Origin of the sequence: Legionella birminghamensis (assembly GCF_900452515.1) — a bacterium.
Lineage (GTDB): Bacteria > Pseudomonadota > Gammaproteobacteria > Legionellales > Legionellaceae > Legionella_C > Legionella_C birminghamensis.
Genome location: NZ_UGNW01000001.1, coordinates 346,028 through 403,698, shown reverse-complemented (window position 1 = coordinate 403,698; position 57,671 = coordinate 346,028). Strand labels below are relative to the sequence as shown.

Below are 57,671 nucleotides of genomic sequence, written 5' to 3'. Positions count from 1 at the left end.
ACCAGCATGACAGACGTGAGGGGGTCAATCAGAAAACCAATGTGAAACGCATAAGGAAATAAGGCGCCACCACTAGCCCAGGTATACAAATTGACATTTTGTATTTCGGCAGCACCGCTGAGAATCTGTGTTGCAACAATTACAGACAATATAAATGAAAGCCCCACGCCGGCTATAGTTACTGTATGTGCACCTACTCGACCTATCTGATTGCGGAACAGACCGGCCACAAGACTTCCGATCAGCGGCGCCAGTACAATTATTAGACATAGCTGAATAATATTCACAATTTTAACCTTTTAAATGATTCATCTTATCAACATCAATGTTACCTCTGTTGCGGTAAAGTAACATCACGATCGCCAAACCAATTGCGGCCTCAGCAGCTGCAACAGTAAGAATAAAAAATACGAATACCTGCCCTGCAATGCCGCCATAATAATGTGAAAATGCAATGAAATTGGTATTTACAGCCAACAACATAAGCTCTATACAAACTAACAAGAGGATCAAATTTTTGCGATTCAGCATAATTCCTACAAGACTAAGCCCAAAAAGGATTGCACTTAGAATGAGGTAATGATTAATTGGTACCATGGACAATTCCCAGTTATTTTTCTGTTTTCATTGAAATGATGCTCACCCGATCCTGCTTACGTGTCATGATCTGCTTTGTGATATCCTGACGCTTGGATCGGACGGCTCCTCGATGAGCCAAAGTAATTGCAGAAATAATGGCTACAAGCAGCAGTACCGCTGCAATCTCAAATGCAAAAACATAATCAGTAAATAATGCCATACCGATAACTTCCGTATTTGACGGTTTAGCAACAACAGCAGGCGTATCTTCACCATCACTGTAAGTCGCACTGCTCGTACTCACCACCGGTGTCTGTTCTACACTGTTTTTATACCAGGCATCTGGTACTGCAACCAGCAGCAAACCTACAAGCAAAGCCACGATAATTAATCCAAAAGGCATATAGCGTATAAAATGTGATCGCATGGACTCGATATCAATGTTAAGCATCATGACAACAAACAGGAATAATGTCATGACAGCACCAACGTAAACCAAAACCAAAATCAGGGCCAGGAACTCTGCTGATAGCAAAATCCATAATACGGCACTCGCAAAGAATGTAAGAACAAGAAAAAGCACACAACGGACTGGGTTATTCTGCGTAATTACCATCAATGCGGATAAAACTGCAATTGCAGCAAACACATAAAAAGTAACTGGTACTATTAAGTTATGCATAAAGCGCCTCGTTATCGGAAATCTTTGTCTTGTTCACGATCTGCAGCAAGGCGTTTTTCCATCAGGTCGCCTACTGCCAACAATTTTTCTTTCGTTAATATATTCTGACCGCGTTCAGCGACATGCCAATGTTGAATCGGGGTTAGCACGATCGAATCAACAGGGCATGATTCTTCGCATAGGCCACAATAGATGCACTTGAAGGCGTCGATATCATAACGAGTTGTTCTGCGTGAACCGTCTTCTCTTGGCTCGGATTCGATGGTAATAGCCGAGGCAGGGCAGACAGCTTCACATAATTTGCAGGCAATGCAGCGCTCTTCGCCATTTGGATAGCGTCGCAGCGCTAACATCCCGCGAAAGCGTGGCGAAATCGGCGTCACTTCTTCGGGAAATTGCACGGTAAATTTTTTCTTGAAAAAATATTTACCAGTCAGCTTCAAACCGGAGAGCAACTCCAAAAGCAGAAAACTGCGGATGTAGTGTTTTAAATATTGATATGCTTTTTTCATTAGCTTCTGCTCTGTACGATTAAAACCAGGGTTTAACTTGGGCTACCACCATTAACGCAGTAACCACTACCCACACAATTGTTACTGGGATCAGAACCTTCCAGCCCAATCGCATCAATTGATCATAACGATATCGAGGGAATGTTGCCCTGACCCACAAATATACAAACAGGAAAAAGGAAATCTTCAGAAGCAGCCAAACAAAACCGGGAACAATTAAAAATATATTCTCAAGTACAGGCATTCCTTCAAAGGGAGAAAGCCAGCCACCCAGGAAGAATAATGTAATGGCGGTCGAAATCAGAATCATACTGGCATATTCTGACAAGAAGAACAAGGCAAAGCCAATACCAGAATATTCTACGTGAAAGCCAGCTACGATCTCTGATTCTCCTTCGGCCAGGTCAAATGGAGCACGATTCGTTTCGGCGATACCGGCAATCCAAAACACCAGGAAAAGCGGTAATAGAGGTATAAACCACCAATGATAAATACCGCCCTGCTGAGAATTGACGATATCAGTAATGTTCATGCTGTTGGAAGCAAGCAACACACCTACCAGGGCAAATCCCATTGCAATTTCATAGGAAACTGTTTGGGCGGTGCTTCGCAATGCGCCAAACATGGCATACTTGGAATTAGACGCCCAGCCGGCAATTAATACACCATAAACCCCAAGCGAGCTCATCGCGAAAAGATACAATACACCTGCGTTTATATTGGCGAGAACCATACCTTCCGAGAAGGGAACAACCGCCCAACCCGCCAAGGCAGGCACTAAAGCAAATAAGGGTGCAATCACAAACAAATACTTGTTTGATTTGGTTGGTACAATTATTTCCTTGGTAATCAGCTTGAATAGATCAGCAAAAGGCTGAAGCAGCCCTTTAAATCCAACACGGTTCGGACCAACGCGGATCTGAATATATCCAATGACCTTACGCTCCGCATAAGTTAAATATGCGACAGCAATTAAAAGGGGAATAACAATAATCAGGATTTTAATTACAATCCACAGCAATATGCCTATATCATGAAGCATTTTTATACCTGTCTAGCGCTTAATAGTGATTGCAGAAAATGAATGTCCGAGATCAACTGTCTCCGGCATTGCATTCGCTACCCAAACTACATCGGGTGCTACTCTCTCATCGCGTTTAAGCGGCAATGTTATCTCAATATCTCCTTGAGAAACAGTAGCAAATTCATCTAATTTTAGTCGACTGGCTGTAATTGGATTAATCTTTATACAAGCAGACTCGGCAGCCGCACATGTTTGTAATGCTTCTGCATTTCGAACAATCTGATCATTTCGATAGAGCGGCCATTCCCCGACACGAGTCAAATGCTGATCAGCAACCGGCAACGATTCTGGGTAATAAGGATGGTACTCATCCTGGTGCATCATTGCAGTCAGATGTTTAATCTCTTGTAATACTTCCTCTGAAGAGGTATACATAAAATCTTTGCAATGCAACAGATTTGCTAACACACGCAATACCTTCCATGCTGGGCGTGCCTCGCCAAAGGGAGCATATGCGCCCTGCACTGTTTGCCAGTGGTGATCAACGTTGATATAGGTTCCTGAAGTTTCTGCATAAGGTGCAACAGGAAGAATAACGTTGCAATAATCACGCATTGACTCATTATCAAATGCAGAAAGCATCACTACGAACTCTGCACCGAGCATGGACTGTCTGGCCCGGTATGGATTGGCAAAATCAAATCCAGGTTCTACTGCATGCAGCAAATAACCTTTTAACTTATGTTCGAGTGCAGAATGAACATCGAGTCCTGTAGGCTCAACACGTTTTCCAGCAACAGTTCGGTCTGGCAGCATACCGGCCAGCCTTGCGCCTGCTGCATTAGCTCCGGTCGAGAACCAGATAACCTTTATCGAAGTATGTGTTTCAATTATATGAACTAATGTCCTGATAAGGCTTGCTTCAGGATGATTTTCACTAATTGCACCTAACAGTATAACCGAGTTACCCTCACTTAATCCTGTGGCTATTTCCTTCAAACTGTGCTCAGGCTCAAGTCCTAAAATCAGACGTTGGATTTCGGCAGACAGATTGGGCAAGTCACCCATTAACAGCTTAATTAATTTGGCCAGCTGCATTGGAATTTCCTGTGGTGATACGATGCTCCTGGCAGCCAGTTCAAAACGAAAATCATAATCAACCGCATTGATGCTGTATATTCTGGCATTATTGCGAAATGCTTTGCGCACACGCAGGCCTGCAAGAGGGATTTCACGATCAATATTGCAGCCGACCAGCAAGATATTCTGCGCATTTTCAATTTCATGATAGCGGAGGCTATTTACTTTTTGCGTCGGTAAATAATGCTGATCACGGAAATCAGATTGCTGCAGGCGATAGTCGAGATTATGTACACCTAACTCCCGCATCATCTTTTGCAGAAGATATAATTCTTCCAGGGTATTTGAAGCGGAAGAGAAGGCAGCAAACTGTTCCGGTCCATGCTGCTTAATGAGTTTGCTAATTCCTTCAGCTGCAAATTTTAACGCAGTCTCCCAATCGGTCTCTTCCCATTGACGGTTACGCTTAATCAAGGGTTGAGCCAGTCGGTTGGGACTAGTTAAGCCCAAGTAGCTGTATCGATCACGATCAGAAAGCCAGGTTTCATTAATACTTTCATTTTCTCTGGGCACTGCGCGCATTAACTGATTGCGGCGAACATGCACATAAACGTTGGAGCCCAGACAATCATGCGGGGCGATAGTTTCATACTGATCCATTTCCCAGGGACGCGCCGTGAACCGATAGGGCTTTGATGTTAATGCCCCTACAGGACATAGATCGATAACATTTCCTGAAACTTCGGAAGTGATGCTGTGCTGGATATAGGTGCCAATTTGAGTTTTTTCTCCACGGCCTGTGGCGCCCAGTTCACGCAATCCTGCTACTTCTTCTCCGAACCGTACGCAGCGCGTACAATGGATGCAGCGTGTCATTTCTGTGGCAATGAGCGGGCCAAGATTATCATCATCTACGGAGCGTTTTTCTTCGCGGTATTCCGAAGAATCGTGTCCAAAGCCCATGGAAACATCTTGCAGCTCACACTCTCCCCCCTGGTCGCAGATAGGACAATCCAAAGGATGATTGATAAGCAGAAACTCCATCACCGCCTGTTGTGAACGTAAGGCCTCTTCGGATTTGGTAAATACTTTCATTCCGTTGGTTATAGGCGTGGCGCATGCTGGTACCGGTTTTCGGCCATTTTCAACCTCAACCAGACACATTCTGCAATTGGCAGCAACTGATAACTTTTTGTGATAGCAGAATCGCGGAATATAGATACCGGCTTCATCTGCCACTTCAATAATCATCTTGCCGTTATCGGCTTCAAGAGTTTTTCCGTCAATTTCAATGGTTGCCATTGTTTAAACCTTTTCAATTATGCTGCGACGATCGAGCGTTTGTGCTTAATGAAATAATCAAATTCATGATAAAAGTGTTTTACAAAACTTTGGACAGGCCATGCTGCCGCCTCACCAAGAGCACAAATAGTACGTCCTTCAATTTTATCTGCAACATTAGCCAACTTTTCAATATCGCCCGGCTCTCCATGGCCATGGCGAATGCGGTGGATGAGTCTGACCAACCAGCCTGTACCTTCACGGCAAGGTGTGCATTGCCCGCAGGATTCATCCATATAAAATTCGGAAATACGATAGAGTGCATCAACCATGCAAGTTGTTTCGTCCATGATAATTACAGCCCCGGAGCCAAGGCCTGAGCCGGCTTTCTGAATGCTGTCGTAATCCATGTCCAGTCCCATCATGACTTCACCAGGCAGTACTTTCATAGAAGTTCCGCCGGGGATGACCGCTTTGACTTTGCGATCCATGACTACTCCGCCAGCCAGTTCAAGTAATGTTTTAAAAGGTGTACCCAAAGGAATTTCAAAGTTACCGGGTCGATTGACGTGACCACTGACGCTAAAGCACTTTGTCCCGCCATTATTAGGCTTGCCCAGCTTTAGGAACCATTCGCCGCCCTTTTCCAGTATCACCGGCACAGAGGCAAAGGTTTCCGTATTATTAATCGTTGTCGGCTTTCCATATAAGCCATAATTTGCAGGAAATGGCGGCTTAAATCGAGGCATACCCTTTTTGCCCTCAATGGAGTTTAGCAGGGCTGTTTCCTCACCGCAGATATATGCACCGGCGCCCAAATGATTGTACAAATCAAAATCCACGCCGCTGTTTAATATATTCTTGCCCAGCAAACCCGCTTCATAAGCCTCGAGCAATGCATGCTCTGTACGCTCATAAGGCAGCCAGAATTCACCACGAATGTAATTATACCCTACCGTGGCACCCATAACGTAACCGGCAATAGCCATCCCTTCAATTAACTGATGGGGATTCAAGCTTAGGATTTCCCGGTCCTTACAAGTTCCTGGTTCCCCTTCATCCGAATTGCAAACAACATATTTTTGCACAGGCGCATTGCGGTTCATGAAACTCCACTTGAGTCCGGTTGGGAAACCAGCACCACCGCGACCACGCAAGGCTGAGGTTTTCAACTCATCAATGATCTGCTGAGGCGGAGTTTTTTCAGCCAAAATACGCTTCCATACACTATAACCACCTATACTTTCATATGCCTTTAAGGTCCAGGGTTTGTCTAAGTGAAATGTACGGTAACAGACTAGATTTTGTTCAACCATGACAACTACCTCTATCTTTCATTGGTATTGTTCCAAAATTTGATCAATTTTCTCAGTAGTCAGGTCTTCGTGATAAGTTTTGCCAATTTGCATCATCGGTGCATTCACACAAGCCCCAAGGCATTCAACTGAACGTAAAGTAAAGCGTTTATCATCTGTTGTCGCGCCCAGCTTGATGCCAAGTCTGGACTCAAGATACTCAACTACTTCTGCTGAACCACGCAATTTGCACGAGATATTCGTGCATACATTTATAAGATGTTTACCCAGCGGTTTATGCTCATACATAGAGTAGAAAGTTGCAACCTCATAGACTGCAATCGACGGCATCTCAAGATAATCGGCAACAGCGTCCATCAACTCTGGTGTCAGGAAATGATGTTCTTCCTGAACAATCCGCAGAGCGCTCATCACAGCCGATTGTTTTTGGTCAGCAGGATATTTTTTTATCCATTGGTCAATTTCATCAATTCGCTTTGATGTAACCAGTTGACATAACAACTTACCTGAATTTTCAGACATACTAACTAGCCTTAACTATATTTCAAAGAGTCCCACTCTTTCGCAAGAAAGCGTGTGTAAACTCAAGATTGCTATCGATCAATTTCGCCAAAAACGATGTCCTGGCTTGCCAAAATGGCAACGCCATCTGCCAGCATATACCCTCTGACCATTTCATCATAGCTGGACAAGTGTGCAAATCCAGGCGCTCTGATTTTTAGTCGGTACGGTTTATTTGCTCCATCAGACACTAAATAAATGCCAAACTCACCTTTCGGGGCTTCCACAGCGGAGTATACTTCACCCGCAGGCAAGCAAAAACCCTCTGTAAACAATTTAAAATGGTGGATTAAAGCCTCCATATCGTGCTTCATAACCTCTCTACGTGGAGGAGTCACTTTATAATCATTCACACGGACAGGTCCAGGATTAGCTCTTAACCATTCAATACACTGCCTTACGATACGGTTTGATTGACGCAGTTCTTCTACCCTCACCAGATATCGATCATAGCAATCACCTGTCTTCCCTACCGGGACATCAAACTCAACTTTATCATAAGCGGCATAGGGTTGTTTTTTTCGCAAGTCCCAGGCGACACCGGAAGCGCGAAGCATAGGACCTGTGAACCCCCATTGCAATGCCTGTTCGGCAGAGAACTGTCCGATATCAACCGTTCGCTGTTTCCAGATACGGTTGTCAGTCAACAGTGTCTCATATTCATCAACGCATTTTGGGAAGCGCTCAGTGAAACTCCACAGGAAATCGAGCAAACTGCCCTCTCTATTGTGGTTCATTTTTTCTACTTCGCGTTCATTATGCCAGCGTGAGGGTTTGTATTTAGGCATGCTTTCAGGAAGATCTCTGGCCACACCGCCTGGGCGATAATACTTGGCATGCATTCTGGCGCCCGATACAGCTTCGTAGCAATCAAACAGATCTTCCCGTTCACGAAAGCAATAGAGAAAGACAGTCATTGCTCCGATATCCAGGGCAACAGCGCCTAACCATAATAAATGATTTAGAATACGGGTGACTTCATCAAACATTGTCCGGATATATTGTGCTCGAATGGGAATTTCAATTCCCAGCAGTTTCTCAATAGCCATAACGTAGGCATGCTCATTGCACATCATCGATACATAATCAAGCCGATCCATATAGCCTACATTCTGTAAATAGGGCTTGGTTTCAGCAAGCTTTTCGGTTGCACGATGCAGTAACCCGATATGCGGATCCGCTCTTACAATAGTCTCCCCTTCCAGTTCCATGACTAGACGCAACACGCCGTGTGCTGCAGGATGTTGGGGACCAAAATTCAGAGTATAGTTCTTAAGCTCAATCATGATGACTTATCCCCGCAGTATCAATGTATCGATTATCCTCGCGTATTACTTTAGGTATTATGACCCGTGGTTCAATATCCACGGGTTCATAAATAACTTTTTCCAATTGGGCATCGTAACGCATTTCAACATGGCCGCTTACCGGAAAATCTTTTCTGAATGGATGGCCGATAAAACCATAGTCTGTCAGTATGCGTCGCAGGTCAGGATGATTTTCGAACAAAATGCCATACAGGTCATACGTTTCTCTTTCAAACCAGTTTGCTCCCTTCCATAAATCATGTACTGAAGGAATGATTAAGTGATTCTCTTCAAGAAATACCTTTACTCGAACTCGATGGTTATGAATAGTGGACAATAGATGATAAACAACTGCAAAACGAGGCTTGGCCCACACACAAACACGCTCTTCCTGCGGCTCTACCGCACGCGAAAACCCCTTTTCAGTGGCTGCTTCTGTTTCCCAGTCATAACGTCCATAATCCAGATAATCAACGCCACAGACATCGATTAACTCATCGAACAAAAATTCTTCATAATTTTTTAATTGGTTCAGCACTTTACGAACATGTGCTGCCTGACATTCTATAGTTATTTCATCGTAGGCCAGGGAAATTGACTCTGTAATACCATTCAGTTCTTTTTCAAAGAGTTCAATCAAGCCGGTTAATTTTGTCATTTGCTATCTACCTGCTCTTAAGCTTCAATAATTGTTTTATGTCTTATCTTATTCTGTAATTGAATAATGCCATAAAGAAGTGCCTCTGCTGTTGGAGGGCAACCAGGTACATAAACATCGACGGGTACTATGCGATCGCAACCTCTGACTACGGAATAAGAATAATGATAATATCCTCCTCCATTTGCACAGGAACCCATTGAGATCACCCAGCGCGGCTCTGGCATCTGATCGTAAACTTTACGCAGGGCAGGAGCCATCTTATTACATAAAGTGCCTGCAACAATCATGACATCTGATTGACGCGGACTGGGTCTGAAAATAATCCCGAAGCGATCCAGATCATAACGGGCAGCACCCACGTGCATCATTTCAACGGCGCAGCAAGCCAGACCAAAAGTCATAGGCCACATCGAGCCGCTTCGCGCCCAACCTAATAATTTATCAACGCTGGTTGTAATGAAACCACTTTTTTGCAATTCTGCAGCAGCCATATATAAGCCTCTGAATAAGTATGGATATAAGCAGCCAAGCGTTCATTTTTACAATGAACGATTATTGTTATTCCTAACTAAAGATACTGGATTTGTATGCTGTGAAGGAATTATTATTCCCATTCTAGCGCACCACGCTTCCACTCATAAATAAAGCCAATAACCAAGAGCCCTAGAAAGATCGCCATCGAGAAAAACCCGAACCAGCCTATCTTGCGTAAAACCAAAGCCCAGGGGAAGAAAAACGCAGTTTCCAAATCAAAGATAATAAATAGTATAGCAACCAGATAGAATCTGACATCAAAAGGGATATGAGAACTTTCAAAGGCATCAAAGCCGCACTCATAAGGTGAATTTTTGGCAGAATTTGGATTACTCTTTGATAACAGCGAACCGCCGGTTATCATTGCTCCACCCAGAATCAAACCAATTATGATAAAAACAAGTATAGGTAAATATTGTGATAGCATCATCTGATCGCTTGGATAAATGGTGCCGAAGGCCGGACTCGAACCGGCACGGCTTACGCCACCGCCCCCTCAAGACGGCGTGTCTACCAATTCCACCACTTCGGCATGTTAGTTTTATTGTTTTCCGTTTGTACTGCTATCAACCGGCACTGGAATTTTGCTTTCCGGTACGCTGGTCTGCTGAGGTATAGCCTGTTGCCCTGCCTTTTGGTATTGCATCGAAACAATATAAGACAAAGTCAAGCTAGTTATAAAAAAAGCTATTGCCAAACCGCCGGTGAACCGAAAAAGGAAACCACCAGTACCTTGGCTACCAAACACCGTATTTGATGCGCCTGAACCAAATGCCGCACCAATGTCCGCCCCTTTCCCGTGCTGGATTAATACCAGACCGATTAAGGCAATCGCAACAAGTACATGAATCATTAAAATTAGTTGATACATTTAACAATTTCCACAAACTGTTGTGCATTAAGCGATGCACCACCCGCCAAAACGCCATCCACATCAGACATGCCAAATAATGCGGCTGCGTTCTTGTCATTCACACTTCCGCCATAGGCTATTGTGACAAGTGCTGCAGCTTCGCTATCGTATTCAGCGACCAACTCTCTAATAAACTGGTGGACTGCCTGAACCTCTTCGGGTGAAGGCGGAACACCTGTTCCTATGGCCCATACAGGCTCATATGCAATTACACAATTTTTAAAACAACCTTCTTTGTTAGCGACAGCTCGTATTTGCCTGGCAACTACTTGCTCCGTTAAACCTTGCTCACGCTCAGTCAGGGTCTCGCCCACACAAAGAATTGGTATCATATCATGTTCTTTAACATGGTGGAATTTATCTGCGACAAAATTTTCGCTCTCAGAAAAAAAACGTCTTCTCTCTGAATGCCCCACCATTGCATAACGACAGTTGTATTCTTTCACCATGGGTGCAGAAATTTCGCCTGTGTAAGCTCCATAGTCCTTAGGGTACAAATTTTGTGCGCCAAGGAACACGGGGGTCTGCCTTAATATTTCACTTGCCAGTGGCAGATGCAGCATTGCAGGCATGATTACACAGTCAACTGTCAAATTTTCTGGTAAGCCTTGCACTATGGCGTGCAAGAGGGATCTGACCTGATCAATTTGACCATTCATCTTCCAATTGCCAGCAACAATCTTTTTTCGCATGCTAACCTCGAATCTAATTTGGCGACTATACCTCAGACCAGTATGTTAAGCAAAGCATTTTCTAGCTTATTTTGCATTCTTGTTAAGAACGCTGATTTCATTAATGGGCGAATTTTGAAAAAGTACTGGCTATTGTTCTCAAATTTCATTAAATTTGTTCTAATTCTTTTCATTATGATGCTTTGTTCAGGGAGGACAGTATGAAGGGACGTATTAATGAGCTGGCCAGACAGCTTTCCATGCTGGAGCATCCAGTTAATATTGCAGAAGCTGGTAAATTATTTCAAACCCATCAGGAGTTATTTCAGGCAAAATTCGAAATTGATTCTGAAACAAGAGTACAATGGCGCATCATTCAGAAAATCTATGATGCTTATTTAAAGCTGGTTGCACTCAAAACAGCCTTGTCAGATGAGCAACTTCTGCCGCTTAGAATTAAAGAATTAAACGACATAAAATTATCGGCTGAATCCAAAATGGATGATCTGAAGAAAGCCCATCACCGCGTGCAGGAAAAAATTGCAACTCTTTACCCCGAACTCTCAAACGCCTATGACAGCTACCGAGGGCGTTCACAAATGACTGTTACGGCGGAAGATCAATTGATCAGGCAGTTCATGCTGTTACTAAAAGAGGAATATCAGCAATTATTAGGTCAGAATTATCAGGTTTTAATGGGGGAAAAGCTGAATCAGCAAAATGAATCCACTCAAAAGCTGAAAGAATTAGACATGCTTATTACACCATCCACTGACATGAAACATATAATGCATTTATCAGGGATCTCTTTGAAAGAATCAAGACGTCTAAATTCAATCCTCCATAGTCTGCTAAGTCATCGCAGCCTCTTGTCCAATATCATTTCAAAAAACTCAATCAGTGCTGAGATTTCTAACCTCACCAAAATGATTAAAGAAGCCAAACAGCAAATAGTTAATTTGTCGGAGTCAATTCTAAGCTGTGAACTGGAGAATGTTGATGAGTTAAATACGCTTTATTCAATGATTGCCGATAAAGAAAGCTTACTGCAGGAAAGAAGGAAAAAAATCGATCAATTAAACTCTTATTGGCCTGGTGCATTGTTTTCTTATTTCACTAATCCGAACCATCAGGAGGAATTAAACCGAGAAATTGAAGAGTTGGAATATCTTGAATCACTCAACGAAAAATTTAAATTGGACTGCCAGTTAATAGAATTAAATAAAATGATCGATGCGACAAGAACGCTTCTTGTCAGTGATGCGCAAAAATGGCCTGAAACCGGCCATGCCGATATTTCATCTGACGAAATAAACATGATTATCAACTCAATCCGAGACTTTATCCCGAGATATAAAGCAAGAGAGCCGGTTTCTTCCGTTTCTCTGTTAGTCGATTTGACTGATATTATACCTTTGGTTCAGAAAGCCCATCAAAAATACGCACAAACTCATCAGCTGCTTACGCAATTTGCAGATGCCAAAAAAGCGATGCAGGATCTCGAACGGCACCCTGGTTTCACGCCGCAGCCTCAACCTTCTCCAGAAGAGTTCAGCGTTTTGAAGAAAGAATCGGAACAGAGGCAGAACAGATTGGGTACATTGGCAGGATTAATAAGCAAATGCCAAAATCTTCTCTCGCTTTACGCACAGCAGAATCAAATTCATAACCAGTTACTTGATAGCGCAAGTTTGCAATCCAAAACTTTAAATCAGTTGTTGCAGTTGGAAACTCAGTTGCTGAGGTTAAAAAAAAGACCCGTAGATACAAAGAAAATGGATGAGTATTCGGCCAAAATTATAATTGAATTAAAGCTTTTGCAAACAACCCTTAAGCCAGTAAATGAGCATCGTGATACATCAAAAGAGACTTTAGATGAAGCGATAGCCGAGGCACGTATTCGCCGCGCAGATACAATGGATTCTCACATCACACGCTTACAATACTGGAACAGCATGATTATCCAAAAACTTGGACAATTATCTATCGATCTAAATGAATGGTATGTTGAATTGTACATGTGCCTTCAAAGTCAGCGGGTTAATGAAGCAACCAAACTGCAAATGTATCAATTATTGAAAGATATTCTATTCGAGCTCAATGAGCCGCAGGCCCAAATGCCGCATGCAACACTGTATCATTACAAATTACTATGCCCCAACCCTCAGCAACAGTGGCGCAATCTGTTGGCATTCAAACCCGCTGTCAATCCTGATTTAGAGGAAACTGGAAAATTGCATGCTTTTTTAAACAGGCAAATTGAAAGCTTGACGAATCGAAAATACTTACGCGAAGCAAGGCTTCTAGCCGATCTCGCTCATCAATTGCAAAAACAGACTGAGGGTATCAGCACTGCGAATATCAAAGCCTGCCTGAGTGACCCCCGTTATAAAAGCCTTTATGAGCATCGGGGATTCTGGATATTATCGCAGTGGGCCGCACAAGCAAGTACGGCAGTCTGGAACTTCTTTTCAAAAACGCCATCAAGTTTTGAGCAAAGTATTTTTTATAAGCGCACGGCGACTGTACATTGTATACAGGAAGATTTTGAGTCTGCGTTTCTGGCAAAAGTATGAAGAGACATTCAGGCAGCCCGGTGCCCACACCGGGCTCATCTCAATCAGTGCAATGTCTGCTCAATGGTAACAATATTGTCTCTTAGGTGCTCAGCCTGAACAATCACCTCATCCTGATTCAAACCTTCCACCATTACACGTAACAGAGGTTCTGTACCCGATGGGCGTAATAAAACGCGTCCTTCATTCCCCAGCTTTTCAGACAGTGCCCGCACTGAAGCCTGTACTCTTTGATCTTCGAGTAATTTTGCAGCGTGCTCGGTTTTAATATTAATTAACGTCTGTGGTAGTAAAGTCAAGCCTTCTGTCAGCTCGGCAAGCGTCTTTTCCTGTTTCACCATACATGCCAAAACCTGCAGGGCAGCAATAATTCCATCACCCGTTGTCGTTTTATCCAGACAGACAATATGGCCTGAAGACTCACCGCCGATACGCCAATCCTTTTCTTTTAGAGTTTCCAGAACATAACGGTCCCCTACTTTTGTTCTGAGGAAGGGAATATTCATGTTGGCAATTGCTTTTTCCAAACCATAATTGCTCATCAAAGTACCGACAACACCCCCATGAAGAATACCGCGCTGAAATCTGTCTTTAGTAATGATATATAATACCTGGTCACCATTAACAATATTCCCTTTTGCATCGATCAATATGAGACGGTCGCCGTCACCATCCAAGGCAATACCAATGTCTGCGCCCGTTTTAAGAACCTTTTGGCGCAATGCTTCAGGCGCAGTCGAGCCGCAGTTTTCATTGATGTTAAACCCATCCGGTTTATCACCCATAGAAGTGACATGAGCACCCAGCTCCGCAAACACATTTGGGGCTACATAATATGTTGCACCGTTAGCGCAATCTACTACAATTTTTAAACCAGAGAGTCGGGTTAGGGAGGGTATCGTCGCCTTACAAAATTCAATATAACGCCCCTGAGCGTCACTGATTCGCTTGGCTTTTCCAAGTTTGACAGAACTAACTGTCAATAGCGGCTTCTCCAATTCTCTCTCTATCGCAAGCTCCATTGAATCTGGCAACTTGCTTCCATCGGCTGCAAAAAACTTAATGCCATTATCTTCAAATAAATTGTGTGAAGCGCTAATTACAATCCCGGCATTGGCGCGTAATGTCTGCGTCAGATACGCCACCGCGGGGGTAGGCATGGGGCCCACCAGGCTTATATCTACGCCAGCTGCCGCCAGCCCCGCCTCTAAGGCAGACTCCAGCATATACCCGGAAATTCTTGTGTCTTTTCCTATTAATACATGCTTACGATGCCCATTGGCCAATACGCGGCCTACCGCCCAGCCAAGCTTAAGAACGAACTCCGGATTTACATTTGATAAACCAACCTGTCCACGGATCCCGTCCGTTCCAAAATATTTTCGTTGATCCATCTTATGCCCCCATTTTGTTAGTATCGCTCCAGGATTTATTGACTGCCTGCATCATCGTTACCACCTGCTTTGTATCTGCTACGTCATGGGTGCGGATGATGCCCAAACCCTGTTCCATAGCAATGGTGGTTAACACCAAACCGCCAATAAGCCTTTCGTCAATGTTCTTATTTAAGACTTTTCCAATTGTTGTTTTCCGGGATACACCTAAAAGTATAGGCCTTTGGTGTATTGAAAAACGGCTTAGCTGATTAGTAAGCTGCAAATTATGTTCCACTTTTTTGCCAAAACCAAAACCTGGATCAACAATTAGCCTTTCGCGTTTTATACCTGCAGCCACGCATGCCTCAATTCGCTGTTTCAGAAACTCATTAATCTCATCGATTACGTCTCCATAATGCGGATTATCCTGCATCGTATTGGGTGTTCCCTGCATATGCATCAGGCAGATCGCACAATCCGTTGATGCGGCAACTGATAAGGCTTTATCTTCCTGCAGCGCAGAAATGTCATTAATCAGTCCGGCGCCGGCATTGATTGCTTCTTTCATTACCGCAGGTTTAGTGGTATCAATCGATATACAAATATCACTTTCCTGTCGTAATCTTTCGATAAAGGGTATAACCCGATCCAGTTCCTCTTGCTCGCTGACCGGCATGGCACCAGGCCTGACTGACTCACCGCCCACATCAATAATGTCTGCGCCTTCGTCAACCAGCCGCAGTGCATGAGCCAGCGCTTTGGGCAACTCATTGTATTGGCCTCCATCCGAGAAGGAATCCGGAGTGACATTTACGATGCCCATAACAAGTGCCTGAGAGACACGGTTCTCCGATGTGAAATAGTTTTCACACCAGAATTTGAATTGCTGATTGTTCAAGTTAGTCCTGAGATGTCTGAAGTGTCTATATCTAAGAATAAAGCCATGAAAGCTTCCAATGATTCTAATCGCTGGAAGCCTGTAGAGTGTTGCTAGTGGCCCTCTGCCGGATGATCCACCTGCTTGCCATTAATTTTCTGGTTATCCAAAGACGGTGAAGCATTCGGATCGGGCTTTTGTCCTGTCCAATCCTCTGGGGGTGATGGTTCATGGCCTGCCATGATTTCTGCAATTTGATTGGAATCAATTGTTTCGTATTTAATTAATGCCTGCGCCATTACATGCAATTTATCCAGATTGGTAGACAGAATTTCTTTCGCGCGCTGATAATTTCTATCAATGATCTGACGCACTTCCTCGTCAATCTGATAAGCTGTACTATCCGACATTTCCTTGCGTTGAGACATACTACGTCCCAAAAAGACTTCACCTTCTTCTTCACCAAAGGTCAGCGGTCCCATTGCAGAGAGTCCCCAGCTGGTAACCATTTTTCGGCTAATCTCGGTAGCCCGCATAATATCGTTTGAAGCACCAGTGGTCACGCTGTCCGCTCCAAAAATCAATTCCTCTGCAATTCGTCCGCCAAATAAGCTTGAAAGCTGGCTCTCCAGACGGCGTTTGCTGTGGCTGTAACGATCCTGCTCAGGAAGAAACATGGTTACTCCAAGGGCCCTTCCTCGAGGAATGATTGTAACTTTATAAACGGGATCATGCTCTGGAACCATTAGTCCCACAATAGCATGACCTGCTTCGTGATAAGCTGTTAATTTCTTCTCATTGTCGTCCATGACCATTGAACGACGCTCCGCACCCATCATGATTTTATCTTTGGCTTTATCAAGCTCTAAAATACCTACTTTTCGCTTATTGGCCCGCGCAGCAAACAAAGCGGCCTCATTCACCAGATTGGCAAGATCTGCACCTGAAAATCCCGGTGTTCCTCTCGCAATAGGGAGAATATCGACACTTTTATCAATTGGCACTTTCTGTAAATGCACTTTCAGAATTTGTTCTCGGCCACGAATATCTGGCAAAGGAACTACCACCTGACGATCAAATCGGCCTGGTCTCAGCAAGGCCGGATCCAGTACATCGGGCCGATTTGTAGCCGATACAATAATTACACCTTCATTGCCTTCGAATCCATCCATTTCAACCAGAAGCTGGTTCAATGTCTGTTCCCGCTCATCATGGCCGCCGCCTAGGCCAGCACCTCGATGTCTTCCTACCGCATCAATTTCATCAATAAAGATGATGCAGGGCGCATGCTTTTTAGCCTGCTCAAACATATCTCTGACACGGGAAGCGCCCACCCCGACAAACATTTCAACGAAATCCGAACCGGAAATGGTAAAAAAGGGAACTTTGGCTTCTCCGGCCACTGCTTTTGCCAGTAGTGTTTTACCAGTTCCCGGGGGGCCAACCAGCAACACACCACGGGGAATGCGGCCACCCAGATTCTGGAACTTGCTTGGATCACGAAGGAAATCAACCAGTTCTTTGACCTCTTCTTTCGCTTCATCCACACCCGCAACATCGGCAAAAGTGACTTTGACTTGATCTTCGCCCAGGAGACGCGCACGTGAACGGCCAAACGACATAGCACCGCGCCCGCCGCCGCCCTGCATCTGGCGCATAAAGAATATCCATACACCGATGAGCAATAGCATGGGAAACCAGTTAATAAAGATATGCAGGAGGAAGCTTTCCTGTTGTTTTTCCTGGCCGCTTACATCGACTTTGTTCTTTAGCAATTGCCCTAGTAAAGCATTATCCTGCATGGGCATGTATGTAACAAAGCGGCGGTTATTTTTAGTAACCCCTTTAATAATTTTATTATCTTCGATTGTAACGGCGTTTACAGCGCCTTGATCAATTTCGGTTAGAAACTGGCTGTAGGAGATTTTTTCAGCTGCAGCATGCCGAGGGCCAAAATTACTGAATACAGAAACCAGTACAATGGCGATTACAAGCCACAGAAATAAATTTTTTACCATGTCGTTCAAAGCATTTACCTCTTCAAGGGCGTATCTTTAGCTCTTTTGTCCAGTTAAGACGGCGGCATTATGCTAAAAATGTCTTTAAAAGCATCTGCCTGTCTTCCTAACGTGCAAAAAACTATTCTACGACGTCAGAACGAATTAACTTACTATAAATTATAGTCCTTAGCCAGCAAATAGGTTTCACGAGATCGTGAACGCGACGCAGCCGGTTTCCGGATAACAACCTTTCCAAATTTTTTTCTTATCAGCTTCACCAGTTCATCAAAGCCTTCCCCATGAAACACTTTCATAAGCATTGAGCCGCCAGGTTTTAGCATTTTATCGCCAAAATCGAATGCCAGTTCAGCCAGATACATGGCTTTGGGAATGTCAATTGCATAGCTCCCACTCATATTTGGGGCCATATCCGATAAAAGCAAGTCCACACTGCGTGCAGGTATTAGGGCAAGCAATTGCTGCAAGACCTCATCCTCGCGAAAATCACCCTGGATAAAAGTAACATCTGCAAGATGATCCATGGGTAATATATCCAGTGCAATGATATTCCCTTTGCCATTTAGTTTTTCACTAATATATTGCGTCCAACCGCCAGGGGCTGCGCCAAGATCAACGACGGTCATGCCCGGCCGCAATAAATGCTCACGCTCATCGACTTCTTTCAGTTTATAAACGGCGCGGCTACGATAACCTTCCGCCTGCGCTTTTTTGACATAAAAGTCATCAAAATGCTCTTGTAACCAACGCTTACTACTTTTGGAACGCGGCATAAAACTTATAATTTCAACATAGAATGCTTCATAATACTCAAAATTCCTACCTTTTCCCAGCGAAACGTGCAATAATCTGGATTTTTTTTAATCAGGACCACAAATGGACACTGCATTCAGGCAATCATTAAAGGCAAAAGCACATCATTTGAAGCCGGTGATTCAAATTGGGGCGAAAGGTTTAACGCAAGCAGTCATTGATGAAACAAATATTGCACTGACGGCTCATGAACTTATCAAGGTCAAAATTTATGGCGTTGAAAAAGAAGACAGACAACCCATGTTTTCAGAACTTTGTGAAAGCCTTCATGCTGAACTGGTTCAGCTCATTGGCAACATGGCAGTACTATACCGCAAGAACGAAGAATAACCCCATACCCTCCCTCTCATTTATCATACTTCTCCCAAGTCTGTAGCCTGGATGTAGCGTAGCGAGTCCGGGATACAAATAGTTGTGCCTGCAGCTTGCAAATGCGAATGATTATCATTTATATTTATCAGACATTAACCTGCAAGAGAGAGTCATGGCTTTAGCTTACGGTGATTACCATGGATTAACCCATCAGTTGCGCTTTCTTCTATTCGAAATTGGAATTGCCTGCTCCCACCAGCAGACTGAAACGGCGATAATCCACTCGCAAAGTGCCTGTCTCAGCCAGTTGCAGCAAATGGCAACAGCTGAAAATCTTGGAGCAGGAATTATCAGCCATGAAGCACGTGATTTTGTTGCACAACTTAAAGAACGCCTCTATCGGCAAAGTGCTCAAAGCGCTTTTTTTCAATGGGAACGACTGTTTCTCTATGTCGACAATTTCATTGCCCATCAAGCAATGATACTACTTTACCAGCAACGCTGGAATCAGGAGCTGGCCCGTGAAATGGGGAATGCCACAAGCTTTTGGTCCCGGCTATTGATAAAACATGACCCGCACAATCTCTTGGTGTTTCTCGAGCAATGGGCTTCCCCCTATGAATTCCTGGAGTCTCAGCATTTCATCCCCTCCGCATTTAAACCGCGTGAAGTTCTCCAGTATGCACCACAATTCAATGCGCAGCCAAGCCTTCATTGGTGTGCTTTGCGTAAGCAGAGCGTCACCGCTTCAGCGTTTTCACAGGAAATACAGCGTTGTTTTCCTGTTGAATACAAAACCTGGCAAGAAAAAATAGCCAGGATGCAGCACAACCCCGACCATTTTACCCCCCTTCCTGTCCATCCCTGGCAATGGCGAAATGCTATTCAGACTGAATACAGCCAATTGATCGATCAGAAATCGTTACTGCTTGTTCCCCATCACCAATTGGTCAAACCGGCAATGTCACCTTCCTGGCTAATTCCTGCGAAACAGAGCAAAGCACAACTGGAACTGCCATTGGCCAGCCAGTTTGTATCCGGACAAACCGGCTCCGGTAATTTACAGACGTTACTCGAGCAGGCAAATCAATTTGAACATGGATTATTTGTTGTGAGATCATTGAACCAGGACACAGCGCCGGTTTGCTCCTTCGAACCTTCATTAATAGAAAATCCTTTGTTTTTTTTGAAAAATGATCAGGTGGCCGTTCCTTTTGACGCATTAATTAAGCCTTGCCCTACAAGTGGTCTGGTACTGATTACAGAGATGGTTCATCTCAGCGCCATTTCACCGCTCCGCTTTTTTGCACAATACGCCCAGCAGTTTTTGGCAAGCTTCCTGAATTTATTGCTGAAGGAGAATGTGAGCCTGATGTTTTCTTCGGGCGATGTTCTGCTTATTATTGATAAAAGTCTTCCTAAAGGAATTATTTTAAAAAAAACGCAGTGTCTCGATGCGAGGCTCATCACAGAGGTCATGCCCGGCTTTATTAATACGATTTTACTGGGGCACTTGCAGCCTTTACTCCAGGCCTTATGCCGGGATTTTCAACTTAAGCCTTCTCTTCTCTGGAAAATCATCAAAGAAACGCTGCTAGCCCACCTCAGTGAAAATAGCTGCAGAGCTGTGCAAATTCGAGACTATTTGTTTGCCGATAACTGGTTTGTCAGGAAACGATTAAGCTTAAGATTACAGCCAAGGCCTGTCAATGAAAGTACATATTATCCAATAGCGAATCCCTTGCTGGGATAAACCACAAGCCATTGCATTTTCTTGCACCCCGGGGAATAGGTGACAGCAGCAATGGTATTGTATAAACTTATTTAAATCGCTGAGCGTCCAATTTATACAGGAGCATTTTGAAATAGCGTGTCACATTCCATTCTGAGACATATACCCAACGTGCTAACCATAGGCCGTTTGCTGCTAATTGTGCCTTTTCTGTGGCATTTATATGCAAGCGAGTACGTGGAAGCCTTTTATATTTTCATGCTGGCCGGTTTTACCGATGGGCTGGATGGATGGCTTGCGCGTCATTATAACTGGTCAAGCCCATTTGGTTCTTTTATTGATCCTCTGGCCGATAAATTGCTGATTGCATCCAGTTTTATTTCGCTGGCTTTACTTGAAATTTTACCCTGGTGGCTGGTTATTCTTGTTTTTCTAAGAGATTTGACAATTTCCTTTGGCGTTTTGGCCTGGTATGTGTTTATCCGCCAGCCCATTAATTTTGAACCGACTCGTCTTAGTAAATTCAATACAGGCCTGCAATTGCTCCTGGTTACGCTTTGCCTTTTTCAACTGGCCTTTTCCGAATTTTCAAGCTATGTTCTTTTTAGTTTAATTATTCTTACCGCCGCCACCACTACGGCAACATATATTGATTATGTGTGGACTTGGGGACGGAAAGCCCTTTCAGTTAGTCAAACCAGCCAATGACCCGTCAGTTAGTTTTAGAAATTCAACAGAATTATGACGCCAGGCTTTCTGACTTTTGTTGGGGAAGTAATGCCCTGCTGGCCCAACAAATTCACAGCCTTTTTGATAATAAGACAGAGCCCTATCTTTTCATCTGGGGAGAATCCGGCAGTGGAAAATCCCATTTGCTACAGGCTTGCTGTCAAATGGCAAACAGCCAGAATCTTCAATCAGCTTACCTTCCATTAAGCCTGTTAAAAACATGGGGGCCGGCCTGTCTGGAGGGAATGGAACAACAACAGCTCATTGCAATCGACGACATTAATGAAATTGCAGGGGACAGTGTATGGGAGGAGGCAATTTTTCACTTATTTAACAAAATTCGTGACAATGACGCCCACCTGCTCATTTCCAGCACCACCTCTCCAGCTGCTTCCGCTATTAGCTTGCCTGATCTGCGCTCACGCCTGGCTTGGGGACTCACTTATCATTTGGAAGCACTTAACGATGATTCTAAAATTAAGGTAGTGCAACAAGCTGCAGAGAAACGAGGGTTCCAATTGAAAGACAGTGTTGCATTGTATTTAATCAAACGGTGCACCCGAAATTTGCATGACCTACTGCAAATCCTTGAGCAGCTAGACGAAGCCTCTCTCGCCGCCCAAAGGAAAATTACTATCCCGTTTGTTAAAGAGACTTTGGGCATTTAGCGATTTTGCAAACCCTGAGTTTTATTTTATTTGTGTGCAGACTGAAATTATTTGAAGCACATTTTAATAGAGAAAGGTTCTATTACACTTTCTTTGTTGACTTTTTCCACTGCATCTTATAAGTCTATAAGTATTTGATTCCAGAGAAAAATAATGATTGAATCTATAATATCCAGAACAGATATTATTTTGCTTCCCAGCGAAAAAGATAAGCTGGCAAGCCTCATTTCAATACTTGAGAACTTTACGCGCCGCCATTATCAGATTCCAAGTCCAGAACAATTTCGAAACGATGTATTGGGCATTGATAAACCTGGAGCGCTTGCCCTGTACTATGATCAATTCAATCATCTCACTGGATTTACGCGTGTTTGCCGGCAGGTTATCAATCCTATGAATAAACCAGTGATTGCCTATTGGGGAGGAACATATTATAACCAGCGGGTAAATCCAGGATTTGTGGCAGCCAAATTCGGACTTGCACATGCGATGAAAGATAAACTGGCGCATCCTGAGGATGAATTCATCTATTTTGCACATACCAATACGCCATCCCGCTATCACTTTTTAAACAGTTTTAACCGCAATATTTATCCTAAAATGGATGCCAGGACCCCAGATTATGTCCTGGAAAGAGCAGCCTGCCTGATTGAAGATAACCACTGGGTAGCTCATACCGAACACCCCATGGTTATTGAACATCAGGTTGCGTTAGCCAATGGCACAGATCCGCATTTTGATAAAAATAATCATTTGCATCAATATTATGTTTCCATCAATCCAGACTACCATCTGGGCAATTCATTGCTGGTGTATCTGCCTTTAAATTTGGCGACTATTGGAATGGGTATTAAGCAGGTCGTTTCAACACCCTCCTTGTTGTAGCGTTAATAAGCAAAGGCTATCAAGGCCTTAGAAAAGCTGTTGCCCCTTGATACATTTCGCCAATCAAGGCTGCATCTGACATTTCATCGCGAAAAAAACTATTGAATGAAGTGCTGCGGGTCAAACCGGGAATTTTGCTCCCTTGCTTTTCAGGCGCCTTTGCCTGTTTCTTTGTTTTCTGTAATTTGTTCCCAAGCTTTCCCTCCAGTTTTTCCAGCTGAATTTTCTGTTTAGTGACGGTCTCTTCCTCACAGATTAAACTGAAAGTTTCTTCATCCAGGTTCAGTTGCCTTCCAACCATGTTTTCAATCTCTGATTTCTCAGAACACCAATAGCAGGCAAGGGCAGAGAGCCCAACAAGAATGCTGACAAGCAGAACAGGCCAGAAAGTTGGACTAACCGAACTTAATATCCACCCTGCAATAAACATTGCCAAAGTTTGTCCAGCGCAAAAAGCGCCGCTGAAAATGATAATTCCCTGGAGGGTTGCCACCAATAATTTTAATCCTTTGCTGACAGGATGCGACCACCTGGCACGTAAAGCGGACCGCACATCGTCCAACTCAGCAAACTTCAATTTAAGGGCCTGTGAAAGAGCCAGATAGTCCTGCAATGATTCCACAGACCCCGGCTCCTCATAAATCTCTTCGAGCTTTGCCTGAATTGCAGTGATTCGTTTGATCTGCTTTGCATAAGTACTGGTAAGCTCAGGAACCTGGCGCATCTTAACACCGAACTCTTTTGACAAGTCCCTTATATTGAGTCCATAAAAAAGCAAAATGGAAAAAATAGAAAAACAAAGGCTGGCTGAAAAAATTACTGCAGTAGGAATTGAAAAAAGCCCAAGGACATTACTCACACCGTCAAAGCCTTCACAAATAAAATAAAGAGTTCCACAAATAAGCAGAAATATAAATTTGAACTGTCCCCACTTGTTTTTTTTTCTGACCGCCTTAGGCTCATCGTCTAATGTCCTGTATATATCCTTCAGCAAAGCAGCCTGTACTTGTTCCAGAATAAATTGCTGGTCAGAATTGGTGACCGGATTTTTTTTTAGCCATGGAAGGATTGACGATAATGGCAACTCTTCTTCAGAAAACTCCTTAGGGAAATAGTCTACACCCTGATTGGACTTATTCATTTGCTGAATGTAATTTCGTGTTTTATGGCTAAGCTTAACCAGATTTACCATTTCATCCCTTCTGGTAATGGTGCAGAACCTCGTTACCACTGTTAAGTACGTGTGAGCCTGCTGCTCGTCACAGTCCGGATTCCGCGAACAAGTCGCGGAACGTTGGCTAATGAAAATAACAGCTTAGGCTAGAATATGATCCGTCATCTATTGATTAACAGAAAATACGGAACTGACTCCCAAGGCTTTAACTGCGGGATCGTACATTGATTCAGCCAGAGCAGGCGGTACAGTAAACTGCCCGATATTTACAGCCTTAATTCGGTAGCTTAACTCCTTCGCTTCATTACCCAAGCTGCCAAAGAAGATAACCCGATCCTCGCGTATGTCTGCATAATCCATATTCTCTGTTTTTACGGAATCACGAACGACCTCAAATCCACCCGGCAATAAATCGACAACAGCAATATTGTTTATATAGCGGTTATCGAGGCTGCGCAGCTGAATATGAACTTCTACTTCAGATCCCAGTGTAACAGAACTTATCGTGTTGCCTTCGTCATCACGATATTCCCTCAATATCTCCATGCCCTGGCTTAAAGGCTTGTCTGTTTTGTTTTTATCAAAACCAGCCTGAGTTAATTGATAGAAATACGTAATATTGTCGGGATTATCAATAGTAACTGCCGTAGTCTGATTGTTAATATCAACCTTTTGATACGCTTTGTCCATAGGCTGTAAAGGCCTTTGCTGACCCGCAATAGTAGCCAGTATGGATAAACCCTGGCTTTGCGCTTGCGGCAGAGTTTGGCTGTAAGCATTTAAAGCCAGACTGGTATAACCCGACAGCACAGTATTTATTTCATTGGCATTAATTGACTCAACCAGAGGCATAATTAATTGATCGGCCACTGACGCCAATAACTGCGGGAAATGGCGCGCAACAAGATACAAATACTGGGCATTGGCGATGCTGCCGTCATAGAAGTCGCCCAAATCTACAGATTGCTTATTGATCTTGTATTGTCTGATTAACCGTTCCGCTTCAGAAAAGTTTTTTAGCAGCTGATAAGTCGAAGCAATATATGCTCCAGTGATATCCTGCTGCCAATTACTCGTTTTATCCTGCTCCAGACTGAGTTGAAGATTGGTGAGATAGTTACTGGTAATAATCTCATTGCGTGTTAACACATAAATAGCATAAGCCTGAATGCGCCCTTGATACAGATCGGTATATTTCCGTTCGGCCAACTCTTTTAAGTAGTTTACGCCATAGTAAATAATGTCATTGGAAACACTATAGCCCTGCTCTCGTGCTTCAGTCAGGAAATGCATTGCATAAACCGAAGCAAAATCATTGCTGCTGTTTTCACCAAGCCCGGGCCAATAACTGAAACCGCCAGTCGTCATCTGACGCTGTCCCAGCATTTGAATGGTTTCAATAACCCGCTGCCTGACTAACTGGCCGTCATTATCCAGTTGCGGCTGATTGCCCATCGCAAGAAGAGGCATGGCTTTACTGGTCAGCTGCTCAGTGCAGCCATAGGGATAGTTATCCAGATAACGTTGCAAGCCTGCAACCAAAATGAGTGGACTGCTGGATACAGCCGCCTGCACCTGGCGATATTCAGGGTATAGCGCACGATCAATCGCCAGGTTCATCGTCTTTGCTGTGTTACGGCCGCTTTTCACCGTGGTCAGGTAACTGCTGGCCGGACGAACACTTAAACTGGCGTTCATTTTGCTCATTTTATTGTTCAGGCTTGCGCTAAAGCTTAAATCAGCATTGCCTAACTCCGCTTTGGCTTTAACATGGAATCGTACCGTTTTTTCCTTGCCTTCATCAATTTCAATGATTTCCTTGCCGCTTCCAACAATTTCCAACGCAGGGGAAGCTACCACCTCTACGCTGATTTTAGCAGCAGCCCCTGAATCTTTGACATTATTAGCAATACTTGCGGTTACATCAAACTCATCCCCTGGCGCCACAAAATTGGGTACATTGGGATTAATAATGAAGTTCCCTTTGATCTTCACTTGTTTTTCCACAGAGCCCAGATCATTGTCACCCACAGCCACCGCCATAATGCGCAGGCTGCCATTGAAATAGTCAGGCACCTCATAGGTTACTTGCCGCGGCATTGTATCCGTCGGTAAAAGTCCAGACCAGAATACCACTGGTAAATCGGTTTTGCGTTTAAAAGGATTTAAGTGGCTGGCTAATAACTCTTCACCATCATCGCCGCCAACTGCTGATAATTCCCGCTCGCGGATATATTTTGGCAAAATCTGATCAACGGTCTGTTGCGTTAACACCTGCAGAGCGTATTTCTGGAAGAAGAATGCCAGCGGGTTTGGAGTCGCATAACGACTAACCTGGAGAATACCTTCATCGACAGCAAATACAATAATCTTTCCAGGCTTATCGCTTTGATACTCAATAGTCAGCGGCATACCGGGTTTCGCTTCATCCTCAGCCTTTAAGGCAATATGAATGGAGCGGTTATCATGGTTCACACTGAAAGGTACAACACTATAGCTCAAGGGACTTATAAAAATTTCAGGTGAATCCCAGTTACGCACAAAAGCGACATTCACATACCCATTTCCCTGGAAATCCGCAGGGATGCGAATTTTTTGAATGGAGCTGGTACTGTCCGTTTTAAACCACTGACTGGTGTAAACCTTATCACGCTCAATCGTAATTAAGCCTGCGCCGGTATAAGGTGCGGTGATTTGCAGCTCGATATCTTCGCCGGCATTGTATTCTTCCTTGTTGAGTTTGATACTCAGTTCCGCATTTCGAGCTAATGGCACCTGGCTGTTACCCACAACACTGTACTTGAATTGACTCAATTCAACATTGTTCTTGTCCAGTATCTTAATCGCGAAATCCCCAATTTGCTGCGTGGGTAACTCATAGGGAGTACCTTGCACATCCACTTTAAATGCTTTGCTATCAAGTACTGTCGACTGGATAATCGATTGATATTGATAACTGCCATTGGGGTTTTTCACCAGCGTAACAACCGGCCTTAAAGAAATCCATTGCAGTTTAAGTTCATCGACAGCTAACTGCTTTAACTGAGGATCAACAGCAACAAAATCAACACGGCGTTTGTCATTTTGTTTGATGTATGCCAGATCGCCATCTGGTTTATAGCCGATAAAATAATTTAAAGGACTCACCAGGACGGAACTTTGTGTGCTTACACTGCGTCCACCTTCCGCTTCAAATCCTTCTGCAAAGAATGTCAGCTGATAGGTAGCCTTGTCAAAGCGGTTCAGGTTAAGCGCCAGTTCGGCCTCTCCTTTTTCATTGGTACGAGTATCCGGTAAATCTTCTGTGTAAGTCTTTGCCGGTTTGTTCGGGTCGAGGAATGGGTCGATAAAAATATATTCGGGGAATTTTGAAAATTGTACCCGCTGTGGAGAGAGCAATATGCGGGCGCTTACTTTTCGATCGGCAGCGGGCGCTCCATACAGATTCCACAAACTCACCTGGGCACTTAAATGATCGGGAGAAACCCAGCCTTCCGCTGATTTTTCAGAAAAAGCTGAAGTGATTCGCATCCGATCAGGTTGAAACTCGGCAACCCGAATACTGGTACTTCCCAGTAAACTTTGCGGATTATTGTCCTTGATTACATATAAACTCACCTGGTATTGCCCAGTAGGGGACGTTGCGGTAGTAGGGAAATCAAGCGTCAGATAACCGGTGTTATCCAGGGTTAGTTTTTTATCCAGAACGGTTGTACCGCGCGGATCGGTAATCGTCACTTGCAAGGGCAATCCTGCAGGCTGTGAAAATGCATAGGCCTGTTTGATAATCATCCCAAAATGCGCTTCATCCCCAGGTCGATAAATTCCCCGGTCGGAAAACAGATAAGCACTCAGACTATTCAAATCCTGGTTATTAATATAAAGACCGCCCACGTCAAACCGGGAAAAATTCAACTGCCGATTGGAATTGTTGTAAGGGATAAACGAAACGTCATTACCCAAACTGGCCAGATAAACAGTAGGCTCGCGATCATCGACATAGTCGCTTAACACAGGAAAGCTCGCTTGCCCTTGCTCATTGGTCATCCGCGTCAATAATGGCAGGCCATTTTTCCCAAGAATTGAAACCGTTGCATTGGCAACAGGAACGCCTTGAGCGATAGACTGAACAAATATATCGTGAGTGCCGTCATTATTATCTTTTGCCAATAATCCCAAATCAGTCATCAGGATGAGGCGGCTGGTTTTAACATCAAGCGCTTGCTTTTGCTGAACATCCCAGCCAGTGGCCTGCAACAGGAATAAACCCTGCGGTCCGCCCGTATTGGTCTGCGCGGAGAGGTACTTGCCAAGATCCAATGCCGTATAGTTTTGTCTGGTTAAATCGGAGGTATCAAACTGCTGGATTTCCGAGAAAATTTCACTGATATTTTGTTGGTTAAAACTCTGATTAATGAAATAGGGATTATTAAAATCGCCCTGGGTTTGAGTAACGAGCTGATTGATATTGTCGGGTAATACGCGGGCCACTTCAAACTTAACCGCCGGGACACCGCGAACTGCCACAGAAAGCATTTTTTCACCAGCCAATGCCAGTAATGCCCCTTTGTGCAGGAAACTGATTTCTTTGGGAAGTTCTGGAACTTTAATGATTGCCACATAATCAGTCGAGAGGACAAAGTCGCCAAATCCACGCAAGCCTTTATCAAGCTTGAGGTAGAGATACTGGGGGGTATTGCTGCTGAAACGGTAGCTGTGCAATGAGGCATAGTTACGATCTGGCGGCAGAGCCTGCATGGCAAGGGGCTTGGACAGTGCCAGAATGGCAGCATTCACTTCGCCAGGGTTCTGCCATTCATAATTAGGCTTTTCTGGTTCCGATGCAGTAGCGGGATAATTCTGCGGCAACAGATAAACATGCAAAGCCTTGTTCATAGCCGCTTCCGTTACCCCCAATGTAGTTTCCAGATTTAAAATCTGTTCGGGTCTGTCCCTTTCATTTCGAATGATCGATGCATCGGCTGCGCTAAGCTTGAAATAATTACTGGCATCCGGAATTAACAGATTCTGACTAATGTTCTGCGCGGTTCTAGCGGAGCCGCTTTCTGCTTCAATACCTTTTGGTATAAGCAATTGCACATAACGGGACACTTCCGGCAAAGAGAGCGGCTCTGATCGAAGATAGGCAATGCGTTTGTATTTATCATAGCTTACAGTAAATTTATAATGCCTGGCATCAAGGTTTAATTGATTATTTTTAATCTCCTGCAGAATGAGGGCGGCTTTCTCTTCAAAACTGTTGCTGTCGACAGGAAAATTAAAGTTCACCGTGGCAACAATTTGCCTGTTTTTGGCATCAACCGGATCCTGGTAAAAACTAAGCGCCGCTATTTTGGCCTCAAAAGGCTTGGTTGAAAACTGGTAGCGCAATTTCTCCATTTTTGCATTGGCAGTAAATACGTCTTTATTGAAGCGAATTTCATAGGTTTGACCGGCTGGCCAATCCTTTTCAGGCGTAAATATTAAGCGGCTGTCACTATCCCATGCCCACTCACCCGGCATATCCGGAACCAACTCAATTCCCTCAGTTACCTCTTTGCCAATGAGTTTGAGCGGCGCAACCGATTGTGGAATCAATTCATCTTTTTGAATACCGAAATTAATAACCAGATCATCAGGGGTCAGCTCCTCTTCCAGCGGCGTAATGTCCGGAGGAGTGATCACTGCAGAGATCAGCTCTGGCTGGGGTAAATTTTTATACCAGACGTAGCCATAAATAGCGCCGGATAATAGCAAAAGAATTGCAACAGTGCTTCCCCAAAACAGCCCTGGCCTGGACACTGCCCTCTGCCTTAATCCGGTCATCCATGGCGGGCTGCTCCATTGGACACGGCCAAACAAGAGGGCAAAAAAAGCGCCGACAGCTATAAATGGTTTAAACAACGATTTTTTGTTCATGGGAATGACCCGGAAATGGAGGAGTTGAACTATCAGACTTTGGAAAGAAGTCTTTTTCGTTTCGCAATATTCGATATTAAATCAATACTGAATTGAAATTTTACTGGCTATTTCATTCGAATTGCTTTAAATTTGCTCTAATCTGCGCGGTTTTAGTCTATCACCACTTCATTAATTATGAAATATCGTTTGACAATAATTTTTTCGCTTCTGCTTAGCGCCGCGCTAGCCTTGGCTTATTATTGCTTGCCCAAACCACCGCTCCTGCAAGGTATTCCCTTTTCCACCGCAGTCTGGGATGAAAATGGGCATCTCCTGCGCCTTAGCTTAAGCCGGGATGAGAAATACCGGCTTTATTTACCGCTTTCAGATATTTCGCCGCAGCTTATTGAGGCCACGCTCCTCCAGGAAGATCAGTATTTCTATCAACATCCCGGTTTAAACCCCGTCGCCATGCTAAAAGCCGGCTGGCAAACCTATGTAATTCGATCGCGGCGGCAAGGCGCCTCAACGATTACCATGCAGTTGGCAAGAATACGATTTAATGTCAATTCTAAAAAATGGACAGGCAAGCTGCTGCAGATGATTCGTGCAATCCAGCTGGAGCGGCACTATAGCAAACAACAGATTCTGGAAGCTTACTTGAATCTGGCGCCCTACGGCGGCAATATTGAAGGCATTGGCGCAGCGAGCCAGATTTATTTCAATCACTCGGCAAATCAATTGGGTTTGCCCGAAGCCCTTACACTAAGCGTCATCCCGCAAAACCCCGGCAAACGAACGCCAAAAAACCAGCAACTCAAGGGAATTCGGAACAAACTTTTTAATCGCTGGCTGCAAATCCATCCAGAAGATAAGCGCTATGAAAATGCCATGGCACTGCCTTTGGCGATGAAGACTATCCGTGATCTTCCCTTCGCGGCCCCTCATTTTGTAAATAGTCTTCTAGCCAGCAATGGCGGCCAGCAGCAGATTCATACAACCCTGGATCTGAAGCTACAATCCCTGGTTGAACGAATCACACAACGCTATTTGCAGAGGAAAAAAGGCATCGGTGTATTTAATGCTGCAGTTTTATTAATTGATACGCGCGATATGAGCGTTAAAACCGCGATGGGCTCGGCTAACTTCTATGATTCCAGCATTGGCGGTCAAATTAATGGCATGGAGATTAAGCGTTCTCCAGGCTCAACACTTAAGCCGTTTATTTATGCATTGGCACTAGATCAGGGCTTGATTCATCCTTCGACCGTACTCAAAGATGTACCGCATAGTTTCGGCGCTTATAATCCTGAAAATTTTGATAATGATTTTATGGGGCCTATCAGGGCAAAGGATGCGCTTATCCTAAGCAGAAATATTCCAGCAATTTTTTTAGCCAGTCAATTATCCAAACCCAGTTTGTTTGGATTACTTGAACAGGCACAAATCAGCCAGCTTAAATCTGAATCCTATTATGGCCTTGCGCTGACCCTGGGGGGCGCCGAAGTCACCATGAAGGAATTGACTACCCTTTATGCCATACTCGCCAATAACGGCTTATGGCGGCCATTGCGCATGTTAAAAGAAACACCCGGCGTTACTGGAAAGCCTTTGTTAAGTCGGGAAGCCAGCTTTCTGGTGATGGAAATGTTAAAGGAAACACCACGAAGTGATCTGCTGTTTAAAACACGCAGCCTGCCTGTTGCCTGGAAAACAGGAACCTCCTCAGGATATCGCGATGCCTGGACCGTAGGTATATTCGGACCCTATGTTCTAACCGTCTGGATAGGCAATTTTAATAATAAGGGAAATCCGGCTTTTGTAGGCAAAAATATCGCAGCCCCTTTGTTCTTCGAACTGGTTGAAGCAATTCAGCATGAAAACGGTCCGCTGAAACCAATCGACAAACATCCTGAAAGGATGAATCTGACTCGGATTCCTGTTTGTAAAGCGTCAGGGCTTTTGCCCACCCGTTACTGCAAAGATACGGAAATGAGCTGGTTTATTCCGGGAAAATCACCCATCAAAACAGACACAATCTATCGCGAGGTAGCCATTAATCAACGGACAGGCCTTCGTACCTGCCATTTTGATCAGAATACCCGTTTTGAAATTTATGAATTCTGGCCTTCGGATCTGGCCAGAATTTTTAGACAGGCCGGAATACAGCGGCGCGTTCCGCCTGCCTATGAAGCAGACTGCAATTTGTCGGCCAGTAAATCATTGGCACCGCAGATTACATCCCCACAGTCCGAGCTCAGATATATTGTCAAAGCTAACTCTGACCAGCAAACCTTCATACCCTTTGCAGCGGTTACAGATGCTGATGTGAGAACTCTCTACTGGTTTATTAATGATCACTATCTCGGCCAGACGACTAATGATCAACCCTTATTATGGTCTGCCAAGCCCGGCAAATTTGTGGTACGGGTAATTGACGACCATGGTTATTCCGATGCCAGGGACATCAGCATTCGAGTGGCCAGCTAAAAACCCCACATTTTTTCTTAAAGCTGCATATACTTTGATAGACAGCGATTCTTTGCTATTCCATAACCCTCTGTGGAGTGAATTGTGGATATCATTCTTATAGGAATAGCCGGTGCCTCCGGCTCCGGCAAGACAACGGTTGCCGCTGAACTACAGCAATATTATGGTGCTGATCACTGCAGCATTATTTCATCTGATAACTATTACAAAGGCTTGGGAACCACTCCTATTGAGCAGTGGCTGGAAGTTAATTTTGATCACCCGGACAGTATTGAGTTTGAGCGCTTGGCAGAGCATCTGAAGCAATTAAAATCTGGGCAATCCGTTGAAATGCCCCTATACGATTATTCCACATCAACCCGCAAAAAAGAGACTCAATTAATTACCCCCACACCCATCATTATTGTGGAAGGCATTTTAATTTTTTATCCGGACTATATCGCTGAATTATTCAACATGAGAATATTTGTAAAAGCAGAGGCAGATGTCTGTTTAATCAGGCGCATTGAAAGGGATACTGCCGAGCGCGGTTTAACAACTGAGAAAGTGATTGCGCAATACAGGCGTTATGTAAAGCCAATGTATGAGCTATATGTAAAACCTTATAAAAATCGCGCGGATATAATCATTGAAAATAACAGTGAAACTCATCTATCCCCGGAACGATTTCAGTTCGATTTAACGGCTATCACACAATTGCTGAATTTGAAAGCTAATGCTCTTCGCGAAATTGAATCATTGCAGATTGATTTGATCAATACAGATTTTTCCAGCCAAAACTAAAATATCTTTGTTCGCTGGATAATGTATAATTTAATAAACCTCTTTTATTACAGCAAGATTATGAATGGACGCTTATCAGCTTTAATTGCATTATTTCTGCATTTCTCTGTCGCCAGTGCTGCAAATGATGCTTTCATTGAGACAGCAGTCCACAGCATGCAAAAATGTTACGTACAGCAAACGAATAAAAACGATGGCCTGTCTTTGGCGAAATGCATCAGTGACCAGTTAAAAATAATTCCGAATCCTGAAAATTATATTGTTAATCTGGAGGGTAAAGAGCCCCACCATTTGACCCTTTATCTCTATAATCCTAAAGGTTTTCGGATTATTTGTTTGTTAAGAGGGGGAAAAACGCTCGAAATTGACACCTGCGACACTTACAAGGCCAAGCCGCTTAATGCAGATCAGCAGTTATCTATTGACCCTAATGAAAGCACCCAATAGTCGCAATCAGTACTTGAAAAATATAAATTAGACCCTAACTACTAATTACATGAACCAATTACAAAAGGAGACCGTAATGAATGGTATAAAACGTGATTATTTTCCAATTCGGAAAGACATTGGCAGTTTATTAGAAAATTTTTTCAAGACTCAAGACGCCTCTTTTGTCGATACAGGTACTTGGGCTCCTGCAGTCGATATTAAGGAAGAAAAAGACCGTTTTGTCGTTATCGCTGATATCCCGGGGGTGAAATCGGAGGATATTCATATTTCTCTTGAAAACAATCTATTAACTATCCAAGGGGAGCGCTATTTTGAAAAATCGGAAGAGAAAGAAGGCTATTCCCGAATGGAGCGTAGCCAAGGGCAATTCTATCGCCGCTTTAGTCTTCCCCAAACCGCAGATGAAGGAAAAATCAGCGCCAAGTGCAAACATGGTGTCCTGGAGGTGATTATTCCCAAGAAAAACCATGCGGTGGAAAAACGTATTGAGGTAAAAGTAGAGGATTAATCCAGAGAGCAGAGCTTTGAATGCCTATTTTCACCTTGGATCGGATTGTATCGGAACCGTTCGGCCTGAGGAGGAGCAAAGCTCCGTCTCGAAGGCTTGGCATTGAATGGAGCCTTCGAGACGCCGCTAAAGCGCCTCCTTTGGCCGAACGGATTGAGATAAAAGATGAGGAACTCTCAGGACAAGCCGGCATTTAGGGCGGGTTGGTCTACCCTGGACTAGGTAACGTTAAAACAAGCCTCCCCTAGGGCGAGAACCCCAGTCGTTAGGTTCTGAACAACATGGCAACGTCAATGGAATCAAAAGAGAAATGGCTGTTGCAGAAATCGCAGCTGATATCGATTTTACCTTTCTCTTCTAACAGTTTTTTTGCTTCTTCTTCACCCAGAACGGTGATGACCTGTTTCATTTTTTCAGGGCTGCAGCGGCATTTGAATTGCGTTGCCCTTTCGTCAAATAATCGAAGCTCTGTTTCATGGTAAAGCCTATAGAGTAAGGTTTGATTATCCAGGGTTAATAGCTCATTCTCACTGACAGTTTGGCCCAGATGGACGGCATACTCCCAGAAATGCTCGCGTTGTAAACTGTCTTGTCCAGGCATTAGCTGCAGAAGCATTCCTGCTGCGCGATCTTCATTAACAGCAAGCCAAACGCGGGTAGCAACCTGTTCCGATTGTGAAAAATAATGGGTTAAATTCTCACTCATGGAAGTCGCCAAAAGAGGAACCACGCTTTGGTACACCTGAGTGTTGTGGTATTGATTAATAGTCAGAACCATTTGGCCTTGCAGGAAAGCTTCGGCATAATCAGCAATTTCCAGATTTTCCTGAAATTTGGCAAAACCGCGCAGATTAAGCTGATGGTCGCATTGAACCAGCAGCAGCGGTAAGCGTTTGTCACCTTGAAACTGCAGGCTTAAATCCCCTTCAAATTTAATGCTGCCAGATAATAGCAGACAGGATATTAATGCTTCGCCCAGCAAATACTTGACCATCTCAGGATAGGCATGCTGACTCATAATCGTACGATAGGTTTCATGCAAATGAGCGATCTCTCCACGAATACTGGCATGCTCAAATATAAAACGCTGCAGATTATCCAATTCTTTTCTCTCTACAAAATAGGAATATTCAAAAATGTTGGTAATTCTAGCACATTTATGATTGTTTGCTCAGGAATGTCAGGCGATAATTCATCTTTTAATTTCGGATCGCCTATGTTAAACCCCCAGCAAATGGCTGCAGTTCGTTATATCGATGGGCCATTACTAGTATTAGCCGGCGCAGGTAGCGGCAAAACACGCGTTATCACACAGAAAATCGCCTATTTGATTGAGGAATGTGGTTATCAGGCACGCTCTGTTTTTGCTGTAACCTTCACGAATAAAGCGGCTAATGAAATGCGATCACGGGTTAACTCCGTACTGTCTGCCCATAATCGCCGCGGGCTTAAAGTCGCCACCTTCCATACCTTTGGCCTGACGATGATTAAAAAGCATGTAAAACTCTGCAATTTAAAACCAGGGTTCTCCATCCTTGACAGCGAAGACTGTCTGCAGTTAATTCGCAATTTTCTGCCGCCAGCTAAAGGCAATGACCGCGATTACCTGGCTCAGATCCAGCAGCAAATTTCTCGTTGGAAAAACGACCTGTTAAAACCCGGAGATTTGACCAGTAAAACGCCCGACAGCCCCATTTTCCTAGATGCCCTGGCTATTTATGAGCGCTATCAAAATGCGCTGCGTGCCTATAATGCAGTGGATTTCGATGATTTGATCATGCTTGCCGTTAATCTTCTGCGCGATCATGAAGAGGTCAAGGATTATTGGCAAAACCGGGTTCGCCATTTACTGATTGATGAATACCAGGATTCCAATCTCAGTCAATATTTGTTAGTGAAGCTGCTCACCGGGCTTCGTGCACAATTCACCGTGGTAGGCGATGATGATCAGTCCATTTATGCCTGGCGAGGCGCCAGACCGGAAAATCTCGAGCAGCTGCAACGGGATTATCCACAGCTAAAAATTATTAAGCTGGAGCAAAACTACCGCTCAACAGGCCGCATTTTACATGTCGCCAACACGCTCATTTCAAATAACTCCCATTTATTCGACAAAACCCTGTGGAGCGAATTAGGCTATGGTGAAATGCTGCGTGTTCTTTGCTGTAAGGATGAGCAGGATGAAGCGGAACAGGTAATTGCTGATTTAATCAGCCATCGTTTACGCCACGGCAAGCAATACGGAGATTATGCCATTCTGTATCGCGGCAACCATCAGTCGCGCGTGTTTGAAAAATTACTGCGTCACCACGGTATTGCCTATCGTTTAAGCGGGGGACAGTCCTGGTTTGCCCGAAGCGAGGTTAAAGATGTTTTTGCTTATTTGAAACTACTCTGTAATCCCCAGGATGATGCGGCTTTTCTTCGCATCATCAACACCCCAAAACGCGGGATTGGTGAAGCCAGTTTAGACAGCCTCGGTCATTACGCACAGGAACGTGGTGACAGCCTGTTTCACTGCGCAGACCATATTGCCCTTTCTGAAACACTTGCCGACAAGCCGCGCCAGGCATTACAGCAATTCAAGCAATGGATATTGGGCGTTAACAAAAGGCTGGAAAGCCAACCGGTAGCGGAAACACTGCGCGAAATGGTTGAGGAATCGGGCTATGAAGCCTATATTTATGAGCAATGCGATACCCCCGCTAAAGCGCAGAAACGCATGGACAACATTTGGGAATTGCTGGAATGGATCGATCGCCTGCTCACTAAAAACCCCGATCAGAATCTGGTTGATATAATTAATAAACTAATTCTGATTGATATTCTCGAGCAGGCCGATGAACAAGATAAGGAAGCCGTCCAGCTGATGACTCTGCATGCTTCCAAAGGCCTTGAGTTCCCTTTTGTGTATCTGGTAGGAATGGAAGAGGATTTATTGCCGCACCGGGTCAGTATTGACGAGGATCAGATTGAAGAAGAGCGTCGTCTGGCTTATGTCGGCATCACCCGAGCCCAGCGTGAACTCTGTCTAAGCCTCGCCCGGCAAAGACGCCGTGGCGGGGAAGTCCAGGATTGTCAGCCAAGCCGTTTCCTGGAGGAATTACCCGGCGATCATATTGAATGGTATGGGAAATCGGGTGAGAAAAATGAAGAGCGCGCCAAAGCGGTGGCAAAATCTCATTTAGCGGCATTAAAAAATATGCTTAATGAGGGATGATACCCCTCTCGTGAATTATAGCTATCTACACAAATTTTTTTCCCGCATCGAATCCCCGCGGTCGCATGCCGCGGGGATTCGACTGCATTGGTGTAGATAGCTATGCTTGTGAACCCAGGGCGATCTATCTGTGCACTAAAGGGGCTTCCCAAGCCACATAAATTCCTTTATAATTGACAGACTAACAAGCAATAAGCACATTACCAATGCTGTTTGACAACTATTTAACAACCATTATTCCTTCAATTATTATCGGCTGAAAAGCCGACTATCTATTTACGCCCTTAAAATCCAGCTAATTCCATAAATTCTCCAAGAGAGACAGAAGATGACTTTTAATAAACTACGTCCTTTTTTAATGTGGCTTTTTCCTCTGGCATTTTTTACTTATCAATTCATTCTACGCCTGTGGCCAGGGTTGATGATGCAGCCAATCATGAGCCGGTTTTCGGTAGACGCCAGTCAATTCGGCCTATTGGCAGCCCTGTATTATTATGGATATGCCGGCATGCAGATTCCTGTTGCTATTATGCTGGAGAAATGGGATGCCCGCCGCGTGGTCTCAGGGTTTGCGATTCTATGCGGTTTTGCTGCACTGCTATTTAGTTTTACCACCAATTGGTATTTGGCCTGCTTGAGCCGTTTTTTAATTGGCGCAGGTTCGGCGGTCGGTTTTCTCGGGGTTTCCAAAGTGGTTTCAGAATGGTTTCCAGCCTCCCAATACTCCAGAATGATCAGCTTTTCTTTTACCCTTGGATTGACCGGAGCTATCTATGGCGGGAGACCGGTTAACCAATTGATTGAGTCCCAGGGGTGGCTGCCAGTGGCCTTTGGCCTGTCACTGTTTGCTATCGTATTAGGCTGTAGTATCTTTTTACTTCTGCGCTCTAAACCAGTGCCGGCAAATAAACAGGCAGAACCCTGCTTTAACCGCCAACAGTTTAAAGCGCTGCTAAAATCACCAGTTATCTGGCTTCTGGCTTTGGCTAATTTTATGATGGTAGGCTCACTGGAAGGCTTCGCCGATGTTTGGGGCGTATCCTATCTGATGACGGCCTATCATTTCAGTAAAAACCAGGCAGCCGAGCTTATGTCATTTATATTTGTCGGCATGCTGGCAGGCGGTCCACTCCTTGCCCTGCTTGCTCGCAGATTAGGAAATTTTTCCGTGATTGCCCTTAGCGGCCTAGGCATGGCCGCAGCTTTATTCTGGCTTTTAAGTATTACTACATTGACTGCTTTTGAATTAAAACTCCTACTGTTTTTTGTTGGAATGCTCTGTTGCTATCAGGTGATCGTTTTCTCTGCAGGCAGTGAGTTGGTGAAGCCGGAGTTATTGGGGGTCAGCGTCGCCTTTCTCAATTGCATCAACATGCTCGGCGGCTCATTTTTTCATACCCTGATTGGCCGGTTAATGGAGCATGAAGCGATCACACAGTCAGGAAAAACGGTCTACAGCCTGAACGCTTACCAAAGCGCTCTTAGCTTGATTCCCTTCTGTGCGCTTTTAGGCGTCGCGTTGATCGCCGGACTTGCCTACAGGATCTCGCGGGCAGTTAAATTACAGACGGCAGCTCAGGTTTTATAAAGCGGGGGGTTTCCCCCGTCTAACCTTGATCCTCACAAAATTTTACCATCTTTTCAGTGCCTACCTCCCTATAAGTGCCTACGTACCGCGCTTTATGCGCGGTAACCATATAGGATGGTAAACTCTAATACTTTTTATTCATCAGAAACATTTGCATGGATACCGCGCATAAAGCGCGGTACGTAGCGTTTTTTAATAATTATCCTTAGATTTTATGAGGAACTCTCAGCATCTAACCCAGAGCAATTTCTTCTATGCAAGCCACCTCAGCAGGAGTCAAGGCAAACGAATCGGTATCCAAATCGTCTTTCATATGCTGCACATTCGTCGTACCGGTGAGTGACAAAATGCCAATATCCCTGGCAAAGCGGAAGATTACCTGCGCCAGGGTTTTGTTGTATTTTTTGCATATTTCGTGGATCTCCGCATGTGCAAGATATGGATAATTAGCGGTCAGCAGTGAAAATCCCTGGTAGATGCATTTTTTTTCCGCACAGAACTGTCTGATTTCCCGATCCCATAATTTTACCGCAAAGCAACGATTCTGTACGAAATGGGGTTTGATAGCCGCTTGGAGGTAAAGTGTTTTCAATTGAAGAAAATTTACATTAGAAACACCCAGATGGCGTACTTTTCCCATGCGAATCAAATCCTCCATTGCTCCCCAAACTTCCCAATCCTGTTCGGTTAACCCTTGGCTGGAGTATGGTCCATGTAAAATATAGGAATTCAAATAGCTCGTCTTTAAATGCTGCAAAGAGCTTTCAAGAGACTGTTTAACCTGATTAGTCAGAGAATCCTTTTCATCATAAGGCAATCGATGATCCTGTCCCTGGGCATAAGTAAACTTGCTTTGCAAAAAAAGGTCTTCACGATGAACCTCAGACTGGGCCAGGAACTGACTGATTCCCTGTCCCACGCCTTCTTCGTAATAATGTTTGCGTTGATTTGCTGTATCAATACCTCTAAATCCAGCGTTCAAAGCCTGATAGCATAGCGCCTGGGTTCTCTCTTCTTTCCAGGCTGTGCCGTATAAAATGAACGGCAGCGATTCTTCCTGATTCATGATCAATTCCTTTATTAATCCTATATATTTATTATATTATGCAGAATGGGTAAAAAATAGGCCTTTTTTATCAAGGCTTTTGGCTATGCAAGAATTAACTCAAAAACTTATTGTGAATAAAACCAAACAGTGGATTGAAAATTTTATAATCCGCTTTAATCTATGTCCTTTTGCTAAAAAAGAAATGCGTAAAAAATCGGTCAGATTTCAAGTGGCTGAGGTAAGTAATATGGAAGAAGCCTTGCAAGCCCTGCTTGACGAACTGGTTTATCTCGAATCCAATCCTGCAATTGAGACCAGCTTTTTAATTTATCCGCAGCATTTTGAAGATTTTTTTTATTATCTCGAATTGGTGGAACGCGGCGATTCATTGATACAGAAAGTGAACCTTGAAGGGGTTTTCCAGATAGCCAGCTTCCATCCTGACTACTATTTTGCCAATACGCCAAGCGATGATGTATGCAACTACACTAACCGCTCACCCTATCCAATGCTGCATCTTTTACGTGAAGCAAATTTGGAAAAAGCGATCGAGCGCTATGGCGACACTGAATCAATTCCTGAAAATAATATGCGCTTATTGAGAACGCTGGGTCTAGAGGCGGTAAAAAAGATTATTGAGGAGTAGAAACTTTCTGACAGCTTGCAACTTGGTGAGACGATCCAGATCCATGCCTTATCAGGCATTGAACTGGATCTTCACTTCGTTCGAAAAGACGGTACAGATATCCTTATGGTTGACTGCGATCGACCTTAAGCGATTAATGTTGTACTTCTTCTCGTTTAGCGCGTGCTTCCTGAACCAAAGAAAGCATGGCTTTTTCAACAATTTCAAATGACCTTTGCATGTGATCAAGCGTTTTATGACCATTTTCAATCAGCAGCTTAATTTGCTTTTCAAATAATTCTTCAGGTTTTTTTAAGCTAGCCAATTCTTCTGGTTTGATGTAATTCATGTTTTGCAGAGTTTTTACATTCAACTCAACGATCTCTTGCCAAGGAGCTTGAACTTTTCTAGCCATTTCGGTCCATTTTTCAAAATATTCGTGACTCATGACATTCTCCAATTATGTTGCATTGCACAATAATAGATTAGATCGTCTGTATATCAATGTCAAGGAGTTGGGGAATATTTTTTTGCACTGCAACATTTCAGGTTTTGAACAGGTTTTGCCATTGCATAGCTATCTGTTGCATTTGCTGCTGCCAGCTTAAATGACTTTGCGGAGCATTGCTAAGATATGGATTGGCTTTGAGCGAATTGGCCATATTATTAAAAAACTGATCGAGCATATTGGCAAAAAGCTGATGCATGGGATGCTTAGATAATATAATTAATTGCCTCAATACTTCTGGTGAGAGGAATTGTGTGGTTCCATTTTCCATTTCAATGAAAATCTGCAAGAGGGTGCTATTAGTAATATCCTGATTGGTGGTGGAATCCTCAACACGAAATGGAATACCGTCGATAACATACTGCTGTAGTTCTTCTACAGTAATGTATTTACTTTTTTCCATGTCATACAGACGTCGGTTTTTATATTTTTTTATAAGGCGGCTCATAAAGTTCTCTTACAGATAAACGGGATTAATACATGTGCAAACCGCCATTAACACTGAGATTTGCCCCCGTCAGGTAACAGCTTCGATCATCTAATATAAACTCTACTACCCAGGCGACTTCCTCGGGTTCTGCCAAGCGTTTTGCGGGAATCAACTCAATAATTGATTGAAGAATATCAGGACGTATACCTTTCATTAACCGCGTATTAACATAACCTGGCGATATACTGTTCACGGTAATATTTTTCTGCATTAATTCTTGCGCCAGACTTTTGGTAAAGCCATAAACACCCGCTTTTGAAGCGGCATAGTTTGCCTGAGAAAATTGTCCTTTTTGGGCATTAACGGATGAGACATTAACAATACGACCATACCTCTCGTTTCGCATAGACTCAACCACCTGCCGTGTGACGTTGAACATGCCATCCAGGTTGACGCGCAGCACCTCATCCCACTGCTGCTTCGACATTTTATTGAACACTGCATCTCTGGTAATGCCCGCATTATTAATTAATGCGCTGACTGGGCCAAACTCTTCTATCAATGTGCTGATAACGTCCTGGCAACCATCAAAATTAGTGACATCCATGTGGCGAAACACCAGATTATCAAATCCATCTTCATTTAATGCTGCCTGCCATAATGGTCCTTCATCGGCAGGCAAAATATCCAAAGCCACAACTGTCTTGTATTTTCCATTGATCGCTTTTGCAATTGCAGTACCAATATCGCCGGTACCCCCGGTAATCAATGCCATGTTCTTTCGATCCATACTTCCTCACTCTTGGTAGCTGACAAAGCTTAATACTCAATGGAATTATGAGCAGTTATCGCTAAATAAATCATTTACATGAATAGCAAAAACCGGTTTCCCATTCAAGCTATGACATGTATTGCCCGCCATTTATGTCCAGGTTGGCGCCAGTAATGAATCCGGAGGTTTTTGCTGCCAGGAAAGCTACTGCCTCAGCCACTTCCTCAGGAGTTCCCAATCGTCCGACAGGAATATTGCTGATAATGCTTTTTAATACCTCTTCCTTCATTGCGGCTAACATTGGTGTCTCAATATAGCCTGGGGCAATGGTATTAACGGTAATGCCTTTATTAGCCACTTCCATCGCCAGACTTTTGGTAAAGCCGAATAGAGCCGCTTTGCTGGCTGCATAATTGCATTGCCCAAATTGACCTTTTCGGCCATTAATTGAAGAAATAGAAATTATTCGTCCGTAATTTTTTTCGAGCATGCCGGGAAGCACATTGCGGGTCATATTGAAAACACTGGTCAAATTGGCATCGATAACTTGCTGCCATTGCTCTGGTGTCATTTTCTTGAAGCTGGTATCAACAGTGATTCCGGCGTTGTTCACTAACACATCAATACGGCCATAGCGCTCATTAACCAGTGCAGTTAATTTTTCACAGTCCGCATAGTTTGCGATATCTCCATAAACGATATCGATATCGTAGCCAGCTTCTTTTTGTTCCTGCTGCCAACGTTTTGCTTCCTCGTGTTTACCGCCCTTGTAATAGCAGGCAATCACTTTATAATCTGCAGCCAGCCTTTGACAGATGGCGGAGCCAATCCCGCCTGTACCTCCGGTAACTAAGGCAATCATTTTATCCATAAATGAAACTCCCTTGTGTTTGAACGAATACCCTTACTTCAAAGGAAAATCCGTTTAATGTCAATGAAAATAAATGAGACAGGGTAACCGCCTCATTTAAACTTTTTTAATCCATTAGCAGTTGATCCATCAATCAGGATAACATTCTGTCAACCTGATATTTTTCTTGGATTATACGCGAACTGGTTTGGGCACATAGGCTTTGATTTGTTGCGCAAACTGATGTAATACCTCTAAACCGGATTCCTCAGCCTGCTTACACCAATGCTGCAACGCTTCAACCAACTCTTTCTGCGAAGAAGCCGTTTTTAGCCAAATACTTTGCAGGGACTGGCGATAAGTATAGACTACCCGCAGCTTTTCACGGCTGGCCAACAGTGCTTGCAGCCTGGACTTCGCCTTTGATGACAGTAAGCTGTCTTGTAACCGAAGTAAGCGCCCTGCGCGTTGGAACAATTTTTTCTGTGACTTGTCTTTGGCAATGACCGATTTTTTTTCAGTCTTCAGAACAGGACGGACAACATGCTTGTAATAATAAGACATGATTTGAAAGCGATTGCTGATGACAGCTCGGACAGTATCCAGATCAACGTGAACCTTGGCTGCATCTTTAGCAAGTTTAGGAGGCAGTTTTTTTACTTTGGCCAGGCCAACAGCAGACAGGCAGCGGATATAAAACCAGCCAATATCAAACTCCCACCATTTTACTGAGAATTTGGCTGAAGAGGCAAATGTATGGTGGTTATTGTGTAACTCTTCGCCGCCAATCCAGAATCCCCAGGGGAAAATATTGGTTGCGGCATCATGGCATTCAAAATTACGGTATCCCCAGTGGTGCCCTACTCCATTAATGACACCAGCTGCATGGAAAGGTATCCAGACCATCTGGATAGCCCAAATGGTAATCCCCGGAATACCGAAAAGCAGTAAATCAATCAGGAACATCAGCAAAATGCCTCGGGAAGAAAATCGACTATATACATTTCTTTCGACCCAATCGTTTGGCGTACCGTGTGAATATTTTTCAACCATCTCTTTGTCTTTGGATGCTTGCTTGTATAATTCAGCGCCTTCCCAGAGCACTTTTTTTAATCCTAGAACTTTAGGGCTGTGCGGATCGCCTTCTACATCCGTCGTTGCGTGATGCTTGCGATGAATGGCCACCCACTCTGCCGTTACCATTCCCGTTGTCATCCACAGCCAAAAGCGAAAGATATGGCTGACGACAGGATGAAGAGTCAATGCCCGATGGGTTTGATAACGATGTAAATATAAGGTCACGCCGGCGATAGTCATTTGAGTCAAAAGAAGGACTGCGACTACATATCCCCAGAATGAAAGATTTAAAAGGCCATAAATCATGAAGCTCTCCTGTAAAACTTACAGTAAATAGTTAGAACGGCTGAAAATTCTATAAACAATAAGGAAATGTTATGGATAAATTATCCATTTTTTGAATGCTTTTTTAAATCATAACATAATTTGCACAAATTCGCATTGCATCCTTGCAGATTGTGAACGATAATTTTAATTATATTTATAAATTCTGATCGAAGTCGATCATAATTATCCGAATTTGCATAGGCTTACGAATGAATGAGAAATTTCAGCAATTATTCCAGACACTTATTCCTTTTCTATTATTAGGAATCGCCATTTCTTTGCTGGTTGGCTTATTTATCATGTTCTCTTACGTTCTCGTCTGGGGAATTCTGATTGGCGGCACCTTATGGATCTTTGCAACCATAAAACGATTATTGTTTCCCTCAAAAAAAGTGGTAAAAACGTCCGGTCGAATTATTGAACACAAAGATCACGACTAATGCCTGAGCTGCCCGAAGTAGAAACCACGCGGAAAGCGCTTCTTTCTTGTTTACTAAACAAGCGGATCATCGATTGTACTCTCCGGTGCACTCAATTGCGTGTACCTGTCAATGCCCAATTTGCCGAACAGTGTAAAGGTCAGCGTATCTCTGCAATTTCACGCCGTGGTAAATACCTGCTGCTGCATTTATCTAATCAGGCATATATTCTTATTCATCTTGGCATGTCCGGTCATTTCCGCATCGTTTCGAAAGAGTTATTACCAGGTAAACATGATCATATTGACTTTCTGATAGAGGACGGCCAGATCCTGCGTTATAACGATACCCGCCGCTTTGGCCTATGCCTCTATACTGAGCTTAAGCCAGAACTGCATCCCCTCCTTGCCCATCTGGGCCCTGAGCCTTTATCTGATGAATTCTCTCCAGCCTATCTTTATCAGATTAGCCGCAAGCGCAAACAGGCCATTAAATCCTTTATCATGAATAATGATGTCGTTGTTGGAGTAGGGAATATTTATGCTAGCGAGAGCCTGTTTATAGCTGGAATCAATCCCCTACGCTCTCCTGATGTGCTTGATTTGAGCGATTATGACCGCCTGGTCAAGGCGATTAGAGAGGTGCTGGTAAGGGCGCTAGAGGCCGGGGGGACGACTTTAAAAGATTTCATATCACCCCATGGCAAGCCCGGATATTTCGCCTTTGATCTACAGGTGTACGGCCGGGAAGGGCAACCTTGTTTGACCTGCTCCAGCCCGATTGAAAGCACGCGTATTGGTGGTCGAAGCTCTGCATTTTGCCCTGTATGCCAGAAGCTGAGCCAGTCTTGACAAGCGAAGCGCACTAAAGCTTACTTAGCACTTAGCAAGAGACAATTTGAATTTCTTGAAGTATTATCAGGATAGGTTTTTTTCTCTAGAGCTTTTATGAAGATTAGCAAGCTGCGTACTTTATGGATTTCGCTAATTTCTGTGGGTTATACCGCTAGTGCCTGTGCCCGCGCTATTGTCAAAAACTGGCGTGGAACCATTACACGTCCCTGGGTTGATCAGGTCATTCATCGCTGGTCGGATAATCTGCTGCGTCTGATTGGTGTGGAATGTAAAATAATTAATCCCAATAATGTTGCTCCCGTTGCAGGCCAGCCTACCATCCTGATGTGTAATCATACGAGCTTGTATGATATTCCTCTTGGTTTCAAAGCGTTCCCCCATCATTCCATACGCATGCTGGCCAAAAAGGAATTATCCAGAATCCCGATTATGGGCAAAGGAATGGCAGCGGCGGAATTTCCATTTGTTGATCGGCATAATCGGCATCAGGCGATTAAAGATCTTGCTGAGGCGCGCAAGCTAATGGAAAGCGGGATCGTCATATGGATTGCACCAGAAGGGACACGCTCAAAAAATGGGCGTCTCGCTGCCTTCAAAAAAGGGGCCTTTATTACTGCCATTCAGGCACAGGCCATGATCATTCCCATAGGCATTCGCGGCGCATACGATATTCTGCCTGCCCGGACCATGCAATTCAATCTGAACCAGGTTGCTGAAATCCACGTTGGGGAAGCAGTCGATGCATCCCAATACAGTATGGAAAATAAAGAAGAGCTGGTTAAGAGGGTTCACAAAATTATGAAGCAGCTGGTTGGTGAAAGTGAAGCCTCCCCAGCTGAACCGGCTAATGTTTTAGGCCATAGCCTGTCGGAGTCTGAGAAATAACCGCTGCCAATCCAATATTCCTTGGATCAGAGGCAGCAATAATAATGTTCCTCTGTTTATCCCAGGTTATCGCCTGCATGTCGCCATAGCTTCGATCCAAAGGCATTAGTTGATAACCCATCTTTTTTAATTGCTCCTGAGTCTGGGGTGGGAAAGCATCAGGCTCAAATTGCAACCAGTCGGGTAAATACTGGTGATGAAAACGCATTGCAGAGACCATACTAATCGCACCGCCATAATCATGGAAAGCCAGTGTTGCCAGTAATACCATGGTGGGTATGCGGCTGCCTCCCGGGGTTCCAACAATCGCGAGACGGCCCGGCATTTCCAGAAAGGTTGGCGTCATACTGGATAATGGTCTTTTTCCCGGTTCAATCACATTCATTTCGCTACCCACCAGCCCATAAACATTCTTTTGCCCAGGCATCGCAGAAAAATCGTCCATCTCATCGTTAAGCAGTACACCCGTCCCTTCGGCCACCACGCTGGAGCCAAAAATGTAATTTACACTCAGAGTTGCAGAAACCCGATTCCCTTCCTTGTCCAGTATGGCAATATGGGTTGTGTTTTTCCCTTCGTGAAAAAATCGGCTCTCGGAAAGAGTTTGACTGGGCGTTGCTTTATCGGCTGATATAAACTGGCGCAATTTCTTCGCTTCTTTAGCAGAAACCAGACGGTTTACCGGGATTTTGACAAAATCGGGATCGGCAAGTGTCTGGTTTGCCTGCCAATAGGCCAGTCTCATGGCTTCCACCACATGATGGATCCATTGCACCCGCCCGAGGGATTCCAGGGGAAAAGCGCTTAGTATATTTAGCATCGTCAGCAGCTCAACACCACCCGCTGAAGGGGGCGGCACGGTAACAACAAGCATGTTATGGAATGCGCCTTGCAGAGGCTCACGCTCCTTCACCTGGTATTTCGCCAGATCGTTTAAAGTCCAGATCCCCCCGGCAGATTTTACGCCATTCACCAGTTTTTCAGCAATTTCTCCCTGGTAAAATCCCTGTTGCCCTTTAGCGGCCAGCAGTCTCAGGGTTTTGGCCAAATCAGGCTGTTTCAAAGATTCACCCAAGGTATAGGGATCACCGTTTTCGTGCAAAAACACTTTTGCTGTTGCAGGATACTTTCGCATTTGTTCCAGGCGGTCGCTCATGGTTGAAAACTGATAAAAGTGCACATCGACCGTGAAACCCTCCTCCGCAAGCCTGATTGCCGGGGCGAGGCTCTCAGATAGAGGTAAACGCCCATAATGCGAGGCGATATACGCAAGTGCTGCCGGCTCGCCGGGGATTGCTGCCGCCAACCCCCCGTTTAATGAAAGCTCAGGAATCAATTTACCATTTTCATCCCAGAACATCTTTTTATGTGCCGCAAGCGGGGCAACTTCCCGTCCATCAATAAGTGTATTTTTTTTATCCTCTGCCCGATGCAACAACCAGAATCCGCCACCGCCTAAACCGCTATGATAGGGGGCAACAACAGCCAGGGACGCACTGACAGCAATCACTGCATCAAAGGCATTACCACCCTTCGCCAATATTTCAAGACCGGCATTTGTTGCCAGAGGATGGGCCGAGGCAACGGCATAACCAGCGGGTTTATCATGAATTGCAGCGGCCAGTGACAGACCTGAAATCAGTATACATATCGAGAAAACCATTCCCTTCATCGTCAGCAGCTCTTCCTTTCAGCAAAAGCCTTAACAACACAAGGCGGTACAAATTGGGAAATATCGCCATTTAAATTGGCAATTTCTCTTACCAGTGTGGATGAAATAAATAATAGATTTTCAGACGGCGTTAAAAACAGGGTTTCTATATCCCGGCACAATTTCCTGTTCATACCGGCTAATTGGAATTCGTACTCAAAATCATTTACTGCACGCAGACCGCGCAATATGATGCCGGCCTTCTGTTCCTGGACAAAATCAATCAACAAGCTGTTGAAGCCTACAACCGTGACTCCAGGAGTATCTTTTAATGCTTCCCTTAATAATTCGAGACGCACATCCAGAGAGAAGAAAGGGCGTTTAGCTTCATTTCCGGCCACGGCGACGATCAACTCGGGAAATATTTTTGCCGCCCTGCTGATGATATCGACATGCCCGTAGGTTACTGGATCAAAAGTTCCCGGATAAACTGCTCGATGTTTCATAATGTTAGTCTTGATTGCAAGTTGTTTCAGTCTAGCGTATTGTATTTAAAAAGACTATCCATATCTTGCTGCTCATTGGATTCACTACCATCATCTTCTAAGGGACATGCAATGAATGCATTAAAATATTTAGGATTCATATCACTTGTCTGCCTTGCTGCCTGTGCCCCCAAGCCGCCGGTCGCCGAGATGCAGCCAGACACACTGGCAGCTGCTGAGCCGCCTCCAGCAGACTCCTCAATCCCGCCATCCGTCCCGGATCTCAAGAATGCAAAAAATGTAATTACTAATGATGGAAAAACTACCGACGCAGGAAAAGGCGTAATCGGTAAAAACGCAAGAGCAGAAAAAGCAAACAGCAGCACCGCAGTGGCTAAAACGGCAGCGAATTCCATTTCCTCCTGGGAAGTATCCGGGGCGATGGCGGCTCGAAGCAAAAATAAAGCCTGGAGCGCCTCAGTGAACTGGGTTCAACGCGGAGCCAGCAATTATCAGATTCGACTGTTCGGACCTCTGGGCAGCGGTACAGTGCTGATTCAAAAACAAGGCGGGCAAGTTAGTTTCCGTGACGGTCCAAAATCGGCAAGCTCCAGTAATGCCGAACAGCTGTTGCTGCAGCAAACCGGCGTTCGTTTGCCAGTAAGCAGCCTCTATTATTGGGTACGCGGCGTACCCGCCCCTGGCAAAGTACAGTCAGCCGTAAAAGACTCCTCCGGTTATCTGAGTCTCTTGAGGCAGGCAGGCTATACCATTCAATATTTGGGTTATACCAAAGCAGGCAATGCCTACTTGCCCAGCCAGATCAAACTCCAGGGCAATGGCGTATTTATCAAATTTATTATCAAGCGCTGGAAAGTCTAACAGTACAGCCCGTTTGCTTGCAAGCGGGCTGTGCAGTACGGGTATTCGCTTTTTTTTCCCGCGTCTTCTATAGTTTTTGACAGCAGGAAAAATTTTTAAGATATCATCATTGACATCGATGCGATTTATCTGCAAAATACGCAGCACATTGCAGCGAAGCGCTCAATGTCTCAATGAAGGAATCTAAAGTTTATTGGGGTGTCGCCAAGTGGTAAGGCACAGGGTTTTGATCCCTGCATACCTAGGTTCGAATCCTAGCACCCCAGCCATTTTTCTTGTTAATTCAAGTAAACAGACGGCAGAAGATAACCGGGAAGGATGCGTTCACCGGATCGCTAAAATAATAATTATATCTTTCTGGCTGTCTTCTGCTATGTGTTTAAGTTAACTGATTAAACTAATCGAAGGCTTGTTACACATGTCGACTATGATGCTCTTTACAGGCAATGCCAATCCAGAATTGGCTCTCAGTATTGCTACTTATTTGCAAATTCCTATAGGCCAAGCTTCTGTTGGAACTTTCAGCGATGGCGAAACCATGGTTGAAATCCTTGAGAATGTCCGCGGCAAGGATATTTTTGTTATCCAATCCACCTGCGCCCCAGCCAATGACAACCTCATGGAGTTATTGACTATGGCTGATGCATTAAGACGTTCCTCAGCGGGACGTATCACTGCAGTGGTCCCCTACTTTGGCTATGCCAGACAAGATAGGAGGGTACGTTCTGCCAGGGTTCCCATCACCGCTAAGGTCGTTGCCGATATGATGGCCTCGGTGGGGATCTGCCGTGTACTAACCGTTGATTTACACGCCGATCAGATTCAAGGCTTTTTTTATATGCCAGTGGATAACGTTTATTCTACGCCAATTCTATTGGAAGATATTAAACAGCAGAATCTGAATAAACTGATGGTTGTCTCCCCTGATGTTGGCGGCGTGGTTCGAGCCCGTGCAATGGCCAAACGTCTGAATGACGCCGAATTATCAATTATCGATAAACGAAGAAGCGGCCCTAACAAGTCAGAAGTAATGCATATTATCGGCGAACCAAACGGAAAAAATTGCCTTATCATTGATGATATTGTCGACACCGCAGGCACTCTCTGCTCAGCTGCACTTCAGCTGAAACGGAATGGTGCCATCAGCGTAAGGGCTTATATTACACATGCTGTACTGTCTGGTCCTGCAGTGAATAATATTATGGAGTCCTCTCTTGATGAAGTGGTAGTGACTGATACCATTCCTTTATCAGAGAAAGCCAGACAATGCCCGAAAATTCGCACCGTCAGCCTGGCTGACATGTTAGCGCAGGCAATCAAGCGGGTGAATGTTGAAGAATCAGTTAGCTCTATGTTTGCTGATTAATCATTGATGGAATGATCGAGGGGCTGGCAATCGGCTCCCGGTGAATGCTGAACTAATCAACTAACCGCAGCGCAGACCATCGAATCCCCGCGGCATCGACCGCGGGGCCGAAAAATAGAGAATGAAAAGGCACAAAACAGATACCCGGAATAGGCATCCTGTGGGCCCCGCGGTGTTTTCGCGGGGATTCGATAGCTAATGCATTTGGTGTGATAGCTATCAGTCGATGTCTGGGGTCTCGAAGAGTATTCACATAAATTTCATCATTACTTTTGCTGCAAATTACTGTACATTCATAATCCTCAAATCGAATAAATATTAAAATGAACAAACTATTATTAATCCTCCTAGCTAGCTCAATTTGCATAAAAGTGAATGCAAAAACCACACTGGAATATTCTGAATTATTTAAAAACTATGATGCCTGCTTTATTCTTTACAGCGTTAATGAGCATAAAATAGTGAGTGAATATAATCCGAATAATTATTGTAACCAGAGAATTTCTCCTGATTCGACATTCAAAATTGCTTTATCATTAATGGCTTTTAATCAAGGGATCATAAACCAGGAGACTGTCTTTAAATGGGATGGCAAAAAAGGGGTGATACCTGAACATGAAGGCGATCAAACCCCTAGTAGCTGGCTAAAATATTCAGTTGTTTGGGTATCTCAGCAAATTACTCCCCAATTAGGTTATGCTCGCATCAAGCACTATTTGGCAGGTTTTGATTATGGCAATCAAAATTTTGATGGAGATCAAGGCATGAATAATGGTATCACCCATGCCTGGCTTAGCAGCAGCTTAAAAATTTCTGCTATGGAGCAACTTCATTTCTTACAATCAATGCTCAGCAACGAACTGCCCGTTTCGCCCGTAGCGGTGTTACATACAAAGGAAAATTTGTATATCGGAAAATTAGATAACGGTGCAGATTATTTCGGTAAAACAGGGTCCGGTCGACATGGCCGTAACGAACGATTAAGCAATCCCAGTAAACTGCGTGATGGCTGGTTTGTCGGATTTATTCAAAAAAATAATCAACAATATATTTTCGTAAGTAATTTAACTGACAAACAGGTACAAGCATCAATCGATAAATTGGATGGTAGTTTAAAACCATTCGGCAGCCAGTTATTAAAACCAATCACAATGAACATATTAAATAATTATTTCTCAAATTAAAGACCACAATGCCTGGAGCGCTGGCTATGCATTATAACTCAGCCAGCACTCCCACAAATTAATCAACTGATAAAATAATTATTCACTTTAATTTGAAATTAACAGATAATTATTGGACATTTAATATTTACGGCAAACAGAGCGTTTACAGGCTGTAACGTAGAAAGCTTCTGGATATAAATGCTTGATTATCAATCTGAATTAGAAAAACTAAACCTGCTCATAAAGGATGCTGAAACGGGTGTGCTGCCAATTACCCAATCACGCCTTACTACTCTTTACAATACCCGTTCAATGCTAGGCCTTTATTTGTATATAAAACCCACCTCATCCATAAAACAAATTAAGAAATTGGCTCTTGCAAAAAATTTTACTCTGGCAGAAGTGGGAGATGACCCGCTATTGTTCAAAAAAAAATTAAAAGTTCTCATAAAACGCAATCTGGGGATTTACAGCGATTTGGATTTGCTTGAATACATGCTTTTACAGCTCAAGCCTTTTATAGACAAGAACAAAACCTTCGTCGATTTTTCGAACCAGCTCCGACAGTTTATGGTATTGGAAAAAGGCGAATTGAGAGACAATCTCGCATCATTTGGTGATCATTTGCTTGCTTATTTGCAATCACAACGATCTCTAAGTTATGAAGAACAGCATAGCATTTTGAATCTTGTCCAGATTTGCAAGAACAGACGTTTTTTTCGAGAAAGGCGCTATCTATGGCCGCTCAGTGAACTTCACCCAGATCCAAACGATTTGGAAAGCCCTTTCAATGCGCGAAATGTTCGCCCACCGCTTCATCATTTACTGCAGGCCGTCAATTTCTCTATTGTCTATGTTTCCACAGGTTTTGGCGCAGGACCGGGATTAGGCCATACTTTGCTGCATCTGGGAGAAGACAAGGGCTATGTTCATATTAATGGACTTTATAATTATCCAATTTATGTTAGCGATGCGCATTTCAGAGATTTCTATCTTGATAAATGGCAAAAGCGGGTCATCGCTATTCAAAAGGTGAATGTTCCTAATCCAGATGGGGCAATGCGTGAACTAGTGCAGCTGTGTCAGAAAACCTGGCTATGGGGTGGTCCACTGCATAATTGTTTTCATTTTTGCAAACAGATCCTTCTGGCCGGAGGTGCCTCTTTGAAAGAAATTGATGGTTTCTGCGTTCCTAATCATCGGCTTTTACAGCAGGCGCTTATTGATTTCGCACCCTTGGATCTCAGCCAATGGACGCCCCCTGACTATTCGAGTTCTACTGAATCAGATCCTGATTTGAATTTATTTAAAACCATCCCCATCCAGGAATGGACCAGCCAAAGCAATGGGACGGAACAACTGCTTGATAAAATGATCTCCAATCTTGGGAATCTCTATATTTGGCAGAAACCTTTGCAAAAAGAGCGATTGGAAAAAAAACTAGATGAAATTAAACAGCAGCATCCATCTACTAGTCATTCATTACACAAACAAGAAACGCTTATTCAGAAAATTGGGCAGCTTGATTCTTACACCGCAAAAGCAGTGGCTAACACAGTAATCAGTAAAATCAAGGGCAGTAACTGGCCTTTACAATACTTCGGCGGGAGTATCATCCAGATTCAAGATCCAGGGAATGGTGAGATAACTCATAAAAGAGTCCCGCGAAATATGGCCCGAATGGTAGCGATTCACCAAAAGCATTTGAAAAAAGAACCCGTTGATTATGTAAGCATGCTTAATGAGATGTGCTACATTGGTTTTGAAGCAGGGCTAAAAAATCAAAATCGATGGACTGCCATTCGGGGAAGGCATCAGCTTACAAAGGATTTTTACCAATTATTTCATAGTATGGTAAGAGTAAGCTCTTGTTTCAGTAACCACAGAAATGATGAGATACAACCAGAAGATGAGAGACTGAGGCAGGCTGGGCTGTAAAGCCCAGCTATAACTACCGTTGGGCTTTATAGCCCAACCTACTGAATTAATCCCTTGTTCCAACGTATTTGTCGTCGAAATAGCGACGCAATTTGGTTCTTAATGTACCGCGGCTGATTCCCAGCATCACTGCAGCGCGCGATTGATTATATTTGCAATGTTCCATAACTGCTTTGAACAATGGTGTTTCAATTTCTTCCAGAACAAATTGGTATAAATCAACAGGATCAGTGCCCTTCAGCTCGGAGAAATATTTCTGTACAGATTGAGTCACACATGCCGCCAGTGACGAAGTTGTATCGCCGGCTTCACTACTGATTGTTGTCATTATTATTAACTCCTCCTTAGAAAAACAGCATCTTACCCAATTGGGCAATTCCTGACAAGTATAGGTTTAGTAATTTACAAATTTTACTCACAAAAAATCACCTGCTCAGCATAAATTTGAATCAAGCCGTTGATTTTTAATGAAATGGAGTGATCTGGGCCTCCAGATCACTCCACGGGATTAGAATTTCAGCATTGCTGGAGTGAATGGTTTGGTATTCACTATAAATTGTCCCTGATTCAGGCTCAACTCAACAACATAATCGTTGCCTTGTTGAACGATTAGGCCTGATTGCAGCATCGATGCAATTTGCTGATCAGTCATAGCAGCTGCTTGTTGAGTGGTGTCGGGGGTACTGGCAGTAGTCGCTGCGGCAGTATTACCTCCCTGAGCCTGTGCATTCTGAATTTGCTGAACGAGTTCCTGCTGAGCAGCCTGGGAGCCCAAACGTTGTTTGTTGGATTGTGTCATGAGCTTTTTCAGAATAGGAGCTGGCACTTTTAATTTGCCATTACCCTGAATTTTCTGCATTACCTCAAATGGATTGCCGATATCTCCCTTAGGCAGGCTGACCAACAGCGTACCCTCGATTGTACCTTCGGGCATAGCGAAACTCAGTTCTGATATTTCAAACTCGGCTCCACGGGCAAATAACTTGGGTACATCAGGCAACATCGCCATTAGGGCTTGTTGTTTTTCCTGCTCACTACCTTGCTGCGCCTGCTGGATCTGCTGATTTAATTTAGCCAATACATTCGCGTCAAGATTTCTTATTGCCAGTTCAAAATTGCCTGGGCCATAAGTTTGCCCTTCAATGAGCATTTTATTTAAGGACACTTTGAAATGAGAATTGAATAAGTCACCATCGATATCGCTGCTGGAATACATATCCAAACCATCCAGCTCGAAGAGACTTGTTGTATCAGCCTTGACCACCACAGAAGGAAATGAAATGCTGGCATCGCCAAAGTACAAACCATTATCCGCTTTATAAAGGTTATATTCAGAACTGATTTCACCGATTGAGCCAGTTACCTTGGCATCTGGTTTGGCAAAACGCATTCCCTCAATCGTAATGTCCCCTTTGACCTTATCGATATTTGAAGTAATTGTCGTTGCACTGCTCATACCTAACCATTCAAACTCACCGCCGCCTTGCTGGGCAACCATCTTGAATGAAGGTATTTCCATTTTTACACGGCTGTTGTTTAAATAATTTACAAACAAACTTAACTTCAACTGAGGAGCGGTAGAATCAGCAGTAAACATTTGTTTGAATTGTGCTTGCGCCTCATCAGGTAATGGAATTGTTGTTTCCGCATAACCGAGACCAAAACGAACGCCTTTGTGGAAAATAATAGGACCATGATAAACAGTCAAAGGCATTTGCCCCTGGAAATCCTGTGCAGGAATTGTTACTGTCTGGCCATTTTCATCGGTTTCCACACGCTCAGGCGCGTGAAACTTCCAGTTCAGTTTAGCATCTGACTTGAATAATCCTTTATGATATTCTGGTATATCGATAAATATATTGTTGGACTGATTGACAATTGCAGCGTCTTTTTTTATGGTGCGTTCAGTCATTACACCCATACCAAAATAACCACCAATGATTAGAGCGGCCAATATCACCACCACTCCCAAAAGTTTTTTCATTATTATCTCCGTGTTAGTCTAACTCATCAGTTATTAAAACGAATAAAAGTCAGCGAAAGAATTCCAGATAATTAAAACACGAGATGACCTAACTAGCAAAAGAAATACGATAAAAATCTTTAAAATTGAACAGGCTGTGAAAATTAGGGTCTAGTTATAGGCTTGGTATTTGCTGGGCTTTACCGCTCAGCCTAGGATGGGCTGAGCAGTGGCGAATTATTTATTTTCCTTAATGCACTTCGCGAACCGGATGACAGTATGTTTCTTTGACTGTTAGAGCCAGAATCAGCGCAACTAATGAGCAAAGAGGCAAAATCTTCAGTCCCGCCTGGAAATCAGCCAGTAATAAGTTTTCCAGATTATAAGCTCTGGGGCCGGCTGCTTTATCTACCAGCCAGCCGACTAAAGGTTGCATACAGGCCCCGACGAAAATGGATGCCATATTGGTGAATGCGATTGCCGTTCCCAGCACTTTACCATCCTGAATCTCGGTAGATACAGCATAGGCAATTGCCACACCTGTATTGGTAATCCCAAAGGCAAAGAATAAGAAATAAGCAGTAGCGGTATCCATTGAAGGAATGAAAACAAACAGCGAACTTAAAATCAGACCAAAAATAGCGGATGCGATCATTAGCGGTTTGCGCCGCCCCATACGGTCGGAAAGCCATCCGGAAAGCGGGCCGCTAATCCCCCAGCCGATGAAAATCAATCCCGTTGCGAAAGCTGCAGAATGTGCTGACAATCCCCTTCCATATTGTAAATAAGCGGGTCCAATCGCTTCGCCGATTACAGCAGTCGGGCCGAATAGAAATCCGGCATAAAGGGCATTTAACCAGGTTTGACGATGTTTCAGAACGATCACCAGGCTTTGCAGAATGCTGATTTTAGCGGGCTGCTTTTTGACTTCCCGTCTTGGTATTCCGGGTTGATCCTGTACAAACTGATAGAGAAGACCGGCTAAAGCAATGAACAAAAATGCAATGATTAACATGCTGTGGCGCCAACCGACATTTGAAACCAGGAATGATACTGGTGCCTCACCTGCAGCCGCACCCAGCATCCCAAGTGATTGAGTCAAGCCAGATAGAAGGCCAAGCATTGCCGGAGGAAACCAGGAAGTCGCCAATCTCAATGAGCTTACAAAAGCAAATGCCGCACTGAAACCAATCAGCATACGGCC

General features: G+C 44.0%; 52 protein-coding genes and 2 tRNA genes (2 of these 54 running past the window's edge). 21 read left to right on the top strand and 33 right to left on the bottom strand.

Going from position 1 to position 57,671, the window contains the following annotated elements:
- The 15 genes from nuoL to tpiA all read right to left on the bottom strand — a co-directional run.
- Window positions 1–287: the 5' end (the start) of an NADH-quinone oxidoreductase subunit L gene (nuoL, locus tag DYH42_RS01735; RefSeq protein ID WP_058523312.1), read on the bottom strand. The gene continues 1,687 nt to the left of window position 1, outside the view; only the first 287 of its 1,974 coding nucleotides appear in the window; it begins with the start codon at window positions 285–287; its stop codon lies beyond the left edge, outside the window.
- 4 nt (window positions 288–291) lie between these two features.
- Window positions 292–597 carry an NADH-quinone oxidoreductase subunit NuoK gene (gene nuoK, locus DYH42_RS01730; RefSeq protein WP_058523311.1) on the bottom strand — a complete coding sequence of 102 codons (306 nt, stop codon included), beginning with the start codon at window positions 595–597 and terminating at the stop codon, window positions 292–294.
- Between the two features lie 13 nt (window positions 598–610).
- A complete protein-coding gene (locus DYH42_RS01725; RefSeq protein WP_058523310.1) occupies window positions 611–1,261 on the bottom strand; it encodes an NADH-quinone oxidoreductase subunit J in 651 nt (216 codons plus the stop codon).
- Window positions 1,262–1,272: 11 nt separating this feature from the next.
- Window positions 1,273–1,773, bottom strand: a complete 501-nt coding sequence (gene nuoI, locus DYH42_RS01720; protein ID WP_058523309.1) for an NADH-quinone oxidoreductase subunit NuoI — start codon at window positions 1,771–1,773, stop codon at window positions 1,273–1,275.
- 19 nt (window positions 1,774–1,792) lie between these two features.
- A complete protein-coding gene (gene nuoH / locus DYH42_RS01715) occupies window positions 1,793–2,815 on the bottom strand; it encodes an NADH-quinone oxidoreductase subunit NuoH (RefSeq protein ID WP_058523308.1) in 1,023 nt (340 codons plus the stop codon).
- A 12-nt stretch (window positions 2,816–2,827) separates the two neighbouring features.
- A complete protein-coding gene (gene nuoG / locus DYH42_RS01710; protein ID WP_058523307.1) occupies window positions 2,828–5,179 on the bottom strand; it encodes an NADH-quinone oxidoreductase subunit NuoG in 2,352 nt (783 codons plus the stop codon).
- 17 nt (window positions 5,180–5,196) lie between these two features.
- Window positions 5,197–6,474, bottom strand: coding sequence for an NADH-quinone oxidoreductase subunit NuoF (nuoF, locus tag DYH42_RS01705; protein WP_058523306.1), 1,278 nt, complete (start codon window positions 6,472–6,474; stop codon window positions 5,197–5,199).
- 18 nt (window positions 6,475–6,492) lie between these two features.
- A complete protein-coding gene (gene nuoE, locus DYH42_RS01700) occupies window positions 6,493–6,996 on the bottom strand; it encodes an NADH-quinone oxidoreductase subunit NuoE (protein ID WP_058523305.1) in 504 nt (167 codons plus the stop codon).
- Between the two features lie 71 nt (window positions 6,997–7,067).
- The gene (locus DYH42_RS01695; protein ID WP_058523304.1) at window positions 7,068–8,321 is read right to left on the bottom strand and encodes an NADH-quinone oxidoreductase subunit D; all 1,254 of its coding nucleotides are present in this window, start codon (window positions 8,319–8,321) and stop codon (window positions 7,068–7,070) included.
- Complete coding sequence (locus tag DYH42_RS01690) at window positions 8,314–9,000, bottom strand: NADH-quinone oxidoreductase subunit C (protein ID WP_058523303.1); 687 nt, start codon at window positions 8,998–9,000, stop codon at window positions 8,314–8,316. The genes DYH42_RS01695 and DYH42_RS01690 overlap by 8 nt, the downstream gene beginning before the upstream one ends.
- 17 nt (window positions 9,001–9,017) lie before the next feature.
- A complete protein-coding gene (locus DYH42_RS01685) occupies window positions 9,018–9,494 on the bottom strand; it encodes a NuoB/complex I 20 kDa subunit family protein (protein ID WP_058523302.1) in 477 nt (158 codons plus the stop codon).
- Window positions 9,495–9,607: 113 nt separating this feature from the next.
- Window positions 9,608–9,964, bottom strand: a complete 357-nt coding sequence (locus DYH42_RS01680) for an NADH-quinone oxidoreductase subunit A (RefSeq protein WP_058523433.1) — start codon at window positions 9,962–9,964, stop codon at window positions 9,608–9,610.
- A 20-nt stretch (window positions 9,965–9,984) separates the two neighbouring features.
- Window positions 9,985–10,069 (bottom strand) — tRNA-Leu (locus DYH42_RS01675).
- A gap of 9 nt (window positions 10,070–10,078) precedes the next feature.
- Complete coding sequence (secG, locus tag DYH42_RS01670; RefSeq protein ID WP_058523301.1) at window positions 10,079–10,408, bottom strand: preprotein translocase subunit SecG; 330 nt, start codon at window positions 10,406–10,408, stop codon at window positions 10,079–10,081.
- Complete coding sequence (gene tpiA / locus DYH42_RS01665; RefSeq protein WP_058523300.1) at window positions 10,396–11,142, bottom strand: triose-phosphate isomerase; 747 nt, start codon at window positions 11,140–11,142, stop codon at window positions 10,396–10,398. Before tpiA ends, secG begins: the two co-directional genes overlap by 13 nt.
- Before the next feature lie 200 nt (window positions 11,143–11,342).
- On the opposite strand from tpiA, the gene DYH42_RS01660 reads away from it, so the two are divergent.
- A complete protein-coding gene (locus tag DYH42_RS01660) occupies window positions 11,343–13,697 on the top strand; it encodes a hypothetical protein (RefSeq protein ID WP_058523299.1) in 2,355 nt (784 codons plus the stop codon).
- Between the two features lie 44 nt (window positions 13,698–13,741).
- Here DYH42_RS01660 and glmM read toward each other — a convergent pair whose 3' ends face one another.
- The 4 genes from glmM to rlmE all read right to left on the bottom strand — a co-directional run bounded on the left by glmM (window position 13,742) and on the right by rlmE (window position 18,741).
- Window positions 13,742–15,091, bottom strand: coding sequence for a phosphoglucosamine mutase (glmM, locus tag DYH42_RS01655; RefSeq protein ID WP_058523298.1), 1,350 nt, complete (start codon window positions 15,089–15,091; stop codon window positions 13,742–13,744).
- Window position 15,092: 1 nt separating this feature from the next.
- Window positions 15,093–15,896 carry a dihydropteroate synthase gene (gene folP / locus DYH42_RS01650; protein ID WP_115316905.1) on the bottom strand — a complete coding sequence of 268 codons (804 nt, stop codon included), beginning with the start codon at window positions 15,894–15,896 and terminating at the stop codon, window positions 15,093–15,095.
- A 167-nt stretch (window positions 15,897–16,063) separates the two neighbouring features.
- Window positions 16,064–17,968 carry an ATP-dependent zinc metalloprotease FtsH gene (ftsH, locus tag DYH42_RS01645; protein ID WP_058523296.1) on the bottom strand — a complete coding sequence of 635 codons (1,905 nt, stop codon included), beginning with the start codon at window positions 17,966–17,968 and terminating at the stop codon, window positions 16,064–16,066.
- A gap of 152 nt (window positions 17,969–18,120) precedes the next feature.
- A complete protein-coding gene (gene rlmE / locus DYH42_RS01640) occupies window positions 18,121–18,741 on the bottom strand; it encodes a 23S rRNA (uridine(2552)-2'-O)-methyltransferase RlmE (protein WP_058523295.1) in 621 nt (206 codons plus the stop codon).
- Window positions 18,742–18,844: 103 nt separating this feature from the next.
- Between rlmE and yhbY the strand changes: the two genes are divergently transcribed.
- The 5 genes from yhbY to DYH42_RS01615 all read left to right on the top strand — a co-directional run bounded on the left by yhbY (window position 18,845) and on the right by DYH42_RS01615 (window position 23,107).
- On the top strand, window positions 18,845–19,111 hold the full coding sequence (gene yhbY / locus DYH42_RS01635) for a ribosome assembly RNA-binding protein YhbY (RefSeq protein ID WP_058523294.1): 267 nt from the start codon (window positions 18,845–18,847) through the stop codon (window positions 19,109–19,111).
- 154 nt (window positions 19,112–19,265) lie between these two features.
- A complete protein-coding gene (locus DYH42_RS01630; protein WP_131792973.1) occupies window positions 19,266–20,846 on the top strand; it encodes an IucA/IucC family protein in 1,581 nt (526 codons plus the stop codon).
- Window positions 20,847–20,963: 117 nt separating this feature from the next.
- Window positions 20,964–21,533, top strand: a complete 570-nt coding sequence (locus DYH42_RS01625) for a CDP-alcohol phosphatidyltransferase family protein (protein WP_237758996.1) — start codon at window positions 20,964–20,966, stop codon at window positions 21,531–21,533.
- Entirely contained in the window at window positions 21,530–22,222 is a 693-nt protein-coding gene (gene hda / locus DYH42_RS01620; protein WP_058523292.1) for a DnaA regulatory inactivator Hda, read from the top strand. The genes DYH42_RS01625 and hda overlap by 4 nt, the downstream gene beginning before the upstream one ends.
- Before the next feature lie 153 nt (window positions 22,223–22,375).
- On the top strand, window positions 22,376–23,107 hold the full coding sequence (locus tag DYH42_RS01615) for a hypothetical protein (RefSeq protein ID WP_058523291.1): 732 nt from the start codon (window positions 22,376–22,378) through the stop codon (window positions 23,105–23,107).
- 19 nt (window positions 23,108–23,126) lie between these two features.
- Here the strand turns inward: DYH42_RS01615 and DYH42_RS01610 are convergent, their stop codons facing one another.
- On the bottom strand, window positions 23,127–24,299 hold the full coding sequence (locus DYH42_RS01610; RefSeq protein WP_058523290.1) for a hypothetical protein: 1,173 nt from the start codon (window positions 24,297–24,299) through the stop codon (window positions 23,127–23,129).
- A gap of 147 nt (window positions 24,300–24,446) precedes the next feature.
- Window positions 24,447–30,200, bottom strand: a complete 5,754-nt coding sequence (locus DYH42_RS01605; protein WP_058523289.1) for an alpha-2-macroglobulin — start codon at window positions 30,198–30,200, stop codon at window positions 24,447–24,449.
- 177 nt (window positions 30,201–30,377) lie between these two features.
- Between DYH42_RS01605 and pbpC the strand changes: the two genes are divergently transcribed.
- The 4 genes from pbpC to DYH42_RS01585 all read left to right on the top strand — a co-directional run bounded on the left by pbpC (window position 30,378) and on the right by DYH42_RS01585 (window position 34,413).
- The gene (gene pbpC / locus DYH42_RS01600) at window positions 30,378–32,672 is read left to right on the top strand and encodes a penicillin-binding protein 1C (protein WP_058523288.1); all 2,295 of its coding nucleotides are present in this window, start codon (window positions 30,378–30,380) and stop codon (window positions 32,670–32,672) included.
- Window positions 32,673–32,756: 84 nt separating this feature from the next.
- Window positions 32,757–33,455: a uridine kinase gene (udk, locus tag DYH42_RS01595; RefSeq protein WP_058523287.1), complete on the top strand. Its 699-nt coding sequence runs from the start codon at window positions 32,757–32,759 to the stop codon at window positions 33,453–33,455.
- 21 nt (window positions 33,456–33,476) lie between these two features.
- On the top strand, window positions 33,477–33,902 hold the full coding sequence (locus DYH42_RS01590; protein ID WP_058523286.1) for a hypothetical protein: 426 nt from the start codon (window positions 33,477–33,479) through the stop codon (window positions 33,900–33,902).
- Window positions 33,903–33,978: 76 nt separating this feature from the next.
- Window positions 33,979–34,413: an Hsp20/alpha crystallin family protein gene (locus DYH42_RS01585; protein WP_058523285.1), complete on the top strand. Its 435-nt coding sequence runs from the start codon at window positions 33,979–33,981 to the stop codon at window positions 34,411–34,413.
- A 265-nt stretch (window positions 34,414–34,678) separates the two neighbouring features.
- On the opposite strand, the gene hslO is transcribed toward DYH42_RS01585, so the two are convergent.
- On the bottom strand, window positions 34,679–35,515 hold the full coding sequence (gene hslO, locus DYH42_RS01580) for an Hsp33 family molecular chaperone HslO (RefSeq protein WP_237758994.1): 837 nt from the start codon (window positions 35,513–35,515) through the stop codon (window positions 34,679–34,681).
- A gap of 114 nt (window positions 35,516–35,629) precedes the next feature.
- On the opposite strand from hslO, the gene DYH42_RS01575 reads away from it, so the two are divergent.
- Both DYH42_RS01575 and DYH42_RS01570 read left to right on the top strand, forming a co-directional pair.
- On the top strand, window positions 35,630–37,633 hold the full coding sequence (locus tag DYH42_RS01575; RefSeq protein WP_058523431.1) for a UvrD-helicase domain-containing protein: 2,004 nt from the start codon (window positions 35,630–35,632) through the stop codon (window positions 37,631–37,633).
- A gap of 328 nt (window positions 37,634–37,961) precedes the next feature.
- Entirely contained in the window at window positions 37,962–39,221 is a 1,260-nt protein-coding gene (locus DYH42_RS01570) for an MFS transporter (RefSeq protein WP_058523283.1), read from the top strand.
- A gap of 232 nt (window positions 39,222–39,453) precedes the next feature.
- On the opposite strand, the gene DYH42_RS01565 is transcribed toward DYH42_RS01570, so the two are convergent.
- The gene (locus DYH42_RS01565) at window positions 39,454–40,287 is read right to left on the bottom strand and encodes an aldo/keto reductase family protein (RefSeq protein WP_058523282.1); all 834 of its coding nucleotides are present in this window, start codon (window positions 40,285–40,287) and stop codon (window positions 39,454–39,456) included.
- Window positions 40,288–40,372: 85 nt separating this feature from the next.
- Here DYH42_RS01565 and DYH42_RS01560 point away from each other — a divergent pair, with 85 nt between their 5' ends.
- Entirely contained in the window at window positions 40,373–40,915 is a 543-nt protein-coding gene (locus DYH42_RS01560; RefSeq protein WP_058523430.1) for a DUF1415 domain-containing protein, read from the top strand.
- A gap of 133 nt (window positions 40,916–41,048) precedes the next feature.
- Here the strand turns inward: DYH42_RS01560 and DYH42_RS01555 are convergent, their stop codons facing one another.
- From DYH42_RS01555 to DYH42_RS01535, 5 genes are all read right to left on the bottom strand, one after another.
- Window positions 41,049–41,342, bottom strand: a complete 294-nt coding sequence (locus DYH42_RS01555) for a phasin family protein (RefSeq protein ID WP_058523281.1) — start codon at window positions 41,340–41,342, stop codon at window positions 41,049–41,051.
- A gap of 97 nt (window positions 41,343–41,439) precedes the next feature.
- Window positions 41,440–41,850, bottom strand: a complete 411-nt coding sequence (locus DYH42_RS01550) for a polyhydroxyalkanoate synthesis regulator DNA-binding domain-containing protein (protein ID WP_058523280.1) — start codon at window positions 41,848–41,850, stop codon at window positions 41,440–41,442.
- Window positions 41,851–41,875: 25 nt separating this feature from the next.
- Window positions 41,876–42,622, bottom strand: coding sequence for a 3-oxoacyl-ACP reductase (locus DYH42_RS01545; RefSeq protein WP_058523279.1), 747 nt, complete (start codon window positions 42,620–42,622; stop codon window positions 41,876–41,878).
- 109 nt (window positions 42,623–42,731) lie between these two features.
- Window positions 42,732–43,475 (bottom strand): acetoacetyl-CoA reductase, encoded by a 744-nt coding sequence (phbB, locus tag DYH42_RS01540; protein WP_058523278.1) that lies wholly within the window; start codon window positions 43,473–43,475, stop codon window positions 42,732–42,734.
- A 171-nt stretch (window positions 43,476–43,646) separates the two neighbouring features.
- On the bottom strand, window positions 43,647–44,837 hold the full coding sequence (locus DYH42_RS01535) for a DesA family fatty acid desaturase (protein WP_058523277.1): 1,191 nt from the start codon (window positions 44,835–44,837) through the stop codon (window positions 43,647–43,649).
- A 230-nt stretch (window positions 44,838–45,067) separates the two neighbouring features.
- Here DYH42_RS01535 and DYH42_RS01530 point away from each other — a divergent pair, with 230 nt between their 5' ends.
- The 3 genes from DYH42_RS01530 to DYH42_RS01520 all read left to right on the top strand — a co-directional run bounded on the left by DYH42_RS01530 (window position 45,068) and on the right by DYH42_RS01520 (window position 47,016).
- A complete protein-coding gene (locus DYH42_RS01530) occupies window positions 45,068–45,298 on the top strand; it encodes a hypothetical protein (RefSeq protein WP_058523276.1) in 231 nt (76 codons plus the stop codon).
- A complete protein-coding gene (gene mutM, locus DYH42_RS01525) occupies window positions 45,298–46,128 on the top strand; it encodes a bifunctional DNA-formamidopyrimidine glycosylase/DNA-(apurinic or apyrimidinic site) lyase (protein ID WP_058523275.1) in 831 nt (276 codons plus the stop codon). Before DYH42_RS01530 ends, mutM begins: the two co-directional genes overlap by 1 nt.
- A gap of 96 nt (window positions 46,129–46,224) precedes the next feature.
- Window positions 46,225–47,016, top strand: coding sequence for a lysophospholipid acyltransferase family protein (locus DYH42_RS01520; protein ID WP_058523274.1), 792 nt, complete (start codon window positions 46,225–46,227; stop codon window positions 47,014–47,016).
- Here the strand turns inward: DYH42_RS01520 and ggt are convergent.
- Both ggt and coaD read right to left on the bottom strand, forming a co-directional pair.
- On the bottom strand, window positions 46,976–48,679 hold the full coding sequence (ggt, locus tag DYH42_RS01515; RefSeq protein ID WP_237759001.1) for a gamma-glutamyltransferase: 1,704 nt from the start codon (window positions 48,677–48,679) through the stop codon (window positions 46,976–46,978). The two genes, DYH42_RS01520 and ggt, sit on opposite strands and share 41 nt — an antisense overlap.
- 11 nt (window positions 48,680–48,690) lie before the next feature.
- Window positions 48,691–49,173, bottom strand: a complete 483-nt coding sequence (coaD, locus tag DYH42_RS01510; RefSeq protein WP_058523272.1) for a pantetheine-phosphate adenylyltransferase — start codon at window positions 49,171–49,173, stop codon at window positions 48,691–48,693.
- 111 nt (window positions 49,174–49,284) lie between these two features.
- Between coaD and lolB the strand changes: the two genes are divergently transcribed.
- The 5 genes from lolB (at window position 49,285) to DYH42_RS01475 (ending at window position 54,504) form a co-directional block, all read left to right on the top strand.
- A complete protein-coding gene (gene lolB / locus DYH42_RS01505) occupies window positions 49,285–50,034 on the top strand; it encodes a lipoprotein insertase outer membrane protein LolB (RefSeq protein ID WP_237758993.1) in 750 nt (249 codons plus the stop codon).
- Window positions 50,035–50,228: 194 nt separating this feature from the next.
- Window positions 50,229–50,303: transfer RNA gene (locus DYH42_RS01500), tRNA-Gln, on the top strand.
- Window positions 50,304–50,452: 149 nt separating this feature from the next.
- Entirely contained in the window at window positions 50,453–51,400 is a 948-nt protein-coding gene (locus tag DYH42_RS01490) for a ribose-phosphate pyrophosphokinase (protein WP_058523271.1), read from the top strand.
- A gap of 323 nt (window positions 51,401–51,723) precedes the next feature.
- Window positions 51,724–52,584: a penicillin-binding transpeptidase domain-containing protein gene (locus DYH42_RS01480; protein ID WP_058523269.1), complete on the top strand. Its 861-nt coding sequence runs from the start codon at window positions 51,724–51,726 to the stop codon at window positions 52,582–52,584.
- 180 nt (window positions 52,585–52,764) lie between these two features.
- A complete protein-coding gene (locus tag DYH42_RS01475; protein WP_058523268.1) occupies window positions 52,765–54,504 on the top strand; it encodes a hypothetical protein in 1,740 nt (579 codons plus the stop codon).
- Window positions 54,505–54,550: 46 nt separating this feature from the next.
- Here DYH42_RS01475 and DYH42_RS01470 read toward each other — a convergent pair whose 3' ends face one another.
- The 3 genes from DYH42_RS01470 to DYH42_RS01460 form a co-directional block, all read right to left on the bottom strand.
- Window positions 54,551–54,832 (bottom strand): helix-turn-helix domain-containing protein, encoded by a 282-nt coding sequence (locus tag DYH42_RS01470; protein WP_058507199.1) that lies wholly within the window; start codon window positions 54,830–54,832, stop codon window positions 54,551–54,553.
- Between the two features lie 180 nt (window positions 54,833–55,012).
- Window positions 55,013–56,488, bottom strand: a complete 1,476-nt coding sequence (locus DYH42_RS01465; RefSeq protein ID WP_058523267.1) for a YdgA family protein — start codon at window positions 56,486–56,488, stop codon at window positions 55,013–55,015.
- Window positions 56,489–56,717: 229 nt separating this feature from the next.
- A protein-coding gene (locus tag DYH42_RS01460; RefSeq protein WP_058523266.1) for an MFS transporter crosses the window boundary here: on the bottom strand, window positions 56,718–57,671 show its 3' portion. 348 nt of this gene lie beyond the right edge of the window; only the last 954 of its 1,302 coding nucleotides appear in the window; its start codon lies off the right edge, out of view; its stop codon occupies window positions 56,718–56,720.

Bases quoted from the DNA above. Each gene is read 5' to 3' on its own strand.
- nuoE (WP_058523305.1), bottom strand. From the start codon at position 6,996: ATGTCTGAAAATTCAGGTAAGTTGTTATGTCAACTGGTTACATCAAAG.
- nuoF (WP_058523306.1), bottom strand. From the start codon at position 6,474: ATGGTTGAACAAAATCTAGTCTGTTACCGTACATTTCACTTAGACAAA.
- nuoH (WP_058523308.1), bottom strand. From the start codon at position 2,815: ATGCTTCATGATATAGGCATATTGCTGTGGATTGTAATTAAAATCCTG.
- coaD (WP_058523272.1), bottom strand. From the start codon at position 49,173: ATGAAACATCGAGCAGTTTATCCGGGAACTTTTGATCCAGTAACCTAC.
- DYH42_RS01465 (WP_058523267.1), bottom strand. From the start codon at position 56,488: ATGAAAAAACTTTTGGGAGTGGTGGTGATATTGGCCGCTCTAATCATT.
- DYH42_RS01555 (WP_058523281.1), bottom strand. From the start codon at position 41,342: ATGAGTCACGAATATTTTGAAAAATGGACCGAAATGGCTAGAAAAGTT.
- DYH42_RS01570 (WP_058523283.1), top strand. From the start codon at position 37,962: ATGACTTTTAATAAACTACGTCCTTTTTTAATGTGGCTTTTTCCTCTG.
- phbB (WP_058523278.1), bottom strand. From the start codon at position 43,475: ATGGATAAAATGATTGCCTTAGTTACCGGAGGTACAGGCGGGATTGGC.
- DYH42_RS01475 (WP_058523268.1), top strand. From the start codon at position 52,765: ATGCTTGATTATCAATCTGAATTAGAAAAACTAAACCTGCTCATAAAG.
- nuoI (WP_058523309.1), bottom strand. From the start codon at position 1,773: ATGAAAAAAGCATATCAATATTTAAAACACTACATCCGCAGTTTTCTG.
- mutM (WP_058523275.1), top strand. From the start codon at position 45,298: ATGCCTGAGCTGCCCGAAGTAGAAACCACGCGGAAAGCGCTTCTTTCT.
- rlmE (WP_058523295.1), bottom strand. From the start codon at position 18,741: ATGCCGCGTTCCAAAAGTAGTAAGCGTTGGTTACAAGAGCATTTTGAT.
- DYH42_RS01590 (WP_058523286.1), top strand. From the start codon at position 33,477: ATGTATAATTTAATAAACCTCTTTTATTACAGCAAGATTATGAATGGA.
- nuoG (WP_058523307.1), bottom strand. From the start codon at position 5,179: ATGGCAACCATTGAAATTGACGGAAAAACTCTTGAAGCCGATAACGGC.
- hda (WP_058523292.1), top strand. From the start codon at position 21,530: ATGACCCGTCAGTTAGTTTTAGAAATTCAACAGAATTATGACGCCAGG.
- DYH42_RS01680 (WP_058523433.1), bottom strand. From the start codon at position 9,964: ATGCTATCACAATATTTACCTATACTTGTTTTTATCATAATTGGTTTG.
- DYH42_RS01690 (WP_058523303.1), bottom strand. From the start codon at position 9,000: ATGACAAAATTAACCGGCTTGATTGAACTCTTTGAAAAAGAACTGAAT.
- ggt (WP_237759001.1), bottom strand. From the start codon at position 48,679: ATGGTTTTCTCGATATGTATACTGATTTCAGGTCTGTCACTGGCCGCT.
- pbpC (WP_058523288.1), top strand. From the start codon at position 30,378: ATGAAATATCGTTTGACAATAATTTTTTCGCTTCTGCTTAGCGCCGCG.
- folP (WP_115316905.1), bottom strand. From the start codon at position 15,896: ATGGGCATCGTAAATGTCACTCCGGATTCCTTCTCGGATGGAGGCCAA.
- DYH42_RS01585 (WP_058523285.1), top strand. From the start codon at position 33,979: ATGAATGGTATAAAACGTGATTATTTTCCAATTCGGAAAGACATTGGC.
- DYH42_RS01480 (WP_058523269.1), top strand. From the start codon at position 51,724: ATGAACAAACTATTATTAATCCTCCTAGCTAGCTCAATTTGCATAAAA.
- lolB (WP_237758993.1), top strand. From the start codon at position 49,285: ATGAATGCATTAAAATATTTAGGATTCATATCACTTGTCTGCCTTGCT.
- DYH42_RS01610 (WP_058523290.1), bottom strand. From the start codon at position 24,299: ATGGTAAATCTGGTTAAGCTTAGCCATAAAACACGAAATTACATTCAG.
- DYH42_RS01545 (WP_058523279.1), bottom strand. From the start codon at position 42,622: ATGGATCGAAAGAACATGGCATTGATTACCGGGGGTACCGGCGATATT.
- secG (WP_058523301.1), bottom strand. From the start codon at position 10,408: ATGTATCAACTAATTTTAATGATTCATGTACTTGTTGCGATTGCCTTA.
- DYH42_RS01520 (WP_058523274.1), top strand. From the start codon at position 46,225: ATGAAGATTAGCAAGCTGCGTACTTTATGGATTTCGCTAATTTCTGTG.
- yhbY (WP_058523294.1), top strand. From the start codon at position 18,845: ATGGACACTGCATTCAGGCAATCATTAAAGGCAAAAGCACATCATTTG.
- DYH42_RS01605 (WP_058523289.1), bottom strand. From the start codon at position 30,200: ATGAACAAAAAATCGTTGTTTAAACCATTTATAGCTGTCGGCGCTTTT.
- DYH42_RS01630 (WP_131792973.1), top strand. From the start codon at position 19,266: ATGGCTTTAGCTTACGGTGATTACCATGGATTAACCCATCAGTTGCGC.
- DYH42_RS01530 (WP_058523276.1), top strand. From the start codon at position 45,068: ATGAATGAGAAATTTCAGCAATTATTCCAGACACTTATTCCTTTTCTA.
- DYH42_RS01470 (WP_058507199.1), bottom strand. From the start codon at position 54,832: ATGACAACAATCAGTAGTGAAGCCGGCGATACAACTTCGTCACTGGCG.
- DYH42_RS01535 (WP_058523277.1), bottom strand. From the start codon at position 44,837: ATGATTTATGGCCTTTTAAATCTTTCATTCTGGGGATATGTAGTCGCA.
- DYH42_RS01560 (WP_058523430.1), top strand. From the start codon at position 40,373: ATGCAAGAATTAACTCAAAAACTTATTGTGAATAAAACCAAACAGTGG.
- DYH42_RS01695 (WP_058523304.1), bottom strand. From the start codon at position 8,321: ATGATTGAGCTTAAGAACTATACTCTGAATTTTGGTCCCCAACATCCT.
- ftsH (WP_058523296.1), bottom strand. From the start codon at position 17,968: ATGGTAAAAAATTTATTTCTGTGGCTTGTAATCGCCATTGTACTGGTT.
- tpiA (WP_058523300.1), bottom strand. From the start codon at position 11,142: ATGCGAAAAAAGATTGTTGCTGGCAATTGGAAGATGAATGGTCAAATT.
- DYH42_RS01615 (WP_058523291.1), top strand. From the start codon at position 22,376: ATGATTGAATCTATAATATCCAGAACAGATATTATTTTGCTTCCCAGC.
- DYH42_RS01685 (WP_058523302.1), bottom strand. From the start codon at position 9,494: ATGGCTGCTGCAGAATTGCAAAAAAGTGGTTTCATTACAACCAGCGTT.
- DYH42_RS01660 (WP_058523299.1), top strand. From the start codon at position 11,343: ATGAAGGGACGTATTAATGAGCTGGCCAGACAGCTTTCCATGCTGGAG.
- DYH42_RS01490 (WP_058523271.1), top strand. From the start codon at position 50,453: ATGTCGACTATGATGCTCTTTACAGGCAATGCCAATCCAGAATTGGCT.
- DYH42_RS01725 (WP_058523310.1), bottom strand. From the start codon at position 1,261: ATGCATAACTTAATAGTACCAGTTACTTTTTATGTGTTTGCTGCAATT.
- glmM (WP_058523298.1), bottom strand. From the start codon at position 15,091: ATGGATCAACGAAAATATTTTGGAACGGACGGGATCCGTGGACAGGTT.
- DYH42_RS01550 (WP_058523280.1), bottom strand. From the start codon at position 41,850: ATGAGCCGCCTTATAAAAAAATATAAAAACCGACGTCTGTATGACATG.
- DYH42_RS01575 (WP_058523431.1), top strand. From the start codon at position 35,630: ATGTTAAACCCCCAGCAAATGGCTGCAGTTCGTTATATCGATGGGCCA.
- DYH42_RS01565 (WP_058523282.1), bottom strand. From the start codon at position 40,287: ATGAATCAGGAAGAATCGCTGCCGTTCATTTTATACGGCACAGCCTGG.
- nuoK (WP_058523311.1), bottom strand. From the start codon at position 597: ATGGTACCAATTAATCATTACCTCATTCTAAGTGCAATCCTTTTTGGG.